The following is a 57155-nucleotide window of genomic DNA, read 5'->3' on the forward strand; positions in this document are numbered from 1 at the left end:
ACACGGTGGTCGGTACTCGTTATGACGAGGTGACCACGCCGTATGATCTGACGTTCCTGACGCCGGGTCCGGGTGCGACGGTTCGTAACATCACGTTGCAGGACGGGTGTGAGCAGGACCTGTCCGACCATCTGACGCTGATGTATTCGCCGCGGGTCCTGTCGATCATCCTCAACACCCTGGATTCCTCGCAGCCGCTGGTCTGCACCTTCAACCCCTGGTTGATCGGCGGGGGCGGCAAGCTCTGAGAACCATCCAGCCGGTGGCCGGCGGAGCGCGAGAGCCCTGATACCCCGACGCGTTCCCCCGGTCACTGCCCGCCGTCACGTCCGCGCGGGTTGGGCTCGCCGGCCCAGCTCCGTTACCCGCGCGCGGCGGTCACGGACGGCGGCAACCGGCCCGTCGGGCGGTGCACCCAACCCACACCGCCCGGCGGGCACCGGCCTGTCCGGCCACAGCATCAGAACAGGAGAAACCCCGATGATCCGGAAACTACTGCGCGGCAGCGTGATTCCCGCTGTTGCCGTCGCGGTCGGCGCCTTGCTGGGGGCGGCGCCGGCCGCGGCGGACGCCCCGGACGGGTCGGCGGTGACCGGCACCTGGCCGGTGGACGGGCGCACCGTGCAGCTGCGCGTGCACTCGGCCGCGATGAACACCGACATCATGGTCAACGTGCAGCGCCCGGCCGACGCCGAGGCGCCCGCCCCGGTCCTCTATCTGCTCAACGGCGGTGGGGGCGGGCAGGATTCGGCGACCTGGCAGCGCAACACCGACGTGCTGAACTTCCTCGCGGACAAGCAGACCTACGTGGTGCAGCCGGTCGGCGGCAAATGGAGCTACTACACCGACTGGCGCGCTCCGGACCCGAAACTCGGTGTGTATAAATGGAAGACGTTCCTCACCGAGGAACTGCCGCCGCTGATCGACGCCGAATTCGCCACCACCGGCGCCAACGCGCTGGCGGGCCTGTCGACCTCGGGCACCTCGGTGCTGCAGCTGCCCATCGCCAAGCCGGGCCTGTACAAGGCGGTGGCCGCCTACAGCGGCTGCGCGCAGATCAGCGACCCGCTCGGCCGGCAGTTCGTGAAACTGTCGGTGGAGACCTGGGGCGGCGGCGACACGGTCAACATGTACGGGCCCGACAACGATCCGATGTGGGCGGACAACGATCCGTACCTGCACGCCGAGGAACTGCGCGGCCTGTCGCTGTTCATCTCCAGCGGCACCGGCGTGCCGGGGCTCTACGACGTCTACAACGGCAGCCACATGCAGCCCGGCCCGCGCGGCTACGTGAACCAGCTGCTCATCGGCGGGGTGATCGAGGCGGCCGTCGACTACTGCACGCACAACCTGCAGAACCGGCTCGGGCAGCTCGCGATCCCGGCGACCTTCGACTTCGAACCCACCGGCACGCACTCGTGGGGGTACTGGCAGGATGCGCTGAAGCGGTCGTGGCCGGTGCTGGCCTCGGGGCTCGGCGTGCCCGCCTGACCCGGCGCCTGCCCGGGACCGCTGCGGAATGGTCGTAGACTTTCCGTCGTACAGCCGAGCCAACGAGAGTGACAAGGCGGTCGAGCGGTGCAGATGATGCGGCTAGCGGGCATCGGAACAACAGTGGACATCGAAGCGCCGCGCGGGAGCGCGCGGTGACGGCCGGCGCGGTCGAGACCGAGACCGCCCCGGCCGCCGACGCCCGGCGCCCGGCGCTGGAGAAGTTCGGCTTCTCCGAATTCCGGCGGACCGCCGTGATCGGCAGCGTGCTGGGCGCGTCGGTGACCCGGCGCGTGGTGCGCGGCGGGCTGCGCCGCCCGAAGCGGCGGCAGGCCATGGCCGACGGCATGGTCGACGGGTTCGAGACGCTGGGCCCGATGTTCGTCAAGCTCGGTCAGTTGATCGCCTCCGCGCCGGCGTCGTTCCCGCGCGAGCTGGCCGACGCCTGCCTGCGCTGCCTCGACGACGTGCCGCCGTTCCCCGCGGTCGACGCGCGCGCCATCGTCGAGGCCGATCTCGGGCGGCCGATCGCCGAGCTGTTCCGCGAGTTCGACGACGAGCCGCTGTCGGCGGCGTCGGTGGCGCAGGTGCACTCCTGCGTGCTCGCCGACGGGCGGCCGGCCGTGGTGAAGGTGCAGCGGCCCGACATCGCGCGCCGCATGATCGTCGACCTGCGCGCGGCCTACCGGCTCGCGGGGCTGCTGCAGAAGCGGTCGGAGAACGCGCGGATCGCCAACGCCGAAGGCGTGGTGCGCGACCTGTACGAGACCACGGTCGCCGAACTGGACTTCCGCAACGAGGCCGACAACCAGACCCGCGCCCGCGCGCATCTGCGGGCCTTCGGCGACAACGCGCATGTCGTTGTGCCGGAAGTGTATTGGGACTACTGCGGCCCGCGCGTGCTGTGCATGGAACGGATGCGCGGGATGCCGCTGGACCGCTTCGACGACATCCGCGCCGTGCACCCGGACCCGGAGCTGCTGATCCGGCGGCTGGTGAAGGCGTGGGTGGAAAGCGTTGTGGTGCACGGGCTCTTCCACGGCGACGTGCACGCCGGCAACCTGTGGCTGCTCGACGACGGCCGCGCGGCCATGCTCGACTTCGGCATCGTCGGGAAGATGACCCCGCAGTGGCGCGCGTTCGTGGGCGCGCTGTTCCACGCCAGCGCGATCGACGGCGACTTCCGGCCGGTCGCGCGGGCGCTGCGGGAGCTGGACCTGGTCGACGGCGAATCCGGCGACGACGCCACCATCGGCCGGCAGCTCGCGACGGCGCTGGCGCCGGTGCTGTCGGGCAAGCTCGCGCAGCTCGACATGGGCAAGGTCGCGGCGCGCCTGGTGGAGTTCGGCAAGCGGCGCGGGGCGTCCGGGCCCGAGCAGCTCATCCTCATGGGCAAGCAGCTCGGCTACTTCGAGCGCTACGCGGTGGCGCTGGCGCCCGGCTGGCGGCTGGGGCAGGACCTCTACCTGTTCCGCAACATCTTCCCCGAGGAGGTGGCCACCAAGGCCGCTCAGCAGGGGATTACGCTGCCGGACTGAAATCGCCGCCGCGAGAAGGTGTTTCGCGGTTTCCGGTGCGGATCGTCAGTCGACGAATTCGCGGTCGCCGTACCGGATCGCGGCCGGGTCCCACGCCGCGCCGAGCGCGGTGACGAACCGCTGGACCAGCGGCAGGTCGGCGAGGTCGGCGATCAGGATCAGGGTGCCGTCCTCGGTGACCGAGCCGCCCACCAGACGGTCGCGTGCCTGCGGGTCGGCGACCAGGGCGTCGTGGAAGCGGGTCACGTCGATGCCCGGGACCTCGACGGTGACGGCGTCGCGCGCGGGGGAGTCGGCGGGCAGCGGCTCGAAGGTCAGCACGGACTCCTGCCGGAACCGCGCGCGCACCTCCTCGGCGACCTGCCGCAGCTCCGGTCCCGCCACACAGGCCAGCCGGAACTCGCGCGACCGTTCGTAGGTGGCGCGCTGCTGCGTCTCCGACCAGAACACGCCGCTGACGAGCGTGGACCCGACCGGCAGCGTGAGATGCCGCAGCGCGATCCCGTCGACCTGGAACTCGAAGGCCTCCAACCGATTTCGCAGCCGCTCGTCCCCCGGATCGGTGATGGTGGCGGTGTTGTCGGTGGCGAACAGCTCCGCCTCCGGCCGCAGCGGATCCCCCGCCGCGCAATCCCCCGGCCCCGCCTGCGCCGGCCCCGCCGCCGTACCCATCCCCACCGAAACAACCAGTGCCGCACCAACTCCAGCAACCCGCACGCCGTTCATACGCCCTCCCTCGCCGCCCTGCCCGGAATACGCTCGCCCGCGGCACGCCACTCCACCACGCATCCCGCAAGCGTGCCCCGATAGTAGAACGCACGCCCTCCCGCCACGCCACACTCCGGATCCCGGCGCACTGAATCGCCATCACCGCACCCCCGTCATCCCGGCACGCTTTTGGCCGGGATCCCCGCACCCACCGAGCCGAACCCTCGCAAACCGGACCACCACACCCGCGGGACGCGCGACCATACGCCGGGAACCACCGTTCCCCGACCGCGCCGGAATATGCTCGCAGCGAGCCGGCGACCACCCGGCGATCACCGAAAGGGCATGCCGCATGACCGAGATCGACCTGACCGAGCTGCGCGCACGGGCGGCCGGCGGGGACAGCGACGCGATCGCCGCACTCATCGAGTCGGCCGCCGAGCGGGAGGACCTGGCGGAACTGCGGGAGTGGGCCGACCGCGGCAATCCCGACGCCGTCGACCACCTGCTCCAGCTGGCGAGCGAGCGCGACGACGTCGAGGAACTGCGCCGCCTGGCCGACCGCGGCAGCCGCGACGCCGTCGACGAGCTGATCGAGCTGGCCGTCGAGCGCGGCGACATGGGCGAGCTGCGGCGCTGGGCCGATCAGGGCAACACCGACGCCGTCGACGAACTCGTCCAGCTGGCCGCCGACCAGGGCGACCTCATCGAGCTGCGCCGCCTGGCCGCCGGCGGCAACCGCGACGCCGCCGACGCCCTGGCCGAACTCACCTCCGACTAGCGCCCGCTCAGAGGCTGCGGCCGATGATCACCTTCATGATCTCGTTGGTGCCGCCGTAGATCTTCTGGATGCGGGCGTCGGTGAACGCGCGCGAGATCGGGTATTCGGCCATGTAGCCGTAGCCGCCGAACAGTTGCAGGCATTCGTCGGCGACGCGGCACTGCTGCTCGGTGAGCCACCACTTCGCCTTGGCGGCGGTCGGGACGTCCAGCTCGCCGCGCAGGTGCTTGGCGATGCAGTCGTCGGTGAACGCCCACGCCACGCTCTTGATGGTGTCGCACTCGGCGAGCACGAACTGGGTGTTCTGGAACTTGAAGATCGGCTTGCCGAACGCCTCGCGCTCCTTGGTGTAGGCGAGCGTCAGCTCCACCGACTTCTCGATGGCCCCGGCCGCGGCGACCGCGAGGATCAGCCGCTCCTGCGGGAGCTGCTGCATCATCTGGATGAAGCCGAGGCCCTCGGCGGTGCCGAGCAGATTCGATTTCGGCACCCGCACGCCGTCGAAGAACAGCTCGCAGGTGTCCTGCCCGTGCTGGCCCACCTTCTCCAGGTTGCGGCCGCGCCGGAAGCCGTCGCGGGTGGTCTCCACCGCGATCAACGAAACGCTGTCCGCCCCTTTGCCTTCGCCGGTCTTGGCCGCCACCAGCACCAGGTCGGCGAGCAGGCCGTTGGAGATGAAGGTCTTGGCGCCGTCGATGACGTAGTCGTCGCCGTCCGCGACCGCCCGGGTGCGGATGTTCTGCAGGTCCGAGCCCGTGCCCGGCTCGGTCATCGCGATCGCCCCGACGATCTCGCCGCTGGCCATCTTCGGCAGCCAGGTCCGCTTCTGCTCCTCGGTCCCGTAGGCGTTGAGGTAGTGCGCGACGATCGTGGAGTGCACCGGATTGCCCAGGCTCGGCGCCAGCGCCCGGGTCTGCTCGATCGCCACCACGGCCTCGTGCGCGAAAGTGCCGCCGCCCCCGCCGTATTCCTCCGGGATGCTCAGGCACAGCAGCCCGACCTCGCCGGCCTTGTTCCAGATCTCGCGGTCCACGTGGTGCTGGCGTCCCCACCGGTCCTCGTTCGGGGCGCACTCCTTCTCGAAGAACCGGCGCGCCAGGTCGGCCAGCGCGTCCAGATCCTCGTCCATCCACGGGGAACGGTGCAAAGACACTACGGAACTCCTCTGTTCGTCGGTGTGTCTTCGATGCTGTACGGGCCGCTCGCGGGTGCCTATGACCGCAGCGCTCGTTTCCTTGACCGGACCGCTCGAGTCACGCCGTTTCGGGCCGGTCGGGGGCGCCGCGCTGGTACGAGCCGGGCGGGCTGCCGGTCCAGCGGCGGAACGCGCGGGAGAACGCGCTCGGTTCGGAGAAGCCCAGGCGCCGGGAGAGCGCGGTCATGGTCTCCTCGCCGCGGACCAGGCTCGCGATCGCCGCGTCGCGCAGGATCTGCTCGCGGATCTCGCGGGCGGAGGTGTGCTCCTCGCGCAGTTTGCGGCGCAGCGTCGACGGGCTCATCGCCAGTTCCGCGGCGATCTCGTCGAGCGTCGGCCACGCGCCGGTGCGGCCGGGCTCGAGCAGGCGGCGCACCTGGGCGCTCAGCGAGACCGAGGAGTGCCGCCGGCCGATCACCGCCGACGGGGCGTCGCGCAGGAAGGCCAGCAGGTCGTCCTCGTCGCGCACCAGCGGGGCAGTCAGTTCCGCGGCGTCGAACACCAGCGCGGGCGCGGGCGCCGAGAACACTACGGGCGCACCGAAAATGAGGTCGTAGTCGTCGAGACCCGAAGGGGGATAGGGTACCTCGACGCGGCGCAGCAGGATCCGCCCGCCGGCCGCCCAGCTCAGGAAGCGGTGGGTCACGGTGAGCATGGTGTCGATGATCAGCCCGACCGGGTTCCGCACGCCGGCGAGATCGTAGGACAGCCGCGCCTCCCCGTCGGCGACGGTGAGCGTCAGCGGCGGGAACCCGGGCAGCGACCGGCGGAAGCCGATGAACCGCCGGATCGCCGCGCCCACGTCGGCGGCACCGATCAGCGCGAAGCACACCAGCCGGAAGGTGCCGCGCGGCATGGGATGCGTTCCCAGCCCGAACAATTCGTCGTCGGTGGCGCGCCAGAGCCGCTGCACCATGCGCACGGTCTGATCCACGGTGACGCGGGAACGGCCCTCCGCGAGCAGTTCCGGGGAGATCCCGGCCGCGCCGAGCATGTCGGCGACGTCCCAGCCGCGGGCCTCGGCGAGTTCGACCATGGTCAGCACCCGCGCGATGGGCAGCGTGTATCCGGCATCGGTCGAGGTCACCCGCAGACGGTAGCAATCCGGGCGGCGCGGGAGACCGGCCGCGGCCGGTCACCGATCCGTGCCGAGGACCTCCTCGACGGAGCCGGCGTCGAGCGCCCGGTCCAGCCAGGTGTCGAGCAGCGCGATGTCCTCGCAGGCGGTGATGCGGTCGCGGGCGTGGTCGGGCACCGGGATGCCGCGCCGGGCGAGGACGCGCAGGATGCTGCCCGCGACCCCTTGCAGACGGCCCTCGGCCCGCAGCAGCCGGGAGGACTCCGAGCGGAAGAACGACAGATCGGTCATCAACTCTCTCCAGATCCGGGCGGCCGGGGCGGCGCCCAGGCCGAGTTCGACGAGTTCGGCGAAGACCGCGCGATCGGTCTCGTCGCCGACCTGCCGCAGCGCGCCGGCCAGCGCCTTCAAGATCTCGCGGACGCGAGGGTGCCGGGCGTGCGCGACCGCAGAGAGCGCGGCCAGCGGAATGTCGGCCGCGGCCACCCGGGCGTCGGTCAGCGCCGGGAGCGTGTGCGGGCCCAGCACCATGGGGCGCACGGTGAGGCTGGGCCACACCGGAAGTCCGAGCGTCGGCGGCCGGGCGGCCCACAGCGCGGTCACCCGGTCGTGGCAGACCACCAGCAGGACTACGGGCATCCGGTGCTTGCGATGCGCGTGGGCGACGAGCTGCGCCCACGCCGCCGGTTTCTCCGGATCGTCGCGGGCCTGCCCCTCCACCAGCAGCAGATACTTTCCCTCGGCCGTGCCGACCCGCAGCAAACTGTCGGAGCGGCGTTCCAGGGGCTCGAAGTCGTTGCGGTCCAACGGCATCAGATCCACCGACACGGGATCGGGGAACGGCAGGCCCAGGGCCCGGAAGGCGCGAGCGAAGGCGCCGGGGTCGTCCCGGAGGATCCGGTGCATCGCCTCGTGGCGGGAGCTGACCATGCGCACGAGGATAGCTCGAGAATCGAAAATATGTTCGAACGAATCGGGTGGTTCAGCCGGGGAGGGTGTCGCCGGGGAAGCCGTGGCACGGATGGACGTCGCAGCGCATCATTCCGGCGCGGACGCACGGGTCGGCGGCCATGATCTCCGCGGCCTGCTCGGCCGGCACGGTCATGATCGCGACGCCCGCCACGGTGTCGGAGGCGACCGGGCAGAGCACGGCGATCACCCCGTCGGCGCGAAGCGACACCATGCGCCGCTGATGTTCGAGTTCGATCGCGTCCGCGCCGTCCATGGTCCGTTCCGGTGTCCACTGGAGCAGTGCCAGGCTGTACGGTTTCGCGGTCGAGGCCAGGGCCTGAATCTGTTCGTCGGTCACGGTGGTGCTCATGATGTCTCCTCGTTCCGGATGCGCCGCTGCGGGCGGAATCGATCTATTTCCCGGTGACCAGTGTGGTCGGCAGGCGGGTGTCCTCGACCGCGGCGGGTCGTTTCAGGTCGTGCGCCAAGGCGGCCAACGCGAGCAGGTCCCAGGCGATGGGACGGCGGCGTGGGGCGTCGTCCAGGGCCGCGGCGAATTCCGGGGTGGGGTCCGCTCCGGCGGCCAGGCGTCGCACGATGCGCACCGCCGGTGTGCGCGGGGTGTCGTCGGGCGCCTGGTCCAGTCGTTCGAGCGCGGGCGGAAGCAGTTCGGCCACAGTGGCTTTCACCTGTTTGTTGCGCGGCCATCGGGCACGTTGCACGAGGGCGGCCAGGACGGTCGCGTACGCGAGCGGCACCCGCGTGGGCTCGGGGTCGTCAGGGGTCCACAGGCGCGGGTGGTACATCAGGTAGAACTGGCTGCGCAGGTAGTGGTCACAGGTGCCGCTGCGGGACACGAGGGTCGCTTCGAAGGCCTCGAGCCAATCGTGGATCGACGGGGTGCCGAGGTCCGGGTCGGGCGGGGCGGCGACCGACATGCGCAGCAGCGGCAGATCGCATTTCGCCTTGTCCGAGGTGTGTCGCAGCCGTGCCCCGAAGTACGAGGACAGCGCGTTCGCGAAGGTCTGGGTCGCCGGGACGGCGTGCGGATGGGTCAGGGCGGGATTCTCTGTGGCCAACCCGTCGATGTAGTCGCGCAGCGCGTCCGCCAGCGGCGGCAGTCCCACCGCGCCCGTCCGGTTCGCCGCGGCCGCCGCCCGCTCCACGGCGGCGAACAGCCCGCCCGTCTCGGGACAATGCGAGTGCGGGCCGCTCGCCGCCGAATTCGATGTTTGCCGACTGGACACGGCCACGAGCCTAGAAGACGTTCGGCGGAGCGCCCGTTCACCAGTGAGAGGCGCGGAAGAAGGCGTGCAGTTGTTCGGCGGTGTCCTCGGGCGCCTCCTCGGGAAGGAAGTGGCCCGCGCCCAGGGCGCGGCCGGTGACGTCGGTGGCCCACTGCCGCCAGCTGGTGAGGGGGTCGTACCAGGTGTCGACCGCGCCGCCGGTGCTCCAGAGGGCGAGTAGCGGGGCGGTCGTGCGGTGCCTGTCGCGGTCGGCTTCGTCGTGTGCCGCGTCGAGTGTCGCGGCGGCGCGGTATTGCTCGCAGATGGCGTGCACGCGGGCCGGGTCGCGGAACTGGTCGTAGTAGGCGGCGCGGATGTCGGGCGGGAACGCGTCGGGGCGCTGCGACCAGGTGTCGAGCATATGGTCCACGAAGGTTTCCGGGGCCGCGCCGATCATGGTCTCGGGCACCGGGGCGGGTGCGGCGAGGAACGACCACACCCAGAAGCCGAGCGCGAACCGGTGGTCGGCGTGTGCGAACGCTTCCCCGGTCGGCACGATGTCCAGCACCGCGAGTGCGGTCACGGTGCCCGGGTGGTCCAGGGCCATCCGATACGCGCAGCGCGCGCCGCGATCGTGACCGGCCACGGCGAACCGCTCGTAACCGAGCGCGGCCATCGCCTCGACTTGATCAATTGCCAAGTCGCGCATGGCGTATGCGGCATTCCCGGAGCCCGTGCCGCTCGCGCCGTAGCCGCGCAGGTCGGTGGCGACGACGGTGAAGTCCCGGGCGAGCCGCGGTGCGACATGCCGCCACATCAGGTGCGTTTCGGGAATGCCGTGCAGCAGCAGCAAGGGCGGCCCGGACCCGCCGCGCCTGCCGTGAATCGTCGTGGCCGTGGTTCGAATGTCGAATTCGTCGAAACGGTCGAACATGCGCGCCTCCTCGCGGTGGACGAGGCCGCCAGGAAGTTCGACGGACGTGGCGCCCGGCACGTCCGATACCGAGCGTACCGGCCGAGTCGGCCGGGTATGGCAGCATCCGGCGTCATCGTCGCCGCCGACGCCCCGGCTCCGAAGATGGTTCGATGGTCGGGTGTCGACGGAGTTCGAGCCCTACCGCAACGAGTTGACGGCCTACTGCTACCGGATGCTCGGTTCTGTGCAGGAGGCCGAGGACGTGGTGCAGGAGACGATGCTGCGCGCCTGGCGGGCCCGCGACCGCTACGACAGCACCCGGGCGTCGGTGCGGACGTGGCTGTACCGGATCGCCACCAACGCCTGTCTCACCGCGCTGGACGGGCGGAAGCGGCGCGCCCTGCCCTCCGGTCTCGGCCTGCCCTCCGACGATACCGAGGCGAAACTCGCTCCGGCGCCGGACATCCCGTGGTTGCAGCCCTACCCGGACGGCCGGTTCGACACCGCGGCGCGCACCGACCTGCGGCTGGCGCTGGTGGCGGCGATGCAGCTGCTGCCGCCCCGCCAGCGCGCCGTGCTCATCCTGCGTGAGGTGCTCGAGTTCAGCGCCGCGGAGGTCGCGCGGCAGCTCGAGACCAGCGTCGCGGGCGTGAACAGCGCGTTGCAGCGCGCCCGGGCCGCGCTGGCCGACGGGCCCGGCGCGGACCACATCACCGAACCGGACGATCCGGAAGCGCGGGCCGTGATCCACCGCTACGCGCGGGCTTTCGAGGCGGCGGACGTGAGTGCGCTGGTGCGCCTCGTGACGGACGACGCGGTCATGGAGATGCCCCCGGTGCCGCTGTGGTACCGCGGCAGCCGCGACTACGGCCTGTTCCTGCACCGGGTGTTCCGGATGCGCGGAACCGACTGGCGGGTGCGCACTCTCACCGCCAACGGCCAGCCCGCGCTGGCCGCCTACGCCGCCGCGCCGGACGGCGGCCATCGGTTCCACACCTTGCAGGTCTTCACCGTCGCGGGCGGCCGCGTCGCCCGCACTGTCGTGTTCGCCGATCCCGTCGTCCCGGACCTGTTCGGGATACCGGAACGAATTCTCTCCGAATAGTTTCGACCACGGCGATGAGTCGGGACGAGTCCGCCGGTAGGTACCGGTGACACATCGAACGACCCGAAGGACATCGTCATGAGCGTTGTAGTCATCGAATTCGTCACCCTCGACGGCCGGGTGAGCGACCCGGACGGCCGGGCGGGCACCCCGTACGGCGGCTGGGCGTTCCGGTACGGCCCCGACGCGGTCGGGGGCGACAAGTTCCGGCTCGGCGGCCTGCTGGACACCGGCGTGCTGCTGCTGGGGCGGCGGACCTGGGAATTGTTCGCCGAGATCTGGCCGGGGCGCGACGATCCGTTCGCCGCGCAGATGAACGCCGCGTCGAAACTTGTCGCGTCCCGGACGCTGAGCGACGTCTCGGCGTGGCAGAACTCGGCCCTCGTGTCCGGCGATCTCGTCGAGGCCGTCCGGAGCGAGCGCCGGGACGTGATCGTCACCGGCAGCCCGAGCGTCGTCCACACCCTGATGGGCGAGGACCTGATCGACGAATACCGCCTGCTGACCCTCCCGACCGCCGTGGGCGAGGGAACGCCGCTGTTCCCGCCCGGCCGCTCCGTGGACCTCGAGTGCCGGACGCTCGACCGGACCGGTGCGGCGGTGTACACGCAATACGCCCGGGCAGGTCGGTAACCGGCCGCATCGAACAGGCCCCGACTGCCCGCGACGTAACGACTTGCGGCCGAGCGGAATTGGGTTCGCGGCGAGTGCGGTGACGCCCGGTGGGTATGCCGGGCGATCGCTCGTCGCGACCTCGCCCGACCTGCGCGAAATCTCCCGCTCGAGCACCCGGCGTGGCCCCGATCCCGGCTCGCCGCGCGGTACTAACCTCGACGGGACGACGTGTAGGAAGGGGTGGGCCGGTGACCGGATCCGACGGTGCCATGACAGCGTGGCGGGTGCTGCGCCCGGGCCCGATCGACGCGCGTCCCCTGGCGCAGGAGCGCGTGCCGGTCGCGGCGCCGGGGGCGGGGGAGCTGCTGGTGCGCGTGCTGGCGTGCGGGGTGTGCCGCACGGATCTGCATGTGGCCGAAGGGGATCTGCCGGTGCACCGGCCCGGCGTGGTGCCCGGCCACGAGGTGGTCGGGGAGGTGGTCGCGCTCGGATCCGGTGTGGGCGAATGGTTCGCGGTCGGCGACCGGGTCGGCATCGCGTGGCTGCGGCACACCTGCGGGCGCTGCAAGTTCTGCCGGCGCGGCGCGGAGAACCTGTGCCCCGAATCCCGCTACACCGGGTGGGACGCCGACGGCGGTTACGCCGAATTCACCACTGTCCCGGCCGATTACGCGCACCCGCTGCCTCCGGGTTACGCCGACGCCGAGCTGGCGCCGCTGCTGTGCGCGGGCATCATCGGCTACCGGGCGCTGCAACGGGCGGCGCTGCCCGCCGGTGGCCGTCTGGGCATCTACGGGTTCGGCGGCAGCGCCCATCTCGCCGCGCAGGTGGCCCTCGCCCGCGGGGCCGAGGTGCATGTGATGACGCGCGACGAGAAGGCCCGCGAACTCGCCCGCGAACTGGGCGCGGCCTCGGCGCAGGGCGCGGCCGATCCACCGCCGGTCCCGCTGGACGCGGCGATCCTGTTCGCGCCGGTCGGCGACCTGGTGCCGCCCGCCCTGTCGGCGCTCGACCGCGGCGGCGTGCTGTCGATCGCCGGCATCCACCTGACCGACGTCCCGGCGCTGAACTACCAGCGACACCTGTTCCAGGAGCGCGAGATTCGCTCCGTCACCGCGAACACGCGGTCGGATGCCCGCGAATTCCTGGCGTTCGCCGCGAAGCACCACCTCGACGTGACCGTGCACCCGTATCCGCTGGCCGGTGCGGAGCGGGCGCTCGCCGATCTGGCACACGGAAAGTTTGCCGGAGCGGCGGTCCTCATTCCCTGACACGCCGCAGACACGCCGAGATTTCCACTCCTAGTTCGCTATTCGTGTGCGTTCTGCCGGGTTCTCCTGCTTTGCTGAAAAGAAAGTGGAGAGGGAAACCGGAGGCTGGGTGGAATGCATCGGGTAACACAGCAGCAACACGGTCGTACCGCGCGGCCCTGGCTGTGGACGGCGCTGGCGGCCGCGGTCGTGGTGGCGGCGACGCTGTGGGTGGCCAGACCCGATCCCGCCGCCTGCCACACCGCCGCACCCGCCGCCGCCCCGGTGCCACCCGCGCCCACCATGACGATCCCGAGCGCCGCCGCGCCCGAGACGATTCCGGCGCTCGAACAGCTCGACCCGCCGCAGCCGGGGGAGGCGCGCTACTACACCTTCGGCCGGAATGTGGCCTGCTCCATCCCGGATCTGCCGCTGGACGGCTTCTATGTCGGGGTGCCGACCGCCGAATACGCGGGCAGCGCGGCCTGCGGCACCTTCGTCCAGATCGACGGCCCGCTCGGCTCGGTGCGCGCCCAGATCGTGGACCGCTGCCCCGGCTGCGCGCCCGGGCACTACGACCTGAGCACGGCGGCCTTCACGCAGATCGCCGACCGGGACGCGGGGGTGGCGCGAGTGCAGTTGCGCCGCATACACAATCCGCTCCCGATTCCGGAGCTGATGTATCGGGTCAAGGACGGCTCCTCCGAGCACTGGTTCGGGGTGCTGTTCGCCAATGCCGGAAATCCGTTGAGCCGCATCGAGATTCGACCCGATGCGGGCGGACCGGGCCACACGCTGACCCGGGGGACGGACAACTACTGGTCGTTCTCGGGCGCGGGTCCCGGTCCGTTCACCGCGCTGGTGACCGATGTCGAGGGGCATCAGGTGCAGATACCGGGCATCCCCGTCGCCTCGGGAGCGATGCGGCGCACCGGAACCGGGCTCTACAGCTTCCCCGCGCTGCCGCCCACTCCGGCCGCCACCACGCCGCCGCCAGCCCCGCCGGCCACGACCGCCGCCGCCACCTGCGCGTGAGCCGGACGCGGTTCCGGTGCCGTCGAATCCGGAAGGCGGTGGCCGCCGGGCCGTAACGGTTCATCGCCCGAGAGTTGCTGGTCAGTAACGAATCTCGTGCCGACGGGCGAGGCGCGCGGCAATTGGGTATCGCTATAACAGTTTTCGTTGCCGCCGATGAATGTGACACCTACCTTGGCTCATACGGCCAATGACTGACAATAGTCTGTGACAACAGTCACGCGGCCGCTCACAACGGCGTGAGTGGGTGATCACGATGGGCGATGCGAAGCGATTGCTCTCCGGAAAATGGCGTCTCGCTTGGGTATTCGGTGCCTTGCTACTGCTGATGGGCATGGCCTACCCGGCTCCACACGCGAATGCGCAATGGTGCGCGGACGTGGATCTGGTGGTGGCCAGGGGAACCGGCGAACCGGGATATCTCGGCACGGGACTGGGCGATCCGCTCTACGGTGCCCTGTCGGACCGGTTACCGGTGAGCGTGAGCGCTTATCCGGTGAACTATCCGGCGGACCTGACCGACATCTTCTCGGTGGGCAAGGGTAGTGCGGATCTCGTCGCGCACCTGGCCTATCAGGCCTCGGTGTGCCCCGATCAGCGGTTCATCCTGGCGGGCTACTCGCAGGGCGCGGTCGTGGTGCACACGGCACTGGGCACCGGCATCACCAACGGCATCCCGGGCGCGGTCCGGATGGACGGTGACCTCGGGGCGCGCGTGAGTTCGGTCCTGCTGTTCGGCGATCCGCTGCGGCTGATCGGCTGGAGCGTGCCGGACCCGTACCTGTGGCGGACCGCCGACTACTGCGCGGCGGGCGACCCGATCTGCGGCGGCGGCCTGGATCCGAACGCGCACACCGTGTACGGCGGATTCGTCGGCGCGGCAGCCGATTTCGCCGACAGCCGCCTGTGACGGCGCGCTCAGCGTCGCTCGATCCGGCCCGGCGGAGGCTCGACGGCCCCGCGAGTCCGCAGATAGGACTCCAAGGCGTCGAGGTCCGTCGGGCCGACCGCTGCCCGGCTGCCCTCGGTGAACACCGTGAAACCGTCGCCGCCCGCGGCGAGGAAATTGTTGGTCGAAACCGGGTAGACGGCCACCGGATTCAGGGGCTGCCCGCCGATCCGGACACTGTCGGCGACCACCTTGCGGCCGGTGGGCGCGGTGTCGGAGTAGGCGTAGCTGATCCCCGCGACCGACAGCACACCGGACTTGCTCGCGCCGTCCCACTGCTGTTCGAGCAGTCGCAGGATCTGCTGGCCGGTCAGCACCACCGTGACGACCTGATTGCCGAACGGCTGCACGGTGTAGGCCTGTTCGTAGGTGATCGCGCCGTCGGGCAGGTCCGCCCGCACGCCCCCGGCGTTCATGAACGCGGCGACGGCCCGGTCGGGGCCCATGGCGGAGAGCATGGCGTCGGCGATGACGTCGCCGAGCGGTGAGTCGCCGCCCGGCGCGGGTTCGCTCGGCAGGGGCGCGGTGGCGGTGCCGATGACGCGCTCGGCGCGCGGTTCCGCTTGTGCCGCATAGAAATCCACGGTCCGGGCGACGTTCGGGTCGGGCGGGACGTCGCGGGTGACGACCCGGTTGACCGCGCGGGCGTCCACCCCGCCGTCGTGGAACCGCAGGGTGATGTCGGTGATCAGGCGGCCGTACGAGGCGGCCTGGGTGACCACCTTCCCGGCGATGGCGCAGTTGTAGGCCTGGTGACTGTGGGCGGTGACGATCACGCTGACCGCCGGGTCGGTGCGCTCGGCCAGCGCGGCCACGTTCGGCGTGATGTCGGCGCAGCCGTTGTAGTCGACCGGTGCGCCGTGGGTCCGCTGGGAGCCGCCGTCGTGCATCAGCGCCACCACGGTCTCGGCGCCGGCGGCCCGCACTTGCGGCACGTACTTGCCGACGGCGGCGACCTCGTCGCCGAAGGTGTAGCCGCGAATGCCCTCGGGCATCACGATATTCACGGTCTCGGGGGTGACGGTCCCGATCACGCCGATCTTGTGGCCGCCGATCTCGAGCATCGTCCAGGGTCGCAGGCCCGGGGGAAGTTGGCCGTTGCCGTCGGTGACATTGGCGGCCAGGTAAGGGAATCGGGCACCGGAGAACGGCTCGCCGGGCACGCAACCGTCCCAGGCGCAGCCGCCCTGCTGCAGGCGCACCAATTCGGGGACGCCGTCGTCGAATTCGTGATTGCCGACCGCGGAGGCGGCGGTGCCGATGGTGTTGAGGAAGCCGATGGTCGGCTCGTCGTGGAACAGGGCGGAGACGAGCGGGCTGGCGCCGACGTTGTCCCCGGCGGCCAGGACGGCGCTGTCGGGGTAGGCCTGCCGCAGCCGGGCCAGGTGTGCCGCGAGGTATGCCGCGCCGCCGGCCGGGCGGTCGGCGATGTGCCCATTGCCGCCCGCCGGTGGTTGCAGGTTGCCGTGCAGATCGTTGAGCGCGAACAGGTGCACCTCGCCGGGCTCGGCCCGCGGCAGGTCGTTCGTCGAGACGAGCGGTACCCCACCGGGTTTCGCCGGGGCGGGCGCCTGCCCGCCGCAGCCCGCGAGGGCGCACAGTACGAGGGCGGTCGCCAGCATCCCACCCCACCGATGACGAGCCTTCATAAGCAACGACTGTCGCAGAACCCGCTGGCGCGCGCACGACGGGCAGGTGAATTCTGGAGTGCGCCCGCCGTTCCGGGCCGTCGGTCACCGTCCGAGCAGTTGCGAGACCGTCACGAAACGGTAGCCGCGCGTTCGCAGGCCGTCGACGATCGGGGCGATGGCGGCGGCCGAGGCGGGCTGGTGCATGGCGTGCAGCAGCACGATCGACCCGGGCCGCACCGCGTCCAGGGTGTCGGCGACGATGCGGTCGGTGCTCGCGCCGCCCCGCGAATCCGGCTCGACGTCCCACATCACCGTCGTGCGGTCGTGCTCGGACAGGTACGCGGGCAAGGCGAACAGCTTCTTGCCGTACGGCGGGCGGAAGGTGATCGGGCCGCCGTAGCCGGTCTCGCGGATCTCGGCGTCGGTGCGCTCGATCTCGTTGCGCACGGTCGCCGGGGTGACGAGGACCATTCGCCGGTGGCTGTAGCTGTGGTTGCCGATCTCGTGTCCCGCCGCCGCGAGCGCGGCCCCGTCCTGCGGACGGGCGGCGAGATCGTGGCCGACCAGGTAGAAGGTCGCGGGGACGGCGGCGGCCGCCAGCGCGGCGATGAGCTGCGGTGTCCGCTCGGTCGGGCCGTCGTCGAAGGTCAGGGCCACGACCTTGTCGGTGGTATCCACGCGATGCACCAGTCGGCCCGCCACCTGGTAGGTCCGGGAGTTCATCAGCACGTACAACCCCGCGCCGACGACCACCGCGAACACGAGCACGAGCGCGCCCGCGAGAAGGATCCTGCGTTTCACTCGGTGCAAACTAGCACCCGCGGCGAAATCACCAGTGCAGGCCGGGGATTCGGTTCGCTACGCGGGCGGCGGGGGCGGGCAGGCTCATCAAGGGCTGGACCACCGGGGCCAGGGCGAGCAGGGGGCTGCGGGTGGGTGCGGCGGCCTCGGTGGTTCGTGTGGAAGCTGTCGCCCGGACCGTCCGTGTCGTGGTGGTGGGCGTTGCCGCCGAAGTGTCGTCGGCGCTTTGCGCGGCGTCGGCATCCGCCGGGGCAGCGTCGGTGTTCCGGGCCGGGGTGGCGTCGGTGGCGCGTGCCGGGGTGGTGTCGCCGAACATACGGAAGCCGCGGTGCAGGATGGCCTTCTTCACCGAGGGCAGCACGGTGTCGACCAGTTGGGCGAAGGTGCCGATCGGGGTGTCGATGCGGGCCGGGCGCTGTTCCAGGGCGCGCACGACCAGATCGGCGGCCTGCTCGGGGCTGTGCACCGGAATCGAGCGGTACAGCTCGGTGGGCGCGATCATCGGCGTGCGCACCAGCGGCATCCGCACCGAGGTGAAAGTGATTCCCGCGTCGGCGTTCTCGACGGCCGCGATCTCGCTGAACGTGTCCAGCGCCGACTTGCTCGCCACGTAGGCGGCGAAGCGCGGCAGCTTGGTCTGCACGGCGATCGAGGAGATGTTCACGAAATGCCCGAACCGGCGTTCCCGCATCGCGGGCAGCAGCGCCAGGATCAACCGCACCGCGCCGAAATAGTTGACCGCCATGGTCCGCTCGAAGTCGTGCATCCGGTCGGTGGAGTCCAGCACCGAGCGGCGGATCGAACGCCCGGCGTTGTTGACCGCGTAGTCGACGTGCCCGTGATCGGCGAGCACCTGCTTGACGAGCAGCTCGACCGCCTTCTCGTCGGTGATGTCGCACGAATACGCTTGTGCCGCACCGCCTTCGGCGCGCACGGCGGCGGCCGCCGCCTCCAGCTCGTCGAGGTTGCGGGCGACCATCAGCACGGTCGCGCCGCGGCGGGCGACCGCGTGCGAGGTGGCCAGGCCGATGCCGGAGGAGGCGCCGGTGATGAGCACGATCCGGCCGCGCAGCGGGTCCCCGGTGTCGACGCGCCGCGCGCGATCGGGGTCGAGGTGCGCGCGCCAGTAGTCCCACAGCTTGTCGGCGTAGGAGTCGAACGCGGGCACCGGCAGGCCGCGCAGCCGCGCGCGGGTGGAGTCGGAGACGAACTCGGACTCGAAGGACACGTGCGGTGCCACCTCGGCGGGAACGCCCAACTGCTGCATCAGCAGATCGCGCACCGCGGTCGCGCCCGGCACCTGCGCGAGCGCCCGCAGCGCGGCGTTGCTGCCGGGCAGCGTGCCCAGGCCGGTGGGCGCCCCGGCGGCCCGCGCCAGCGCGGCGTAGATGTCGCCGAACGGCTGCGGCTCCGGATTCACCAGGTGGAAGGTGCGTTTGTTCGGTCCGGGCCGGGTGATCAGCCGCACCATGGCCGCGGCGACGTAGTCGACCGGAACGATGTTGGTGGCGCCGAGGTCCGGCAGGGGCAGCGGCAGTTCCGCGGGCAGGCCCGCGAGGCGGGCGATGGCCGGGAAGAAGTAGTAGGGGCCGTCGATCTTGTCCATCTCGCCGGTGCGCGAATCGCCGACGATGATCGCGGGCCGATACACCCGCCAGCGCAGGCCCTTCGCCTCGCGGACCAGCTTCTCGGCCGCGAACTTGGTGCGGTGGTAGGGGGAGTGCAGCTGCTGGCCGAGGTCGAAGTCGTCCTCGAAGAACTTGCCGCGGTGGTCGCCCGCGACCGCGACCGACGACACGTGGTGCAGCATCGCCCCCAGCTCGGTGGCCAGCGCGACGACCGACCGGGTGCCGGCGACGTTCGCGGCGTAGGCGGACTCCTCGTCGGCGGTCATGTCGTAGACCGCGCCCGCGTGCACGATGTGCTCGACACGGGGCGGATCGTCTTGCAGCCCAAGGTTTTCGGCGGTCAGGTCGCCGATGAGGGGGAAGACCCGGTGCTCGGCGTCCCAGCCGGCGGCCAGCTCGGTGAGCTTGGCGACCGAGGCCTCCCGCACGAGTACGTGGACCACCGCGTCGCGATCGTGTTCGAGCAGGCCCTGCACCACTCGCCGCCCCAGAAAACCGGTGCCGCCCGTCACGAGATAGGAGACCATCGTCCCTCCTGGCTTGTCGAACCTGTTGCCGCGCAGGGGTTCTCGTCCGATGCGCAACACTGTTCGCCCGACATGCATCGGTGGATGCGGACGTTGCGGGATGTCGGGCTCTCCGGCGGAAGCGGGAGCCCTGGATAGAAACACCTTCGTGTCTAACTGGTGAGTAACTTTAGCGGCGGGCCCATGTTCTCGCAACAGAAGAGCGCCCCGTGTGATGTATGTCCTGTCACCACTGAGGCGCTGTTCGGTATGTGTGTCAATGGGTTTGGTGTAACCGCCCGGAGCAGGTGGCTACTTGTCGGCTAACGCGGAGTGTGGGGGGATCAGCCCTGTCGCCGCACCGGGAACTCCGCCGCGAGTTCGCGGAACAGGGCGGTGTTGAAGTCGAAGGCGCGCTGGCATTCGCCCAGGACGCGCTGCTTCTCGAGATCGTCGACAGCCAGCCGGTCCAGCAGCGTGCGGTACTCCCGCTTGAACGCCGCGGGGTTGGGGATCTGCTCGAAGACGTAGAACCGCACCCCGTCGCCGCGTTTGGGCAACTGCCACAGTTTCTCGGCGGTGCCCCGAATGACCTGTCCGCCCGACAGATCCCCGAGATAGCGGGTGTAGTGGTGGGCGACGTACCCGGCCGGCCAGGTGCGCGCGCACTCCTCGATGCGGGCGGCGTAGTCGGCCGTCGCGGGCAGCGGGTCCAGCTCGTCGCGCCAGCCGTCGCCGCCGAGGTGTGCCAGATCCGCCTCGAGGTGAGCCAGCCGAGCCAGTTCGGGTCGGACGAACGGCCCCGCGACGGGGTCTCCGGCCAGATGATCCCAGTGCGCCTCGAGTGACCGGTACACATGCCACAGCTGCCCGGTGTAGCGATAGAACGCCGCCACCCCGAGGGCCCCGCCGAGCATGTCGCTCATGAACGTCGAGTTCTCCGCATCGGCGTGCTGCCGCGCGGTGGCGCTGCGAATCTGCGCCGAGAAGGGTACGGCCTCCGTCGATGTACTGGTCTCCGGCATCTTCCGCTCCCTGGTCCGCCCCACCCAACAACTATGGCTTACCTAACTTTCCGTCTCACGATACCCGCGCGCCCGTCCTCTCGAATCAAACTTTCGGACGGGGTCGAGTCGCCGCGTCGGCTTTCGGCAGCGCTCGGGCCGCGGTGACGAGGCGCGTGACCGCGGATTTGCTCATGCCGGTGCGTGCGCCGATGGCCGCGTGCGACAGGCCCGCCTCGTGCTTGAGCCGCAGCACTTCGGCGACCTTCACCGGGTCGCGCCGCCCCGCCGGGTCGGCGGCGCACAGTGCCGCCGCGGTCCGCGTCCACCGATCCGGTCCGGGCGGCAGCTGGGGCGCGGGTTCCGGGTCGGGCGTATCGGTACGGACCGCCGTGGCGTGGACCGGTTCGGGATCGGTATGGGCGGGTTCACGGTCGTGGTGCTCGCTGAGGATCATGTGGGCCAGCGCCGCGCCCATCCCGAGGACCGCGACCGGCAGAACGGCCACGAGCACCGTCACGGGCCACGGCGCGGTCGTCATCCCGGCGGCCGTCATCAGGTGATACGCGACCTGCCCGAGTGCTCCGAGAGTCAGCGATCCGAACGCGGAGTACTTCGCATAGGCCCGCGTCCGATCCGCCCGGATCCGCCCGCCCAGCCAGACGTACAGCCCATAGGTCGCGTAGGTCTCCATGCCGATCGGCAGCGTGATCGCGGAGTTGACGGTGAACCCGTCCACAATCCCGGGCAGCGGATGCACCGGCCCGAACCCGGTCAGCTCCCCGAGCCCGACCCACCCGGACCAGATCGCCACGAACGCGGGCAACGCCAACACGGCCAACGGCCACACTCGCGGCCCGGTGCGCACCGACCCCGCATCGATTCTGTCGGTCATCACTACATCTCCAGCTGCTCCGGCGCCCCTGGTTCCCCAGCACCGCCCTGCCCATGTAACGCCACACCCGCCGGAAATCGGCGTGGCGAATTCCCCTGGCGCGCCCCATCGGACCGGTCGGCCGCCATCATCCGAAGACGGCTGTGCTCCATCGCTTGCCGCCGCAATCACTTCCGTTTCGACTGAAGTTGCCATCGCGCGAACGACAGTCGCGGTGTCACCGTCTCCACATCGGCGAGACCCATCACCGAGTGCAGGGTGAGGATGCCGAGATGGTCGGTTGAGGGTGTGATCACGGCCTGAGCGTCGACGGCACGCACTTGATCGACGAGCGGGATACGGCTCGCGATCGGCGGCCACACCAGGCGGTAACCGAGATGCCGCGCAAGTCGCCGGACTTGAGCGGTACCCCAATCGAGCGCCGGCGCTTCCGGGTGGACCCAGCCGAGCGCGATTGGAAGGCGGCCGTCCATCATCGGCGGCTCTTCCTCGAGTCGGTGGGCCGCGGCTGCTCGCCGCGTGCGGGCAACGCGACCATGGCGATCGTGAACACGATCAGCCCCAGAATCAATAGAACAACCAGCCACATCGCACAACCCTCCCGGTTCGATTGGTGAGCGCCTGCCGTAGATCCGCGACGCTCGACGGCGAGCTTCCTCGAAGCTACGAACGATGACCGTCCGGACGGAAGGAAGTTGCGATATGTTGCGACAAGTAGTCAAAAACGCCGAAAAACGCAGCCGCGCAAGTACAAAGGCTTGACCTACGGTGCCCAGCCAGTGACCATGGGAGTGTTGCAAGTCCGCAACTAGTCGCAACATCGTAGGCAGGGGGCCAACCATGCGCCTAACGTTCGTCGCCAAGGATCCGGGATCGAACCCCACCGGCTCACCGACGCTCTACCGCACCGATCGTGGTTCGTGGGTAGTGCAGGGCTGGGTAATAGACGATCCTGAAACGCTGGCACAGATGAACATTCCCGAAGGCGAATCGTGCGTCGAGATTCCCGACCGCCTCGTGCCGTTCTTCGAATAGCAAGGGAGGGCAGTGGACGAAATCAGCGACGACGAATTCGAGCGCCTACTAGTCGAATTCGAGCGTAGCTCGGACCATCTCGAAACCCGCGACGCCTACGGTACTACGGTTGAGCTTCCGCACATGGCACAGTGGGCGGCCGGTGAGCCGGACGACCTCGGATGGCTGCAAGGGTGGTGCTCGACGCTGCGTGAGCACACCGCGGCCGGTCGCAGGGTTCGCCGGGCTCGCATCGTCTCGGAACCGTTGAGTGACTATCAACTTTGGTCGCACAGCATCGCCGGTCCGATGGTCGACGCGGGCGAGGACATTCGGTGGACGCCGCGCCGGTTGGTGTCCTCGATAGGCATTCCGGGCAACGATTTCTATCTGTTCGACGAACGCGCCGTCGTTTTCCTGCACTACGCAGGAAACGGACGCGGCATCGCAAAAACCATATCGAGCGACCAGCACGATATTGCGTTGTGCCACAATGCGTTCGAGTCGGTTTGGGCTCTGGCGATTCCGCATCGTGAGTATCAGCCCGTCTAGTTCGGCGCACGAAGCTCGGCGCGCGCTCGGAGGTCGGCTCCGCGACATCCGCAAGGAAGCGGGACTGACCATCCGGGCGCTCGGCGAGCTTACGGGCCAGCACTACACCCGCGTATCGAAGATCGAAAACGGCGTTCAGTTGCCGACCGACGCCGATATTCAGGCTTGGTGCCGCGCCTGCGACGCCGACGACCAGGCGCTCGACCTCGTCGCGACGATGCGCGCGGTCGATTCCGCGTACGTCGAGTTTCGGCGGCAATCGCGCGCGGGCATGAAACGCGTACTCGGTGCGCACACCCAGAAGCGCTACGAGCAGACCCACGTGTTTCGTATCTACGAGCACAACGTGATTCCAGGCCTGTTCCAGACGGCGGAATACTCCGCGGCCATGCTGCGGTTCTGGATTCGGTTTCTCGGCACCCCGAACGATGTCGACGACGCGGTCGCCGTCCGGCTGCAGCGGCAACGGATCCTGCAGCGCGGCGGCAAACGGTTCGTTGTCGTTCTCGAGGAACAAGCTCTGCGAACATGGTTCGGCACCGCCGAGACACAGGCCGGCCAACTCGGCCGCCTCCTCGAACTGATGGCGCTACCCAACATCTCGGTCGGAATCGTGCCGCTCATGACCGAACGCGACGCGGTCGCCTCGGCCGGGTTCTGGATCTTCGACAACGAACTCGTCGCGCTCGAAACACCAACCGCGAGTATCCAAGTCACCCAGCCAGCCGAGATCGACATGTACGCACGGATGTTCGAGGTACTCAAGGGTGCCGCCGTCTATGGCCGCGACGCACGCGCGCTCATCATCGACGTCCTCAGGGAACTCGGCTGAACGACTGCAACGCGCAGGAATATGAGCTCCGAACTTGCCGAATCGGCTGTCCGTCGGCATCGGCTCGAACAGCGGGAAGCGGTCGTGGTCGTCACCTCCTGTCGGCATAAACGAACCAGGGGCGGCGAGGGCGCCTGTCGCGCTAGACTTGTTCTACGCGAAGTCGTTGGGCTATCGAGCACGGTCACGGGGCCGGGGCTCACGAATCAAATCAGGTGGCCCGCAAAGCGGAAGGTCAGGGGTTCGATCCCCCTACGCTCCATCACATGGGGCGTTAGCTCAGCGGTAGAGCAGCCGCCTCCCTTGAGCGTTGGGGGCAACCACAGTGGTTGCCCCCAACGTGTTCATCAGCTAGGCCACGAACAGCGGTAGTTGTCCCGTTGTCAAGCGGCTCACCATGGCAGGGCATCGCGCTGTCGCCCACGATTTGCACGCCATGCTGGAGCAGCAGTGGCGCCTGCGTGACGAGTATTGCGGAGGCGCATGATGCGATGCAGCGGCATCGCGCCTGTACTGCGCGTAAGGGGCGGCTTGGTCGGTGCTTGCCGAGGTGAAAAGAGTTAAGCCGGACCAGGCTCGAAATTGTTGAGGGACAGAATGTTTCGTTCCTAGGAACGGGCCATGTCGCGAATGGTCGACCACCGGTCCGGAGTGTCTACAGTGAACGGGGCACGACTTGTAGGTCGTGCCCCGTTGTGGGTGTGGTTGCGCGTGCCGTTCGGTCAGCGGGGCACCGAGCCCGTGAGCTTCGCTCCCGTGGACTCGAAGACGAGGCAGGTTACGCCGCGGTCGCGGTCCCAGTCCTTCTTGTTGTCGGGGTAGAGGTAGGAGACCTGGAGTTGGTCGAGCAGGGGGCTGTTGGCCAGGGCCTGTTCGATTTGGGTGGTGCAGCGGTCCTCGGCTTGCTGAGAGACGGCGGGTTCGCCGGGGAAGGTGCCCTTGGGGAGGTCGAATTGGGCGATGACCTCGCCGTCGTGGGGCTGGGCGCACGGGGTGACGGTTACCGAGGTCATGCGTTTGCCGTCTTCGATGCCGCCGATGCAGTCGCCCTCGCGCAGCCGGGTGACCGACTCCGAGCCGCCGCTGGTGACCTCGCCCGAGGAGTCGCGGTGGCTGGAGCTGGTGACGCCGGCGACGGCGCCGATCACGCCGACGGCGATCCACACTGTGGTGAGCGCCAGGCCGGCGATCGCCAGGCCGCGGCCGCGCTGACCGGTCTTCTTGATCTGGACCAGCGCGATGACGCCGAAGACGATCGCGAGCCCGCACACCCCGCCGAGGATGCCGAGGATCAGCGCGGCGATCGCGAAACCGTTCGTGCCCTGCTGCTGGGGCGGGGGCGCGAACTGGTTGCCGCCCGGCATCGGCGCGGGACCGCCCGGCGGCGGACCCTGCGGCGGAAAGCCTTGCGGCGGTTGTTGATTCATGTCCAAGACGATTCCCCTCCCAGGAATCCGTGCCCGCCACGGCGGCAGGTCGACCGCTCACCGTACCGTCCCGGATGTCCGATTGTCGCATCGGTTCCCACGGTTGGTTACCGGTCGCGCGGCGGTCCGGCGCTCAGGTCAGCGTGCGCGCCACCACACCGGCGATCCGGGTGCGGAAGGCGGCGGGCGAGAAGGAGAGGGCACGGGCCCGGATGGTGTCGGGATCGTAAGTGGCGGAGTCGAATTCACGCATGGCGTCGGCGAATCGGGTCACCACGGCGGTGTCCTCGCCGGGGGCGAGGTGGGCGCCGCTGACGCCGGGGATCACGGTGTCCAGGGCCCCGCCCGCGCCGACGGCCAGCACCGGCGTGCCGCACGCCATGGCCTCCACCGGCACGATGCCGAAGTCCTCGATGCCCGGCATGAGCAGGGCGCGGCAGCGGCGGTACATGTCGATCAGGACGTCGTCGGGGGCCGCGCCGAGGAAGGTGGTCTCCGGACCGGCGAGGGCTTCCAGCTGGGCGCGGTAGCGGCCGCCGCCCAGGACGACCAGGCGCACCCCGGCCCGCTGGGCGGCGCGGATCGCGAGATCGGGACGCTTGTAGGGCACCAGCCGCCCGGCGAAGAGGAAGAAGTCCTCGCGGGCGACGGTCGGATCCGGCGCGAACCGGTCCACCCGAACCGGCGGATACACCACCGTCGAATCCAGGCCCCACCACTCCTGGACGCGCTCGGCGACCGCCCGCGAATTGGCGATGACGTGACTCAGTCGCGGCGCGGCCCGCAGCTCACCGCGCCGCGCCAGCAGCCCGAGCGCGCCGAGCGCGAATCGGCCTGCGCCGCCGCCGGTTTCGCGCGCCCGGAAGGCCGGGTCCCACGCCCAGCGCGCCGGGCTGTGCACATAGGCGATGACGGGCGCGTCGGTCGCCAGCGCCGCCTGCGTGGCGAACGCGTGATGACTGACGAGCACGGCGTCGTACCGCCCGCGCAAGGGCAGCCGCCGCAAGGCCCGCGGCACCAGCGGCAGCAGCGGCGCGTGCGACCGCTCGCCTGTCAACGCGTGCGCACGGGACAACCAGGTGCCATGAAACCTGTTGTGCTGCATCGCATCGACGCTATCGGCGAGGTGGGCCGCCGCGACCCGGTGCGGAGCGGTGACGCTCGGGCCTTGCCTGCCGTCCGGCGAGCCCGCGGAGCGCGAGCCGCGATCTCCGGGGGAGTGGGCCGCGGCCCGCACCTCCGCGGCGCACGACGGCGTGACGATGGGAGCGAAAACGTCTGCGGTGGGCCAGATTCGAAGCAGTTCGGCGACCACCGCCTCCGAGCCGCCGTACTCGGTGAAGCGTTCGTGCACGATCGCGAGGCGGGTGGTCTGCGGCGGATCGGTGAGTGCGGGGCCCGGGACCATGGGGGCGCCTACCCGCAGGCCCGCTCGGCGGGATCGATGTATCGCGGTGCGGCCGTGCGCCGTAGCGCGGGGGCGACGGGTCGGCCGCGCAGCAGTCCCTCGACAGTTCCGCGGTCGAGGGCGTGCCGGTAGATCTCGGCGGCCTCGGCGCAGGCGTCCACGGTGACGTCGACATCGGTGTCGGTGTGCGCGGCGGAGGTGACGAACGACTGCCCCAGCACACCACGATCGAGCAGCTCCTGCAGGAACAGCGTGCGGAACGGCTGGGAGGGTTGCCCGTCCGGACCGCGCGTGCTGAAGATGAGGCACGACGGCCGCCCGATGACCTGAAGATGCTCTGCCACACCGAGTTCGGCGGCGATCTTGTTCACCCCGTCGGCGAGCCGCCGCCCGGCGTGCTCCATGTGCGCGACGGGATCGGTGTCGGCGTAGGCCCGCACCACCGCGCGGAAGGCGGCCAGCGACCCGGTCTCCGGCCCGTGCGTGGTCGACAGCAGGAACACCCGGTCGCGTTCGGTGCGCAGCCCGCCCAGCTCCATGAACTCCCGCTTGCCCGCCAGCGCCGAGATCGGGAAGCCGTTGCCCATCGCCTTACCCCAGCACGACAGGTCCGGCGTCACGCCGTAAACCCGTTGCGCCCCACCGGAAGACCACCGGAACCCGGTGATCATCTCGTCGAACACCAGCAGCGTCCCGTGCCGGTCGCACAGCGCCCGCACACCCTCCAGATAGCCGGGTTCGGGCTCGCTCAGCGCCGTGGCGGCCTCCATGACGACGGCGGCGACCTCGGCCGTCGCCAGCACGCCCGCCAGGGAGTCGAGATCGTTGTAGCGGAAGCGCACCGTCGAGGTCGTCGCGGGGATCCCGGCGTTCATCGCGGTGGTGCCGATGAACCAGTCGTCGACGGAGAAGAACGGCTGCTCGCAGATCGCTACCACCTCGCGCCCGGTCACCGCGCGAGCCAGGCGCACCGCGGCGGTGGTGGCGTCGGACCCGTTCTTGGCGAACTTCACCATGTCCGCGCCCGGCACCAGGGACAGGAAGTCCTCGGCCGCAAGCAGTTCCAGCTTCGTGGGCCGCGAGAAGCTCAGGCCGTCGGCGACCGCCCGCGCCGCCGCCTCCGCCACCGGCCGGTAGCCGTGGCCCAGGGTGACCGCGCGCAGGCCCATGCCGTACTCGACGTACTCGTTGCCGTCGCAGTCCCACACCCGGCATCCGCTGCCGCGCATCAGGATCGGCGCCATGCCCTCGGGGTACTGGTCCGCGCCGCGGGCGTAGGTGTGCGCGCCGCCGGGCACCACCTCGTGCAGCCGTCGTTGAATGTCGTTGCTGCGAGCGAAGTTCCGCATCATGTTCGCTCCTCGTTCGAGGGTCCGACGGTCAGGGCCCACAGCGCGTGGTCGGCGCGCCGACCGGTGGGACCGGGGCAGTTGCGCATGATTCCCTCCTTCACCAGGCCCGCCCGCGCGGCGACGGCCGCGGATTCGGAGTCGGTGGAGTCGATCTCGGTGGCCACCCGGAACAGTCCGAGCGTGCCGAAGGCGTAGTCGAGCAGCGCCCGGGTAGCAGTCGCCCGCACGCCGTCGTCGGCGTACGCGGGATCCGCCCACACCGACATCCGGGCGTTGCGGTCGAACATGTCGAGGTCGCACAGCCGGGCCTCGCCGGCGTAGATACCGTCGACATCGAGCACCAGCACCAGGCCCGCGGGGGAGCGGAGCCCGCCGTGGCCGCGGGCGAGCTCGCGCCACCAGGCCTGTCGCGACCCGTCGAGCCCGGCGAAGTACTGCGGATTGCGTCGTCGCGCCGCCAGCCAGGCCGGTCGGTCGGACACCCGGCGGCTGCGCAGCACGGCCCGGGGATACCCGGGTATTTCCAGGCATACCGGACATCCGCCCCGGAGTGCCTCCGTGCGCCGCCACAACCGCCCGGCCGCGAGGCGGCACGCGACCGCGAAAATCGTTGCGGCACTGGATGCACGACCATGGCGAGCCCCCTGCTGTTCGGCCGAGTCGACGCCGGCCGACTCGGCCGAACCCGGTACCATGGTCGTGCGCCCGGCATTAGCGGGTATAGAGGCGGAAGTCCCTTCCGGCTGTTTGGCGCACACCCGCCGAATCCACCACTGGGCGAAGCCTTCCGGCGGGATCTCCGCCGTGGTGAGCGCCCAGAGTTCGTGGTCGCGGCGCGCGCCACCGGCGTCGAAGTACCGCGCCATCAACGCTTCCCGGACGAACCCGATCTCGGCGGCGCCGTGCGCGGCCGCGACGTTGCCGGGCGAGATCGGGGCGATGACGCGTTGCAGCCCGAGCGCCCCGAAACCGTGGTCGAGCACCAATCCCGCTGCGACACCGGCGAATCCGTGGCGCGCGATGCGGGAGTCGATCCAGATGCTCATCTCCGCGGTGCCGCGCCGGAGATCGATCGAGCATAGCTCGCACTGCCCGGCGAAGCGCCCGTCGACCTCGATGACACCGGGCACCCGGCGGCCCGCGCGGGCCTCGGCGCGGCTGACGAGATACTCACGGATCCACTGCTTTTCGGTGTGCCGGGCCGCCCAGTCCAGGCGCGAGCTGTACCAGAACGGCTCGATCAGGGCGCGGTCGCGCAGCCGGATCCGCCGCCAGTGCGGATGGTCGTCCGGGCGCGGCGGGCGGACGATCACCGTGCTGCCGTGCAGGTACGCCGGTCCCAACGGCGCGGCCCCGCGGGTCATGACCGTGGCCGCTGGGCGCCCAGCGACGAGGTTCGCACGGCACCGTCGGTGCCGACCGTGAGCCGCCAGTACCCGCCCGCGGAGTCACGCAGCACGACACCGCCGCCGGCCCGCTCGGACAGCCACGCGCCGCCGGGCAGTACCGCGGCCGCCACGGTGCCGTCCTGATCCTGCACCTGCAGGACGTCGGCGTCCGGCCGCGCGGCCTGGGCCACCACCGTTCCGGCGAAGCGCGCCCCGTGCACGCGGCCGCGGCCGACGACGTGCCAGCCCTCGGGGAACGCGCGGGGATCGATGTCGTCGTGCGAACCGGAGATCAGATTGATCGCCGTCCCCTCCGGGCACCCCGCAGGATCGATGCGCACCTCGGTCGGCGGGGTGTCGGAATCCGGATCGAACTGCACGTTGGCCAGATACGGCTGGCGGCAGCGGGTGAGTTCCAAGCAGGTGCGCCGGGCGGCGACCTTGCAGTTCACCATGCCGAACTGGGCCGGTCCGCCGCGCTCGCCACCGATGGCCAGCGCGGTGTCGGCGCCTTCGAACCAGACGTTGGTGAACCACCAGTCGTTGGCGGCGCCGTCGACGACGACGTGCCGGTCGGTGGTGCGCGGATCCTCGTCGGAGACGAATTCGACGTTGGTCAAGGCCAATCCGGCGTTGTGGTCGCTCCCGGTGCCCAGCACGGAGATCCGGTTGCTGGTGAACTTCGACGAGGTGACGTAGTTCTGGATGCACGAGGTCACCAGGCCGTACCCGAAATTGTTGACGTCGCAGTCGATGAACGCGGTGCCGCCGGTGTTGCCCTCCAGCACCACCCCGCGCTGACGGGTGTAGCGCGGGAAATTCTCCGCGAGATGGTTGCCGCGCAGCACCACCGAGTCGAACGAGCACCGGAAGCACTCGGTGAGCCGCACCGCCGTGCCCGCCTCCCCGGAGAGGAAGAAACCCAGCCGCGCGAAGCGCACGCGCTGCCGTCGCCGCAGCGTGACCAGCGTGTCGTCGCCCTCGTACAGGATCGTGGTGACATCCGCGCCGTCGCCCAGCACGGTCGCGTAGTCCGCTAGGTCGGGCCAGCGCGAGACCCGGTACTGCCCGGCGGGCAGGTACATCACCAGCGGCCGGTCGCCGACCGCGGCGGCCGCGGCGACGGCGGCCGTATCGTCGGCGCGGCCGTCGCCGACCGCGCCGAAATCGCGGACGTTGCGGGCCGAGGGGGCGTCGGTGACGTACGGCGAGCGGAAGGCCGCGGAGTCGTCGGAGGAACACGCGGCGAGCGATCCGGCGGTCGCCACGCCCAGCGTGACCGCAAGCAGGCGCCGCCGCCGGACGGCCTCGCCGCCCGCCTCGCCGGCGCCGGTCATCCGCGTCTCCCCAAGCGCGCCAGCACATCTCGCATCGTGCCGCCGGCCGGGGTGAAGGCGACCGCGCCGGTCAGCTTCGCCTCGGTGCCCAGGGTGGCCAGCGCGCCGCGCACCTGCGGCACGGTCGCCGTGCCGAGTTCCACCACGCCCAGCACGGCGTCGCAGTGGCGGGCCAGCACGATGGCGTCGGCCGCCGCGCTGATCGGCGCCCCCTCGACCACGATGCGATCGAACTCGCTGTGCAGCTTGGACATGATCTCCGCGAACCGTTCCGAGGCCAGCAGATCCGGTGTGCGGGAATCGATCACGCCGATCGGCAGCACGCTGACGCCGGCCTCGGCCCACGGTGTGATCGCGTCGTCGAGCGGGGTGGAGTGGCGCAGCAGTTCGGCCAGGCCCGCCGTGGCCTGGACCGGTATCCGGCCCGAGCTGCCCTGCCCGGTGGTGTCGGCGTCGACGAGCACCACCCGGTCGCCGCAGTCGGCGAGGGTGCGCGCCAGGTCCGCCGCGACGGCGGGCTGCGAGCGCTGCGACAGCGAGGTCAGCAGCACGCCCGCGGTATCGGGCCCGAGCCGGGTGCGCAGCCGGCGCAGTTCCCCGGGCGCGCCCGGCCGGCCGTCGTCGATGATGCCCAGGATCGGCACCGGCAGGATCGCCTCGAGATCGGCGGATCCGCGCAGCCGCCGGTCCAGCCGGTCGCGCGCGAACGCCGCCGCGAATCCGACGACGAGCCCGGCGAACACGCCCAGCAGCAGGGTGCGGCTGCTCTGCGGCGAACTCGGCGCGGTCGGCAGCTGCGCCTTGTCCACCACGGCGACGCGGGCGGCGGGCGCGGCGTCGACCTGGATGGTCTCCAGCTGGGCGATCATGTACCGGAACTGCGAGACCACCTCGTCGGCCAGCACCCGGGCCCCGTCGGCGGTGCTGTCGCGCGCGCTCACCACGATGACCGTGGTCGCGGGCGGCGAGGCGGCGGTGATCCGGCCGCGCAGCGACGCCGTCGACTCCTTCAGGCCGAGTTGGTCCTTCACGCGCTGGGCCACCGTCTCGCTGCCGGCCAGCTCGAGGTAGGACCGCACGCGCTGCTGGGCGGCGAGCCCGCCCTGGTAGGAGTCGTTGACCGAGGTTCCGGTCGCCATCGAGACGTAGCAGCTGCTGGAGGCGGTGTAGGTGACGGGCTGGGACTTCGAGTAACCGTAGGCCGCGGCCGTGCACAGTAGCAGCGCGGTCAGGACAATCGGCCAGCGTCGCCGCGCGATGCGCCAGATGTCGATCAAACCCATTGCCCTGCCCTCGTTTTCCCGGCGACAGGCAGCGCGGCGGGCCTCGTGCGGGCCGTGCTCTGCCGCCGAATTTCGGCGATCAGTAGATAGGCGAACCAGACCAGCACCATGGCCTGCAGATATTTGCCGAGCGTCTCGGCGGTGCCGAGCATGCCGCGCTCGAACAGCACGGGGACCTCGATCAGCGCGAGGCCGAACACCGGTAGCGGCACCTGCCGGCTGTAGAGCGAGCGCGACCAGATCAGCAGCAGCACGAAGGTGATCGAAACGCCCAGTGCGACACCGAGATACCCGCCCAGCACGTAGCCCTCGTTGATATTTCCCTCGGCGAGCGAGACCGAGACCTTGCTCATGTCCACCGAGCCGCCCCGCACCTGGTCGGCCCACGCCGCCCCGGACCGGAACTTCTCGGCGCCGAGCAGCTGCGAGGGCACCAGGCTCTGCGCCGCGTGCTGGAGCACCTCCGACGGCGTCAGCCACGAGTGCGGTCCGGCGTAGTAGGCGTCGGTGGCCGCCTCCAGCCCGTCGAACCGGCGCAGCAGGCTCAGGAACGGCCGGACCGGTGCCGGGTAACCGGAATCAGCCACGGCCGCTTCGGCTTTGGTCGCCTCGGTGGCCTTCAATCCCTGCAGCCAGCCGAACGCGCCGATGCCGAGCACCGTGATCACCAGCACCGCCGCCAGTTTCAGCCGGGTCCAGCCGGTCATGGCGCAGCGCACCGCGATCGCCAGCGCCGCGCCCATGATCGGGGTCTTGGACTGCACGGCGGCCGTCCACAGCAGCTCGCCGCAGGTCAGTGCCCCGACGAGCAGGACGGTGGTGCGCGCGGTGGCGGGCCGGGCGTACACGATCAGGCCCACCGCGCCGAGCGTGGCGAGGATGGTGACCAGGTTGATGATCGGGTTCGGGCTCTCCAATTCGCCTGCGCGGCCGTTGTTCCCGGTCGCCACGGCGGCGAACCGGCCCAGCGTGCCGAGCGCGTAGAGCACCCACATGGTCTGGGTGAACACCGGGTCGCGGGCGAAGAACGCGGTGTCGCCGCCGGACCGGTCGGCGGCCTCGTGCGGCGCGCGCCGCCGCGTCCAGATCGCGTACGCCACAATGAGTCCCGCGTACAGCCACAGTCCGAAGACCACCGGTTGCAGGACCACCGCGATGCCGGTGTCGTAGCCCAGCTGCGCCAGGCGCGGGTCGGGGACGTTGTCGCCGTAGTGCGGTTCCGGTTGCACCCACAGCAGCACCGCGGGCCGCGCGACATACGATAGCGACCAGTGCGCGGCCTGTGCGACGAGGAAGACCCTGATCGGCCCGGGCAGCCACATCCCGGCGACCACGATGCTCGCCAAAGCCCCTGCGACGAGGAATACTTCGGGCGGCGCGGCGCCCATCACCCCATGTCCTTCATCACCCGTATGTCGCGTGGGCGGCCCGGCCGTTACCCGATCGCCGCGATGATCTCGCGGGCGCGGTCGACATACCGGTTACGCCCCGCGGTGATGCGCCGGAATCCGGCCTCGGCGACCTTCGCGGCCTGGTCCGGGTGCCGCGCACAGCGATCCAGGATCGCGCGCAGTTCCGCGGGGGAGGAGAACAGGAAACATTCCGACTCCTCGGTCAGCAACCGGGCGTGCTCGTCGGTGCGCTCACCGACGAAAAGCCCACCGGCGGCGGGTATCTCGAAGCTGCGACAGGTGTGGGTGTCGCGGTTGGCGGAGTTGAGCAGGACCAGGTTGGCCGTCATCGCGGCGACGGCCGTGGAGAAGTGCTCCCCGTACACCGGGCCGCGCACGGCCGCCCCGGTGCGCCACAGCGGGCGGACCCGCCGCCAGCCGGGTCCGTAGATCGCCAGTGCGTCACCGTATTCGCGGGCCAGCTCGGTCAGCAGCGCGGTGCGGTCGGGACGCCGGGCCCCGATGAAACCGGCCAGGTAGTGCTCGGGGCCGCGCCGTGCGCAGGGCCGATGCCAAGCCGGGTCGTAGGCGCTGGCGACGAAGGTGACCGCCCGCGCGCCGCGCTCCCGCAGTTCGGCCACATTGTGGCGCTTGGTGGTGACGACAAGATCCCAAAGCTGTTCGTGGGCAAGGTATTCGGCGGTGATGTTCTCGGGATTGGCGACGTCGTCGGGACTGTAGTGGATCCGCAGCGCGGCGGGGACCGACAGCAGCCGGGCCTGGTCGAGGTGCACCGCCTTGAAGGCGAACAACAGATCGGGCGCGAAATCCGCGGCGAGCGCGTCGATCTCGTCGTGCACCGCGTCGACCGACCACGGCGCGCGGCGGCGGGCCAGCTTGGCGTACACCCACGGCGGGGAGAGCCTGCTCGGCAGGGTGACCGCGGTGGTGTCCACGACCACCACCTCGTGCCCGGCCTCGCGGAACCCGTCGGCCAGGGAGCGAGCGTTGCTGCCCACCCAATCGTCGCCCACGTACAGGATTCTCATGCGCGGTCCCCCTCGCCGGGTTCGTAAGCGGGCACCGTGACCGGAGTCTGCTCGGTGCGGGTGCGGCGTTCGCGCACGATGAGCCAGCGCATCCGCACGACGTACCACGTCGCGACCGAGATCTCCGCGCACACGGTGCCGTACACCAGCGTCCACACCGATTCGGTGTGCACGGCCACGAACAGCGCGCCCGCGGCGACGCAGGTGCCGACGACCGCGCCGATCAGTACCCCGACGGTGTCCTGCCGCACCGGCAGCACCGCCGTGGTGACCAGCGAGGTGATCGTGGTGGCGGGCAGGATCAGCACCTCGACCCGCAGCAGCGGCACCGCGTCGGTGAAGGCGCTGCCGAACATGACGTGGATCAGCACCGGCGCGAGCGCCCAGACCGCCAGCACCGCCACCACGGCCGCGCCCAGGCAGGCGACCAGCGAGCGAACGGCGTTGTGCCAGAAGACTTTCTCCCCGCTGCGCCGGGCCATTCGCGGGAGCAGCGCGAAGCCGATCGGGTCGAGCATCGATTGGATGGCCCGCACCAGCCGGTCCCCGGCGGAGTACAGGCCCAGCGAGGCGGCGTCGAGCACCGCCGAGTACACCGCCGCCGAGCCCTGGCCGTAGCTGGTGACCAGCGCCCGGGAGGTCAGGACCGGCGCGCCCATCCGGACGATCTGCCGCACGTGGGCGGGCCGGGCCGGAAGACCATAGGTGCGCAGGGAATCCCACCACGTCAGTGCGACCGTCAGCACGGACGAGACCAGCAGGCACAGTATCGCCACGGACGCGTTGGGGAAATGCGGGAGCAGCGCGATCAACAGCACCAGGTAGCCGATGCGGCCCACGCCCTGATACAGCGTGGAGGCGCCGAACCGGCCCTGGCCGATCAGCAGCCAGTCCTCGGAGATCGACCAGAACCCGCCGGTGAACAGGCCGAGCAGGATCATGTGCAACGGCGGCGGCACGCCGATCGCCAGACCCGCGAGCAGGGCCAGCCCCAGCGAGCCCAGCGTGACGAGGCGGATGGCGAGATAGGTGCCGCGCAGGCGGTCGACGTAGGCCGCCTCGCCGGGGGTGTCGTGCACCTTGGCGGCGAGGAACGACGTGATGCCGAGGTCGACGGCCAGCGAGCCGATGAAGTACGCCGACATGCCGATCGCGAGCAGGCCGACGCCGTGCGGGCCGAGCAGGCGGGAGATGAGCGGCAGCGTCACCACTGTGATCACGTACTGGCCGTACTTGCCGAAGCTGACGTAGCCGATGTCGCGCAGCACCGCGCCGAGGCCGTGTTTGACCGGTTTGTGCGCCGGGCCGCGCGGTGTCGCGGAGTCGGGGTGTCCGGTGTCGGAGTCAGTCACGTCGCCCTCCGGGTGGTCGTACCGAGGCGAGCAGCGCCGCGACGACGCGGGCGGTCTCGGTGATGTCGAAGTGCCGCGCGCGAATCCGGGCGGCGTCGGCGAGTTTCGCGCGCAGGTCGGGGTTTTCGATCAGGCGGTCCAGGGCCGCGGTGAGTTCCGTTGCGTCGCGGGCGGTTACGAGCAGTCCGTTCGTCTCCGGCTCGACGATCTCGGCGGGCCCGCCGGGCCGGGTGGCGATCACGGCGCAGCCGGACCGCATGCCCTCGACGACGACCTGGCCGAAGGGCTCGGGCAGCACCGAGCAGTGCACCAGGATATCCACCTGTGCGAGCAGGCTTTCCGGATCCTCGACGTGCCCGGCGAAGGTGACCGGCAGGCCCGATGTCGCGGCCAGCCGCTCGAGCTCGGCCCGGTAGGGCTCCTCGCCGAAGAACGCGCCGCCGATCAGCAGTATCCGCGCGGGACGCACCCGGGTCGCCGCCACGGCACGCAGGAACAGGTCCTGCCCCTTCCACGGCGCCAGCCGCCCGACGACCGCGACGACGGTCTCCTCCGGTGGACGCGGCCGAATGCCGTTGGCGGGCAACAGTTCCTCTCCGGCACGCTCCGGCGGCGAGGTTGCGGAGGAGGATGTGCCCGCCGGTGCCACGCGGGCGGGCGGCGGGCCGCCGTCCGGGCGCGGTTCGAGGCCGGGGTAGGCGACGGCGGCGGGTTTGCGGCCGGTGCGCAGGGAGGCGAGGGTGGTGCGGCTGTTGGCGAGGTAGGCGTCGGCGACGAGCAGGCCCAGCAGGCGCAGCAGCGGGGCGAGACGGCGGCCGAAGTAGTCCGGCGCGATCCGGTCGTGGACCTGCCAGACAAGGGGGATGCGGGCGCGGCGCGCCGCTACCGCGCCCATCAGCAGCGCCTTCGTGCTCTCCGCGACGAGCACCGACGCCTCCAACTCGCGCGCGGTCGCGCCCAGCGCCCAGCCGACCCGCAGCAGCGCGGTCGCGCCGGTGAGCAGGCGGCGGGCGCTCGCGGTCCGGATGGTCATCGCGCGGCTGTCGAAATCGTTGCGCAGCACGCGGGTTTCGATGCCGCGGGCGTGGGTGCGCTCGACCATCGGACCGTCCGCGGTGTAGACGACGGCGGTGTCGAGGTGCGCGCGCAGCGCCGCCGCCAGCCGCAGTGTGGCCAGTTCGGCCCCGGACGGCGTCGCGGTGTGCGCGACGAAGACGGCCTTCACGACGCGGCCAGTTCGCGGTAGAGCTGGACGTGCCGCCGGGCCGCGGCGTCCCAGGAGAACGACTCCGCGTGGACGCGGCACTGTTTCGCGCTCGGCACCGCACCGTCGAGCGCGGCGGCGAGGCGAGCGGCGAGGGCCGCAGGATCGCCGGGCGCGACGACGAGCGAGGGATCGAGACCGCGCACCGAGTCGGGCAGCCCGCCGCAGTCGGACACCACGGGTGCCCGCCCGGCGGCGAGCGATTCGAGGGCGATCAGCCCGAAGCCCTCGAGTGTGTGCGACGGCACCACCGTGCACCGGGCGCGCGCGTAGAGTTCGGCCAACCGGCCGTCGGAGACCCGGCCGGTGAACTCGATGCCGGGCCGCCCGGCCGCCGCGGCCCGCAGATCCGCTGCGGCGCTGCCGGTTCCGACGATGGTCAGGCGGGCGCCGGGACGCCGGTCCAGTACCGCGGGCCAGCAGGCGATCAGCGTGTCGATGCCCATGCGGCGTTCCAGCCGCCGCACACACAGCACCCGCGGCTCCTCCGGCAGCGGCTCGGTGGCGGCGAACCGGTCCAGGTCCACCCCCGGCGCGATGACGGCGACCCGGTCGGCGGGGACCCGGTAGTCGGCGGTCAGCAGGTCGCGAAAGTGGTTCGACAGCACCACGAATCGGTCGGCACGCGCGTAGCGGAGGCGTTCGAGCAGGTATTTGGCGCGCACCGCGCGCTCGCTCGCGCCCGTCGCGCGGCTCTCCGCGGCCCACGGCCCGTGGAAGTGCACGACCAGCGGACCCGTCGTGACGGGACCGTAGAGGCAGAAGTGCCGGTCCAGGATCGCGCCGCGCGCCGGGCGGTCCCGCGCGGCCCGTGCGGCGCGGCGCGCGGTGCCGCCGCCGGTCGGCCCCCAGGAGCGCGCGCCCGCCGGGGGTTCGCCGAAAGCGCTTGCGGTGACCTCGATCTCGGGTCGGCGCGCGCAGGACAGGTAGAGATCGGTGAAGTACCGGTTCAGCCCGCCCGGGGCCGCGGCGAACCACTCCGAACCCGTCATGTGCACACGTACCGGACCCACCGCGTACCCCCGCGATCGTCTCGTCGGCGGTCGCGGTCGCGAACGCCTCATCCCCTTGCAGGAGAGTCTAAGCGCATTCGGCCGTTCCGCGCGGCCCGCGCGCAGTGCAATCAACACCGGTGAGTTCGGGGCCGCCCGCGCGGGCGTTACAGGTCACTCCCGGCGGCCCGGTTTGTCGAGATCGTCGAGAACCTTGCCGTGCCAGTCGATCTCGGCCTGGATGCGCATCCGGGCATGGTCGACCACGAGATCGTCGACCGGGCCCTGGTCCGGCCAGCGGCGCTCGAGCTGGTGTTCGAGCCGGGCCAGGTGCGCGCGCAGGGCGGTGACGCGGTCGGCCAGGTAGCCGCGCAGCAGTTCCGGATCGAGATCGGTGCTGACGGCGAGGGCGAGGTCGACCGGGTCGGGCCGGATGGCGACGTCGGTGAGCGCCTCGTCGCGCAGGGCGCGCAGTTCGCGCCGGCCCTCGTCGGTGATCTCGTAGACCGTGCGGGCGGGCAGCGCGCCCGGCTGTTCGGTGCGCAGCGGGCGGATCAGTCCCTCGTCGCTCATCCGGTGCAGGGCGCCGTAGAGCGAGCCCGGCTTCACCCGCGACCACAGGTCGGCCCGGTCGAGCCGGGCGTCGCGCCGCAGCTGATGGCCGTGCATGGGCCCGCGCTTGGCCAGGGCCGCGAGGACGAACAACCGGGTCTCGTTCACCTGCCCAGTCTGACACGACTACTCACATTTGAGTACCCTCGGCGGCATGGCTGTCCGACCGATCCTCATCGCCGGCGATCCCCGGCTCACCACCCCGGCCGTCCCCGTCACCGTGTTCGACGCCGAACTGGCCGCCTTCGTCGAGACCCTGTTCGAGACCAACACCGCGGCCAACGGCGCGGGCCTGGCCGCCAATCAGATCGGCGATCCCCGGTCGGTCTTCGTCTACGACCTCGTCGATCGCGGGGTGCGGCAGCGCGGCTACGTCGTCAATCCGGTACTGGAGACCTCGGGGGTCCCGGAGACGATGCCCGATCCCGACGAGGACGGCGAGGGCTGCCTGTCGGTGCCCGGCGAGTGGTACCCGACGGGCCGCGCGCAGTGGGCGAAGGTCACCGGCGTCGACGTCGAGGGCGAGCCGGTGACCGTGGCGGGAACCGGCTACCTGGCCCGCTGCCTGCAACACGAGACCGACCACCTCGCCGGAAAGCTCTACCTGTCCCGGCTGATCGGCCGCCACCAGCGCGCGGCCCGCAAGATGATCAAGCAGCGCGACTGGACCCGGCCGGGCCACTCGTGGCTCCCGGGCTCCGACACCGACCCGTTCCACGGCTGATAGGTAGGGTTGCCTTCGTAGCTGATGGATAGCTACGCCGGATGCCGTCGACGAGCTGAGGAACGGTATGGGAACTGCTCTCGAGACCGCGCGCGTGACCCGGCGCGGGCTGTTCGCGGCCGCCGGGGCGGCGGGCCTGGCCGCCCTCGCGGGCTGCGGCCGCGCGCCGGACGACGAGGTCGCCGGGCCGGGCGCCTGGTCGTTCACCGACGACCGCGGGAAAACCGTGCGCGCCAACGGGATTCCGTCCCGCGTGGTCGCTTTCACCGGGGCCGCGGCCACGCTGGCCGACTACGGTCTCCAGGACCGGCTGGCGGGCGTCTTCGGTGACGTGACGGCGGGCAACGGCGCGAAATCCGAGCTGGCCGGGGACCTCGACACGGCCCGGCTCACTGTGCTCGGCAACGCCTGGGGCGAATTCGACGTCGAGAAGTACGCCTCCCTCGAATCCGACCTGCTGATCACCGACATGTACGTGCCCGACGCCCTGTGGTACGTGCCCGACGAGAGCCGGTCGCGGATCGAGTCGATCAATCCGAACGTCGCCGCGATCAGCGTGGCGAAGCGGTCCCTCGCGGTCACCCTCGAGCGCTACGAGCAACTCGCCGCGGCGCTCGGGGCCGACCCGGCCGCACCACCGGTCGTGCGGGCGCGGGAGCGGTTCGCCGCCGCCGCGCAGGCCGTGCGGGACGCGGCGGCGGCGAAACCCGGCCTGCGGGTGCTGGCGGCGTCCGCGTCCCCCGACACCTTCTACGTGTCCGATCCGCGCGCCTCGGCCGACCTGAGCTACTTCGGCGAACTGGGCGTGCGGCTGGTCGTCCCCGACGCGGTGGACAGCCAAGGCTTCTACGAGAGCCTCAGCTGGGAGAACGCCGACCGGTACGCGGCCGACCTCATCCTGCTCGACAACCGTTCCAGCGCCCTGCAACCCGACGCCCTGGCCGGAAAACCGTTGTGGCGCACGCTGCCCGCGGTGCGCGCCGGCGCGCTGTCGCCGTGGAGCCCGGTGTACCGGTTCTCCTACGCCGGTGTGGCGCCGTTGCTGGAGCGGTTGGCCGCCGCGCTGCGCGCCGCCGGGCCGAACGGCTGACGCGTAGCGAAATCCCTACGCCGTGCGATACATTCGCGAGCGGCAGTGCTGCTTCTCCGAACCCATGATCCGGGCGCGCGTCCCGGCTGCGGAAGGACGACGAGAGTGGGGAAGTTCGGCGCGGGGGCGGGTGCCGCCGACATCCGGGTACTGGTCGAGAACGGTGAATACTGGCTGCGCAATCGCGGCGATCTCGCCATGATGACCGTCACCGTGCAGCGGCTACGCGAACACTGGCCCGCGGCCCGGATCGGCATGCTCACCGAACAGCCCCGGGTGCTGCGCGCGCTGGTGCCCGGCGCGGACCCGATCCGAGCCGGCGAGGGCGGCGGGTGGGAGCGCTCGCACCCCACCGACCGCCTCGGCGCGGTCGCCGCGCTGCGCTGGCGCGCCGCCACCGACGGCCCGAAGTCCCGCGTGCGCGCCGTGCGGAAGTCGTTGCGCGGCAACACCGAACACGCCGAGCCGCCCGAGCCGCCGCTGCCCGCCGCCGCGACGCAGGCCGGTCTGGTGCTGGCCCAGGGCGGCGGCTACATGACCGATGTGGACCGCTATCAGGCCAACCGCACGCTCAATCTGCTCGAACACGCGCAGTCCCTGGGCATTCCGACCGCCATGATCGGGCAGGGCTTCGGCCCCATCGACGATCCGCGACTGCTCGAGCGCGCCGCGCGCGTGCTGCCCGGCGTCGGATTCATCGCGCTGCGCGAGGGCCGGCGAGGCCCGAAGCTGCTGGCCGAACTCGGCGTCGCGCCCGAGCGGGTGATGGTGACCGGCGACGACGCCGTCGAACTCGCCTACCGGTTGCGCCGCGCCGAGATCGGCGGCGATCTCGGCGTCTGCCTGCGGATCACCTACTACGCCCGGGTGGGCGCGGTGGCCCGGGAGGTGCTCGGCGAGGTGATCCGTGCTCGCGCAACAGAATTCGACGCCGCCCTGCGCCCGCTGATCATCTCCGAGTACGACGCCGAGGACCGGGAGTGCACGCGGCACCTGCTGGCCGGTGCCGCGCACACCCGCCGTCCGGTGGGCCGGGGCGGCACCGCCGAGGACGTGGCGCGGCAGGTGTCGCGCTGCCGCGTGGTCGTCACCAGCGCCTACCACCTGGCGGTCTTTGCACTGTCGCAAGGCATTCCGGCCGTCGGCATCACCGCGTCGCGCTACTACGACGACAAGTTCCACGGCCTGGCCGAGATGTTCGGCACCGGCCTGCGGGTGGTGCACGCGGACGACGACAACCTGCGCGGCACCCTCACCACCGCGGTGCGGGAACTGTGGGACGCCGCCCCGGAACTGCGAGATCCGCTGCAGCACAGCGCCGTCGCCCAGATCGACGCCGCCCGCGCCGGGCTGGACCGGGTGTTCCGGCTGGTCGAGGGCGATCACACCACCGTCCCGGTGCAGGGGGAGCAATGAGCACACTGTCGGTCTGCGTTCCCGCCTACAACGCCGCGCGCACCCTCGAGACCACGCTGCGCTCGATCCTCGACCAGGACGTCGAGTTCGAACTGGACGTGCTCGACAACGCCAGTGCCGACGACACCGCCGCGATCGCCCGGTCCTTCGAGGATCCGCGAGTGCGCCTGCACCGCAACGACACCGTGCTGCCGATCGGCGACAACTGGAACAAGGCCGTGTCGGTGACTAGCGGCGATCTGGTGAAAGTGGTGTGCGCCGACGACATCCTGCTGCCCGGCGCGCTGAAGTCCCAGCTCGACCTCATGCACGACGCGTCGATCGCGATCTGCTCGGCGAAATTCCAGGTGATCGACGAGGCCGGCGTGGTCGAGGAGACCGACCTCGGCCTGCCCGGACTGCTCGGCGCTCAGCCGGCCCGGACCCTGATGCGCACCATCGTGCGCCGGGGCCCCGCCGATTTCGGCCCCACCGCGGCGGCGATCTTCCGGCGCGCCGACTTCGAACGCGTCGGCGGCTTCCGCGGGGACCTGGTCTTCCCGATGGACGTCGACCTGTTCGCCCGGGTCTGCGAGTACGGGGTCTTCTACGGCATGCCGGAAATCCTTGCCGCGTGGCGCAATTCGTCGTTCAACCTGTGCAGCAGCAGCTCGACGGTGTCCAAGCTGACCGAACTGGCACGCTTCCACCACCGGCTCGGACGGGAGTACCCCGACCTGGTCTCGCGCGCCGACGTGCTCGCCGGTGACCTGCGGCTGGTGGGGCAGGCGTGGGAGCGGGTGCGGGTCCGGGCGGTGGCGACGGTGCGCCGGCGCCCGGATCTGCTGCGCTGAGGTCAGATCTTCCAGACCGGGCCGTAGGTGAAGACGGTGTCGCCGTCGGCGCTGACCACCTTCACGTACGGCCGGATGGTGGTCTGCCCGATCACGCCCGTGACGGTGCCGTGGAACCCCGACATCTGGATGAACCCGTCGCTGCCGGAGATGTCGCCGCCGGCGCATTCGATGGTCTGGATACCGGGACCGGTGCCCACCTCGACCTCCACGCCGACCTGCGGAATCAGGTCGAACACCTGGAGTTTCGGGTCGGTGCCGAGTTCGGCGCCGAGACCGGGCGTGTAGTACTGGAACTTGATCTTGCCGTTGAGCGTGGCGGGATATCCCACCATGTAGCCGATGGTGATGTGCCCGTGCCAGTCCGCGGCGTCCGGGCCGGAGACCCGATAGCCGGCGCGGCCCTGGTGGAACCACTCGCGGGTGAGCGGATTCCCGTCCAGCGGCTCGACGAAATCGATTCTGGTGTCGGCCTGGATGGCCTCCACGGTGCGCGCGCCGTGGTCGACGATGCTGCTGGCGCTGTCGATTCCGGCGCCGGCGGTGCCGCCCGCGAGCGCCACCCCGATGGCGATCGCGGTGGCCGCGGCGAGGCTGCGCACCACGCCGCGTGACAAACTTTCCCTCATGACTGTTCCCTTGCTCCCTCATCAGGTGAGCGCCGTAATCGCTACGGGCGCAATGGTTTTCCCCCTGTGATTCGAAGCCCGCCCGGCTTCGGATCGCTGTGGCGGCCGATTACGGCGGCGGCGGAATGTCGGTGACCCAGGCGCGGTCGAGGGCGGGCAGCCGCTCCCGGACCTCGGGTAGGAGATCGGGCAGGGTGAGCAGCACCCGGTCGGGACGGGCGCCGGACAGTTCCTCCGGGGTGATGATCGGAATGTCCGTGCCGGGCATCCGGCGGCCGTGCTTGGCGGGCGAGGCGTCGGCCACGCCGGCGAGGTGGCCCCGGTGCAGCCCGGCGCGGGCGAACAGCGCCACCGCGCGCGAGGCGGCACCGTAGGCGTACACCCGATTGCCCTGTGCCGCTTCACGTTCCAGCCACTCGCGCAAGTCGCGCACCTGCTCGTCGGCCGCGTGCTGCAACGGGCTCAGCGCCGCCGCGTCGGTGAGGTGCGCCGCGGCCTCGGCGGCCAGGATGCGCCGCACGGACTCGTCGGGTTCGACCGGCCGCGGCACCGCGGCGCAGAGCACCGTGCCGCCGTAGAGGTCGAACTGCCACGCTGTCGCCGGATACAACCCGGCGGTGTGCAGCAGCGCCCGCAGCGCGGTGAGCGAGTAGTACGCGAAGTGCCCGTGCCGCAGCGCGTTCCACTGCCGCTGGCGCACGATGGTGTGCAGCGAGTGGAACTGCACCAGCAGTACGCCGGTGCGGCGGGTGGCGGCGGCCCGGTCGGCGATCGCGGCGCGCTGGTCGGGCTCGTGCATGAGGCCGAAGCTGTCGAGCACGACATCGGCGGGCCGCGAATAGGTCTGGGTGAAACCGCGCACGGCCAGCAGCGGCAGCCAGGTCCCGCCGTGCGGGCTGCCGAACTCGCGCACGCTGTCCCCGGGCAGCCACCCGTCGTTCGCCACGGCGGCGACGGCGGCGGCGGCCTGGTCGCGCAGGGCCTGCGGCTCCAGCCCGCGGGGCTCGGCGGCCGGGGTGTCGTCGTCGGCGAGCTGGGCCAGCCCGCACGCGCCGCACAGCCGCATCGCCAGGGCATGGGTGCGGTCGGCCGCGACCGGATCGTCCACTGCCGGAAAGTGGTTCGCCGCGGGCATCTTGCCCAGATCCAGCACCGTCGCCGGATCCGGGGCACCGCAGGCGCGGCAGCCGGGCGCGGTCATGACACCGGGTCCGCGAGCGTGGTCCGCAGGGCCGCCCAGCTTCCCGCCGCGCGGTCGCGGGCCGACACCACCGTCACCCGGTCCGGCCATTCGATACCCAGCTCCGGGTCGTCGTAGGCGACCGCGAGATCCTCGGCGGGATCGTGTGCCCGGTCGATGCGATAACACACGTCGGCGGTCTCGGTGAGCGCCTGGAACCCGTGCAGGAATCCGGGCGGCACATACAGGTGCCGGAAGGTGTTGTCGTCCAACCGGAACGACCGGGAGCGGCCGAAGGTCGGTGACCCCGGCCGGATGTCGACGAGCACGTCGTGCACCGCGCCGTGCGCGCACCGCACCAGTTTCGCCTCGCCGCGGCCGGACCGCCCGTGCAGCCCGCGCACCACGCCGCGCCGCGACCGCGACTGCGAGTCCTGTACGAAAGTTGCTGCCGCGCCGGGTATTCCGAGGTGGTCGTCGAATTCGGCGGCGTCGAAGGTGCGGGTGAACAACCCGCGGTCGTCCCGGGCCGGTTCGGGCACCAGGACCAGGACGTCGGCCAGCTCGGTGCGCTCGATGCGCATGGCTCACGCCCCGATCCGGACGCGGCGCAGGCTCTCGTCCAGCGTCCCGGCGTCCCGCAGCGCCCGCAGCCGGGCCAGCCGGGTGAAGCGATCCGCGAAATCCTCGGCGGTGAGCCCGCGCGCGACGTACTCCCGGGCCAGCTCGGCCGCGCCCGCGGCCACACTCCAGCGCGCCGCGAAGCCCAATTCCTCCCGCGCCCTGGTGAAGTCGACCCGGTAGGAGCGGGGATCGGACCCCGTCTCGCCGGTGATCACCAGCTGCGACCCGGGCACCGCGTCGACCACGGCCGCCGCGATGTCGGCGACGGTGAGATTGTTCGCCTCGTCGCCGATGTTGTAGGCGCGGCCGCTGATCACCTCCGCGGGCGCGGCGAGGCAGGCCGCGAACGCCTGCGCGATGTCGGCGGCGTGCACCAGCGGCCGCCACGGCGTGCCGTCGGAGAGCACCCGCACCTCGCCGGTGAGCACCGCGTAGCCGGCGAGGTTGTTCAGCACGATGTCGGCGCGCAGTCGCGGCGAGAAGCCGAAAGCCGTGGCGTTGCGCAGGAATACGGGACAGAACTGCGCGTCGGCGAGCGCGGCGACGGCGCCTTCCACCCGCACCTTGCTCTCGGCGTAGGGCGTCAGCGGCCGCAGCGGCGCGTTCTCCGTGACCAGCCCGTCCCCGGCCGCGCCGTAGACCGAACACGTGGACGCGTACAGGAACCGCCGGACCCCGGCCGCCTTGGCCAGGCCCGCCAGGCGCACCGAGGCGTGCAGGTTGATGTCGTAGGTGATCCGGGGCGCCAGCGCGCCCAGCGGGTCGTTGGACAGCGCCGCCAGGTGGACGACCGCGTCGAAGCCGACCAGTTGATCGGCCGTCACCTCCCGCAGATCGGCGACGATGCCCGGCGGGTCGGCGGGCGCGGGGCCGAGCAGGCAGTCGGCGTAGTAGCCGATGTCCAGCCCGACCACGTCGTGGCCCGCCGCCCGCAGCAGCGGCACCATGACCGTGCCGAGATAGCCCTGGTGTCCGGTGACGAGCACACGCATGTCAGATCCCTCCGAAGACGACGGTGGCCTTGTCGACGACGAATCCCTCGGCGTGCGCGGCGCGGCACTGCACCCCGCGCAGCCGGGACAGCCCGAGGAACGCGTGTTCGTCGAACCAGTCCCGATCCCGTTGCGAGGGATAGTGTTTGACGAGCAGCTCGGCCTTGCGCCGGGCCAGCTCGGGCGACAGCGGCACGTACATCGTCGGGCGCGGCGTGTCGGTCTCCCATTTGAGAATCTCGTAGCCCAGCACCAGGTGGTCGCGGAACTCGGTGGGCGCCAGCTCGGCGAGCAGCCGGTGGTCCTGGTGGGCGTCACCGCGCTGCGGCGCGAACACCAGATCGGGCTCGCCGCCGCGGCGCAGCCGCGCGACCGCGGACTTCACCGACTCCCAGTGCGCCGGGATGTGCCCGTCGGGCAGATCCAGGACGGTCACGTCGAGGTCGGCGCCGGGGCAGAAGGAGGCCAGCGCGGCCCGCTCCTCGTCCGCGCGCCCGCCACCGCCGCCGCACAGCACCAGCGCCCGAACCCGCAGTCCCGCAATGGATTCCGAGAGCGTGAGCAGCGTGCCGCCGGCGCCGAGGGCCAGGTCGTCGCAGTGTGCGGCCAGCAGCGCGATCTCCCGCACCCGCGCGGTCAGCCTCAGCACGGCACGCTCCGCTCCCAGACCATCCAGGGCCGGTTGCCGTCGTGGTAGGCGGCGTCGAGTTCGGCCCGCTCCTTGAACGTGTCGGCCGGTTTCCAGAAGCCGTGGTGCTGGTAGCCCAGCAGCCGGCCCTGACCGGCGAGCGTGCCGCAGGCGTGCTCGACCAGGTCGCCGCCGGGTGGCAGCAGGTCCAGCACCTCCTGACTCAGCACGAAGTAGCCGCCGTTCTCCCAGATCGGCAGCCGCGACACCGGGGTGATCCGCTCGACCGCGCCCGCGGCGTCGACGTCGACGCAGTGGAACGACGACTGCGGCGGCACGATCATCATCGACGCGGCGGCGCCCGCGGCCACGCATTTGTCGATCATCTCGTCCAGCGGGGCATCGGTCAGCACGTCGGCGTAGTTGGCCAGGAAGTACCGCTCCCCGGCGAGGTACGGGCGGACCCGCCGCAGCCGTTCGCCGATCGCCGAGTCCACGCCGGTGTCCACGAAGGTGATGGTCCAGTCGCTGATGTCGGAGGCCAGCAACTCCACCTGCCCCGAGCGGATGACGAAGTCGTTGGAGGCCGACTCCTCGTAGGTGAGGAAATAGTTCTTGATGTGGGTGGCGCCGTACCCCAGGCACAGGATGAAGTCCGTGTGCCCGAAGTGCGCGTAGTAGCGCATGACGTGCCAGATGAGCGGACGCGGGCCGACCATCTGCATGGGCTTGGGCACCGGATCACCGGTGCCGCCGCGCATACGCATGCCGTAACCGCCACAGAACAGGACAACTTTCATTTCCGGCCCCCGGAAAAATCGGCGTGATGCAGGACGGGCAGCGGATACACCAGATCCGCGCCCCAGTCGCCGATGTGCCGCAGCTGTGCGGTGATCTCGGCTTCCAGATTCCACGGCAGCGCCAGCACCACATCGGGCCGGTCGGCGTCGATACGCTCGGGCGGGTGGATCGGGATCCGGGTGCCCGGGGTGTAGCGGCCGTGTTTGTACGGATTGCGATCGACGGTGTAGGACAACAGGTCCGGGCGGATGCCGCAGTAGTTCAGCAGCGTGTTGCCCTTGCCCGGCGCCCCGTACCCGACCACGCTGCGGCCCGACCGGCGACAGTCCAGCAGGAATCGCAGCAGTTCGTGGCGCACCTGTTCGGCGCGCGTGCGCAGCGCGGAATAGCCTGCCGCGCAATGGAGATCGGCCTCGCGCTCGACGGCCAGCACCTCGTCGACCCGCCGCGTCGGCGTGGCGACCGGCGTGGGCCGCGCCCAGATCCGCAGTGAACCGCCGTGGGTCGGCAGCAGTTCCACGTCGACCACGGTCAGCCCGGCGGTGGCCAGCGCGTGCTGCGCCGAGAGCACCGTGTAGTACTGGAAATGCTCGTGGTAGATGGTGTCGAACTGGCCGAGCCGCACCAGGTTCAGGGCGTGGTGCACCTCGATCGACAGCCAGCCGTCGTCGGCGAGCAGCTCGCGCAGCGACCGGGTGAAGCCGAGCAGATCCGGCACGTGCGCGTAGACGTTGTTGGCCACCACCAGATCCGCGGGGCCGTACTCCGAGCGCACCTTCGCCGCGAGTTCCTCGTCGAGGAAGGCCGTCACCGTGGGCACGCCCCGCTCGCGGGCCGCCGCCCCGACGTTGACCGAGGGCTCGATGCCCACGCAGCCCACTCCCGCGGCGACCGCGTGCCGCAGCAGGTAGCCGTCGTTGCTCGCGACCTCGACGATCAGCGACCGCGGGCCCAGCTCCAGATCGCGAATCGCTTGCGTCACAAAGGTTTCGGCGTGCCGTACCCAGCTGTCGGAGTAGGAGGAGAAGTACGCGTACTCGGTGAAGGTCTCCGCCGGGGTGATCAACGCCGGGATCTGCAGCAGCAGGCACGCCTCGCACAGGCGTAGATGCAGCGGGTAGGTCGGTTCGGGGAGATCCAGCTCCGCGGCGGTCAGAAACTTCTCGCAGGGTGGTGTCGCGCCCAGATCGAGCACGCTGACCAACCGGCTGGATTCACACAGGCGGCAACGCACGAAGAATTCCCCACCTCTCGCCGGGACCGGGAACCCGGCGAGTGTGCCGGGACAACCAACAGGTCGGCGTCGACGATCCTTACGTTACAACAGGATTCCCGACCGTCACGGGGGTCGCGAGGGACCTCTGGAAGTGATTTTCGGTCGGTTTTACACCCCCATGCCGTGGAGTATTCCCGGAGCTACCGCACGAACCTTGCAAATCAAGGGCTCTGCGGTATTGGCTTGTCCGCCATGGCATTTCTATCAGGCTGTTCGAGATCGCCGGGGCGGCAGGGGAATTGTAAAAAGTACCAGTCGTTATGTTCGTAGCTATTGCCCAGAAACCTTGTGGCGCAAGAAATCGGTGTGCGCGTGTCGAAGATCGTGCCGGTAACATTCCCGGACAGGTCGGCGACACACCGTCGAACCCCTCGGTGGCCACGGTGTGGAATCGCTGGGGGTCGGTCAGTGGGGATCGAAGCCGAGTTCTCCCGTGGGGGAGGTGTATTCATTCATGAGTTTCGAACTGCGTTCCGGTGCGCTCACGCGCGCTCCGGGAACCGCACGCTCCGAACGCGAGCGCTGGCAGGCGGAATACGCACGCCGGCTGTGGGCCGGGGACGTGCTCGTGGTGTGCCTGGCGGTCGCGGCCGCGCAGGTGGTCCGCTTCGGCGGGCCCGTCGATCCGCCGCTGGCCAGCACGCTGCCGCTGGAAGTGCGCTACACGGCGGTCTCACTGCTGCTGGTGCTGGTGTGGTCGGCCTTCCTGGCCGCCGCCGGCACCCGCTCGCCGCGCGTAATCGGCAGCGGCACAGAGGAATACCGCCGACTCGTGGCCGCGACGCTGCGACTGTTCGGAGTGATCGCCATCCTGTCGCTGATCTTCCGATTCGACATCGCGCGCGGCTACCTCGCGATCGCGCTGCCGCTCGGGCTCGCGGGCCTGATGGTGCAGCGGCGGCTGTGGCGGCGCTGGGTCGCCGAGCACCGCATGGCCGGCCGCTGCGGCATCCGGGTGCTGGTGGTCGGCAGCCGCGGCGCGGCGGCGGCGATGGTCGCGGCGTTCTGGCGCGACCCGCAGTCCGGCCACAGCGTGGTCGGCGTCTGCACCCCGGACGGGGACGTGCCCGATCTCGAGGTCGCCGGACGCACGGTTCCCGTTGTGGGAGACGACCGTTCGGTGCTCGAGGCGGTGCGGGCCACGGGCGCGGACACCGTCGCGGTGACCGCGACCGACAACCTCGGCCCCGCCGACTTCCGGCACCTGGCCTGGGAGCTGGACGCGCCGGGCGTGGAGCTGATCGTGGCGCCGGGCCTGGTCGACATCGCCGGCACCCGGCTCACCCACCGGCTGGTCGCGGACATGCCGATGCTGCACGTGGAGAAGCCGCAGTACGACCGCGCCAAATCGGTCGGCAAGGCGGTGTTCGACTTCTGCTTCGCCGCGGGCGCGCTGCTGGCCATCGCGCCGGTGCTGGTGGCGATCGCCTGCGCGGTGAAGTTCACCAGCCCCGGGCCGGTGTTCTATCGCTCCGAGCGCATCGGCCGCGACGGAAAACCCTTCCGGATGACCAAGTTCCGCAGCATGTACGTCGACGCCGACGCGCACGTCGCCGAGCTGATCGCGGCCGCCGGGGGCAACCCGCTGTTCTTCAAGATGCGCGACGACCCCCGGGTCACCCCGGTGGGCCGGCTGATCCGCCGCTACTCGCTCGACGAGCTGCCGCAGTTCTTCAACGTGCTGCACGGCGATATGAGCGTGGTGGGCCCGCGCCCGCAGGTGCGCCGCGAGGTCGACAGCTACGACGGCATGATGCGGCGGCGGTTGCTGGTGAAACCCGGGGTGACAGGGCTGTGGCAGGTCAGCGGCCGCTCGGACCTGTCGGTCGAGGACGCCATGCGGATGGATCTGTCGTACGTGGAGAACTGGTCGATGGTGCTCGACCTGCTGCTGATCGCCCGGACCATCGGCGCGGTGACCCGCGGTGACGGCGCCTACTGAGGCGTGGCCGCGGCCTCCGCGCCGGGGCGGCCGGAACGGTCAGTGAACATCATTTAGTAAAGGATGTTCACAAAACGAGTGTGGTGTGGTTCACTCCTGTGGAACGTGTTCCAAAGGAGGTACCGTGTCAGCCCCGTCCATCTCGCACGACTTCGACTTCACCGATCCCGACCTGCTGTCCACGCGCCTGCCCGTGGCGGAGTGGGCGGAGCTGCGTCGCGCCGCCCCGGTCTGGTGGGTGGACCAGCCCGCCGGCGTCAGCGGGTTCGACGACGGCGGCTACTGGGTCGTCAGCAAGCTCGACCACATCAAGGAGATCTCCAAGAACTCCGAGGTGTACTCCACCCACGAGAACACCGCGGTGATCCGCTTCAACGGCGACATCACCCGCGAGGAGATCGAGATCCAGCGCGCCATGCTGGTCAACACCGACCCGCCCGCGCACGACAAGCTGCGCCGCATCATCTCCCGCGGCTTCACCCCGCGCGCGGTGCAGACCCTGCGCGAGGCGCTGGTCGAGCGCGCCGAGCGAATCGTCCACGAGGCCAAGAAGACCGGCGGCGGCGACTTCGTGCAGCAGGTGGCGGCCGAGCTGCCGCTGCAGGCCATCGCGGAACTGCTCGGCGTGCCGCAGGAGGACCGCGGCAAGCTGTTCGACTGGTCCAACCAGATGATGGGCTACGACGACCCGCAGTACCAGGACACCTACCGGATGGCCAACGCCGAGGTGATGGGGTACGCCTGGAACCTGTCCGAACAGCGGCGCAAGTGCCCGGCCGACGACATCGTCAGCCAGCTCGTCACCGCGGACGTCGACGGCGAGGCGCTGGGTTCCGAGGAATTCGCGTGGTTCGTCATCCTGCTGGCGGTGGCCGGCAACGAGACCACCCGCAACGCCACCACGCACGGCATGAAGGCGTTCATCGACTTCCCCGAGCAGTGGGAGCTGTACAAGGCCGAGCGGCCGCGCACCGCGCCGGACGAGATCGTGCGGTGGGCCACCCCGGTGATCGCGTTCCAGCGAACCACCCTGCAGGACACCGAGATCGGTGGCCAGCCCATCAAGAAGGGCCAGCGGGTCGGCCTGTTCTACGCCTCGGCCAACTTCGACGAGGAGCACTTCCACAAGCCGTTCGAGTTCGACGTGCTGCGAAACCCCAACCCGCACGTGGGATTCGGCGGCACCGGCACGCACTACTGCGTCGGCGCCAACCTGGCGCGACTGCAGCTGGACCTGATCTTCAACGCGATCGCCGACGCGATGCCGAACCTGCGCGAGATCTCCGAGCCGGTGCGGCTACGCTCGGGCTGGTTGAACGGAATCAAGAGCTGGCAGGTCGCATACGAATGAGCGGCCGGGCCCGGTGAGCGCGCGCCGGGCCCGCTCGTTCGTCGAGGGGTAGCAGATGAATCAACCCGCACGTCGGGGCCGGATGCCCGCGGTGAGCGACGCCGACATCCGGCGGGTGGCCAGAACGCTTCTGGTGGAACAGGGTCCGGAGGCGGTGACCCTGCGCGCCATCGCCCGCGAGCTGGGGATCACCGCGCCGGCGCTGTACCGGTACTACTCCTCGCGCGACGATCTGGTCGCGGCGCTGCGCAGCGACATCTGCGCGGACCTCGCCGCCGAACTCGCCACCCAGGTGGCGGCGCTGCCCGACGACGGCGTGGTGCAATTGTTCGCCATCTGCAAGGGATTCCGGCACTGGGCGCTGGCGCACGCCCGGGAGTTCACCCTGGTGTTCGCCTCGCCCACCGGCGACGTGCCCAGTGCCATGCGGCAATTCGACGAGCCGTTCGGCCGCATCTTCCTGCAGGCGGCCGGGCGGCTGCTCACCACCTACGACATCGTCACGCCCGCAACCGATGTCATCCCCGACGCGCTGCGCGAGGACCTGATCGGCTTCCAGACCGAACTGCTCGCGGTGCTCGCCGAATCCGGTCAGAAGTTCCCCGCCGAGAAACTCGACCTCGGCGTCACCTACCTCATGATCACGTTCTGGGCCCGGCTCTACGGCCACGTGACCCTCGAGGTCTTCGGCAACTATCCGATCCCGGTGCGCGACTCCGACGCGCTCTTCGACGCCACCCTGGCCGACCTCGCCCGCACCATCGGCCTCGCCGCCTGAGCGCGCACCCCGGCGCGGGCTCAGTTCACCGTGTCGAGGACCGGCCGCCGAATGCCCTGGAACCGCCGCAGGATTCGGGGCTGGCGCAGGAAGCGGGCCATCCATTCGCCGAGGGTGACACCGGCGGCGAGCGCGCAGGCGACACCGAACGCGGCGAGCATCTGGTTCAGGCCCAGCAGCTGCTGGTCGTTGAGCAGGGCCGCGAGGCCGCGATAGACCTTGAGACCCGGTAGCAGCGGCGTGATGCCGGCGACCGCGACGACCAGCGGCGGGGTGAGGGCGCGGCGGGCCATCAGACCACCGGCCAGGCCGACGACCGTCGCGGCCACGCCGGAGGACACCACCGGGCCGAAGTCGGCGTACTGCACGAACAGGTAGCAGACCGTGGCCGCCATACCGCTGATCGCCGCGGCGGCGAGCGCCCGCCGCTCCGCGTAGCAGGCCAGCGCGAACGCCAGCGAGGCCACGGCGCCCGCGATCAGCTTCACCGGCAGATTGGTGATGTCGTAGGACGACGACGACATATCTATATGGGGCGAGGACGCGTTCAGCAGCTCCGCCGCCCGCAGCGCGAGCGCCACCCCGGCGATGATGCCGCCCGTCATGACGAGCAGTTCCAGCAGGCGGGCCGCGGCGGTGATGGGCGCGCCGGTGATGGCGTCCTCAACCGAGCCGACCAGACTCAACCCACTGAGCAGCACGGTGATCCCGGCCGCCACGATCAGCGACGAATTCGCCTCGATCCGGCCGCCGAAGGTGTTCAGCAGGATCGCCGGGACCGTGGCGATCGCGCCGCCCATCATGTGCTGGAAGAAGAACGGCAGCCCGTGCCGGTTCAGGTAGCGGTTGGTGCGGTCGATGGCCGCGGTGGCGAGGAAGCTGATCGAGGCCAGCAGCACGCCGCCGCCGAGCAGCATCGCGATCGCGGCCGCCATGAGCGACCACCCGAACGTCGCGACCCAGCGGTTGTACGGGTGCGGCGCGGTGGTGATCTCCTCGAGCGCGGCCAGCGCCTCCTCCGGCGGCACCAGCTCGCGGCGGATGCGGCGGGTGAGCCGGTCGACGGCGGCCAGCCGGGTGAAGTCCAGCGAGCGGTAGTTCACGATGCGCATGGTGCTGGCCGGCGGCAGGGTGGGGCCGCGGTCGGCCGAGATGCGGATCGAGTTGTAGGTGACGTCGATGTCGCACTGGGACAGGCCGTACGTGGCGGCGATGAACTCGACCTGGGTCATGGTGTCGGTCACGCCGGTGCCCGACGCCAGCACCACCTCGCCCACGCGCTCGGCCAGATCGAGCACCTGGGTGACGCGGGCGTCGTCGGTGAGGTCGATCGGCTGCAGCGGCGCGGGCGCCTGCACCACCGCGTCGACGGTGGCGCGGCGCTCGGCCACCAGCCGGTCCACGGCCTTGGTGAGGATGCGCCGCAGCCCCGCCGACCGCGGGTGCGGCGGCGCGTCACGGATCACTTCCGTATCGACCTCTTCACTCACACCCTGCAAGGTAGATGCTGGTCCGCGATCCGTCAGCTTCCGCCGAGGGCACCGGGATCACGGTCCGGACACGGTCCGATCGGTCTGTTCGCGGAATTCGCAGGTCGAACGTGGTATAGGGGGCAACGGCCCGATGCCGGGGCGGTTACGAGTGTGGCGAATTCGGCATTACATCGATGTTGCGCGGCGGGTGTCCGCGGCCGAAACCGACCGGTTGCCGTGCTCGCGCGGTGGCGCGGATCGGGGCGGCCCGGTGCGGTGCCGCCCGGTCCCGGTGTGGCGGAAGGCGAAGGCCGACAACGTCTTCGGCGCGGGCACGCACGGGCGGCCCGCGGGGCGGTGGCGGATAGCGGTCCGGCCGCCGGGCCGGTGCGGCCGCAGTCTTAGGCTGCGGGCCGATCCCGTCGCCGGGCACGGTCGGGAGCCTGAGCGAACACTCGGCATCCCGCACGCGGCGGCGGCTCGCGGGACCGCGAACCGCGCGATGCGGTGGTGCGTCGGGTGACGCCGGGGTGTCGTAGGTTACGGAACGGATTAAGCCGTCGCGGGGCGGCTATCGTCGGGTCATGGGCACTGAGAACTCGACCGCGGACCTGCTACGGGCGGCCTTGGACGGCCCCTGGCGAGACATTCGCGAGCAGGCGCGCGAGCAGCTGGCCGACGACCGCCTGTTCGGCGACCCGTACCTCGACCACCACGCGGCACGGGCGCGGGTGCTCGAGCAGATGCGGCTGATCGCCCAATACGGTTATGCCGAAAAGGGTTTCCGGCTCGAGAACGGCGGCTCCGGCGACCCGGGCGGCGCGGTGACGGGTCTGGAGATGCTCGCCTACACCGACCTGTCGCTGTGGGTGAAGGCCGGCGTGCAGTGGGGCCTGTTCGGCGGCGCGGTGGAGAACCTCGGCACCGAACGCCACCGCGACATCGTGAAGCGGCTGCTGTCGCTGGACCTGCTGGGCTGCTTCGCGATGACCGAGTCCGGGCACGGCAGCGACGTGGCCAGCCTCGAGACCACCGCCACCTACGACCCGGCGACGCAGGAATTCGTGGTGCACAGTCCCACCGAGTCCGCGCGCAAGGACTACATCGGCGGCGCGGCCGAGCACGCCCGGATGGCCGCGGTGTTCGCCCAGCTGATCACCGGCGGCGAGAGCAAGGGCGTGCACTGCTTCCTGGTGCCCATCCGCGACGAGCAGGGTGCGGACCTGCCCGGCGTCACCACCTCCGACTGCGGCCTCAAGGGCGGGCTGCCCGGCGTCGACAACGGCCGGATCGTGTTCGACCACGTGCGGATCCCGCGCGAGAACCTGCTGAACCGCTACGCCGACGTCGCGCCGGACGGCACCTACGAGTCCGAGATCGAGAACCCGAGCCGCCGCTTCTTCACCACGCTCGGCACGCTCGTGCGCGGCCGGATCAGCGTCGGCGGCGCGGCCGCGGCGGGCGCGCGGGTGGCCCTGAGCATCGCGCTGCGCTACGCCGACCGCCGCCGCCAGTTCGACGACCCCGACAGCGGCGAAGAGGTCTTGCTGCTGGACTACCGTAGCCACCAGCGCCGGCTGCTGCCGCACGTGGCGCGGGCGTTCGCGCTGTCGTTCGCGCAGAACGACCTGGTGCGGCGCATGCACGCGATCCAGACCGGCCAGGACCTGAACCCGAGCGCGCAGCGGGCGCTGGAGAAGCGCGCGGCCGGGCTGAAGGTGGCGCAGACCCGCCACGCCACCCGCGCCATCCAGGAGTGCCGCGAATGTTGCGGCGGCGCAGGCTATCTCACCGAGAACCGGCTGGTCACCCTGAAGGCCGACACCGACGTGTTCACCACCTTCGAGGGCGACAACGTGGTGCTCACCCAGCTGGTGGCCAAGGAACTGCTCACCGCCTACGCCGACGAGGTGCGCGACCTCGACGCGCTCGGCTGGGTGCGCTTCGCCGCCACCATGGGCCGCGACGTGGTGCGGCAGGGCACCGGCGTGCGCCAGCTCATCCAGCGCCTGCGCGACCGCTCCGACAACGGCGTGGACGACGGCGACCTGGCCCGCCGCTCGGTGCAGTTGCAACTGTTCGCCGACCGCGAGGACTACCTGGTGCGCACGGCCGCGCACCGGTTGCAGGCGCGTGCCAAGGAGACCGGGCCGTTCGAGGCGTTCAACAACGCGCAGGACCACATCCTGGCCGCGGGCGAGGCGCACATCGACCGCCTGGTGCTGGAGGCGTTCATCGAGGGCATCGCCGGCATCGACGACCCGGACGCCCGCGACCTCGCCGAGACGGTCTGCGACCTGTTCGTCTACTCCTCCCTCGAGCAGAACCAGGCGTGGTACATCATGCACCGGTTCATGTCGGTGGAACGCGCCAAGGCGGTCCGCCGCGGCGTCAACGAACTCGTCGACCGCCTCCGCCCCCACGCCGCCACCCTCGTCGAGGCCCTCGGCGTCCCGGAGTCCATGCTGCACGCCACCATGCTCGACGACGCCAGCAGCCACCAGGGAGTCTGAGCCGGGATCGTCTCGCTATCGTCTAGCGGTGAATCGACTGCTCGTTGGTGACCCGCGGCGGGTCGCGCTGCCCGCGACCGTCGCGCTCGGTGCGCTCGTCACCGTGCTGCTACCCCTGACCTTCCCCGCCGGCGGCGGGCCGACGGCGGCGGATCGGGGCGTGGGGGAGTGGATAAGCGCGGTGCTCGGTGCGCATCCCGGGGTCTTCGATGCGCTGGTGATTCCGAGCAATGCCTATATTCTGCTGCCGTTGCTGGTGGTCGGCGTGGTGCTGTACGCGGGGCGCGGGGACTGGTGGAGCGCCGGGTTTCTGCTTCTCGCACCCGAACTCGCGGTGGCGGTCAACACCT

At 70.8% G+C, this 57155-nt stretch carries 53 protein-coding genes and 1 pseudogene (1 of these 54 running past the window's edge); 21 read left to right on the top strand and 33 right to left on the bottom strand.

Annotated features, from left to right (window positions below):
- The 3 genes and pseudogenes from IU476_RS32740 to IU476_RS32750 all read left to right on the top strand — a co-directional run.
- Positions 1-248, top strand: a pseudogene (locus IU476_RS32740) (lipase); the annotation flags it as partial.
- 232 nt (positions 249-480) lie between these two features.
- Positions 481-1491, top strand: a complete 1011-nt coding sequence (locus IU476_RS32745; RefSeq protein WP_195106201.1) for an alpha/beta hydrolase — start codon at positions 481-483, stop codon at positions 1489-1491.
- A gap of 155 nt (positions 1492-1646) precedes the next feature.
- Complete coding sequence (locus IU476_RS32750) at positions 1647-3029, top strand: ABC1 kinase family protein (protein ID WP_195106202.1); 1383 nt, start codon at positions 1647-1649, stop codon at positions 3027-3029.
- 45 nt (positions 3030-3074) lie between these two features.
- On the opposite strand, the gene IU476_RS32755 is transcribed toward IU476_RS32750, so the two are convergent.
- A complete protein-coding gene (locus tag IU476_RS32755; protein WP_195106203.1) occupies positions 3075-3755 on the bottom strand; it encodes a hypothetical protein in 681 nt (226 codons plus the stop codon).
- A 334-nt stretch (positions 3756-4089) separates the two neighbouring features.
- Here IU476_RS32755 and IU476_RS36505 point away from each other — a divergent pair, with 334 nt between their 5' ends.
- On the top strand, positions 4090-4518 hold the full coding sequence (locus IU476_RS36505) for a hypothetical protein (protein ID WP_228824698.1): 429 nt from the start codon (positions 4090-4092) through the stop codon (positions 4516-4518).
- Between the two features lie 7 nt (positions 4519-4525).
- On the opposite strand, the gene IU476_RS32765 is transcribed toward IU476_RS36505, so the two are convergent.
- The 6 genes from IU476_RS32765 to IU476_RS32790 form a co-directional block, all read right to left on the bottom strand.
- Positions 4526-5647 carry an acyl-CoA dehydrogenase family protein gene (locus tag IU476_RS32765; protein WP_195106304.1) on the bottom strand — a complete coding sequence of 374 codons (1122 nt, stop codon included), beginning with the start codon at positions 5645-5647 and terminating at the stop codon, positions 4526-4528.
- 124 nt (positions 5648-5771) lie between these two features.
- Positions 5772-6800, bottom strand: coding sequence for an AraC family transcriptional regulator (locus IU476_RS36920; RefSeq protein WP_195106204.1), 1029 nt, complete (start codon positions 6798-6800; stop codon positions 5772-5774).
- 48 nt (positions 6801-6848) lie between these two features.
- Positions 6849-7721, bottom strand: coding sequence for a hypothetical protein (locus tag IU476_RS32775; protein WP_195106205.1), 873 nt, complete (start codon positions 7719-7721; stop codon positions 6849-6851).
- A 52-nt stretch (positions 7722-7773) separates the two neighbouring features.
- Entirely contained in the window at positions 7774-8112 is a 339-nt protein-coding gene (locus IU476_RS32780; protein ID WP_195106206.1) for a YciI family protein, read from the bottom strand.
- Positions 8113-8155: 43 nt separating this feature from the next.
- On the bottom strand, positions 8156-8989 hold the full coding sequence (locus IU476_RS32785; protein ID WP_195106207.1) for a hypothetical protein: 834 nt from the start codon (positions 8987-8989) through the stop codon (positions 8156-8158).
- A 37-nt stretch (positions 8990-9026) separates the two neighbouring features.
- The gene (locus IU476_RS32790; protein ID WP_195106208.1) at positions 9027-9902 is read right to left on the bottom strand and encodes an alpha/beta fold hydrolase; all 876 of its coding nucleotides are present in this window, start codon (positions 9900-9902) and stop codon (positions 9027-9029) included.
- A gap of 160 nt (positions 9903-10062) precedes the next feature.
- Here IU476_RS32790 and IU476_RS32795 point away from each other — a divergent pair, with 160 nt between their 5' ends.
- The 5 genes from IU476_RS32795 to IU476_RS32815 all read left to right on the top strand — a co-directional run bounded on the left by IU476_RS32795 (position 10063) and on the right by IU476_RS32815 (position 14799).
- The gene (locus tag IU476_RS32795) at positions 10063-10989 is read left to right on the top strand and encodes an RNA polymerase subunit sigma-70 (protein ID WP_324194514.1); all 927 of its coding nucleotides are present in this window, start codon (positions 10063-10065) and stop codon (positions 10987-10989) included.
- 78 nt (positions 10990-11067) lie between these two features.
- Positions 11068-11622, top strand: a complete 555-nt coding sequence (locus IU476_RS32800) for a dihydrofolate reductase family protein (RefSeq protein ID WP_195106210.1) — start codon at positions 11068-11070, stop codon at positions 11620-11622.
- 251 nt (positions 11623-11873) lie between these two features.
- Positions 11874-12875, top strand: coding sequence for a zinc-binding alcohol dehydrogenase family protein (locus tag IU476_RS32805; RefSeq protein ID WP_195106305.1), 1002 nt, complete (start codon positions 11874-11876; stop codon positions 12873-12875).
- A 114-nt stretch (positions 12876-12989) separates the two neighbouring features.
- Positions 12990-13889 (top strand): expansin EXLX1 family cellulose-binding protein, encoded by a 900-nt coding sequence (locus IU476_RS32810; protein ID WP_195106211.1) that lies wholly within the window; start codon positions 12990-12992, stop codon positions 13887-13889.
- Positions 13890-14145: 256 nt separating this feature from the next.
- A complete protein-coding gene (locus IU476_RS32815; protein ID WP_195106212.1) occupies positions 14146-14799 on the top strand; it encodes a cutinase family protein in 654 nt (217 codons plus the stop codon).
- 8 nt (positions 14800-14807) lie between these two features.
- On the opposite strand, the gene IU476_RS32820 is transcribed toward IU476_RS32815, so the two are convergent.
- The 6 genes from IU476_RS32820 to IU476_RS32845 all read right to left on the bottom strand — a co-directional run bounded on the left by IU476_RS32820 (position 14808) and on the right by IU476_RS32845 (position 21779).
- Entirely contained in the window at positions 14808-16460 is a 1653-nt protein-coding gene (locus tag IU476_RS32820) for a bifunctional metallophosphatase/5'-nucleotidase (RefSeq protein WP_195106213.1), read from the bottom strand.
- Positions 16461-16571: 111 nt separating this feature from the next.
- Positions 16572-17270: a polysaccharide deacetylase family protein gene (locus IU476_RS32825; RefSeq protein ID WP_195106214.1), complete on the bottom strand. Its 699-nt coding sequence runs from the start codon at positions 17268-17270 to the stop codon at positions 16572-16574.
- A 28-nt stretch (positions 17271-17298) separates the two neighbouring features.
- Positions 17299-19425 (bottom strand): SDR family oxidoreductase, encoded by a 2127-nt coding sequence (locus tag IU476_RS32830; protein ID WP_195106215.1) that lies wholly within the window; start codon positions 19423-19425, stop codon positions 17299-17301.
- Between the two features lie 323 nt (positions 19426-19748).
- A complete protein-coding gene (locus IU476_RS32835; protein ID WP_195106216.1) occupies positions 19749-20429 on the bottom strand; it encodes a biliverdin-producing heme oxygenase in 681 nt (226 codons plus the stop codon).
- A gap of 85 nt (positions 20430-20514) precedes the next feature.
- A complete protein-coding gene (locus IU476_RS36525) occupies positions 20515-21303 on the bottom strand; it encodes a helix-turn-helix domain-containing protein (RefSeq protein ID WP_228824699.1) in 789 nt (262 codons plus the stop codon).
- Between the two features lie 167 nt (positions 21304-21470).
- Entirely contained in the window at positions 21471-21779 is a 309-nt protein-coding gene (locus IU476_RS32845) for a hypothetical protein (protein ID WP_228824700.1), read from the bottom strand.
- A 364-nt stretch (positions 21780-22143) separates the two neighbouring features.
- Between IU476_RS32845 and IU476_RS32850 the strand changes: the two genes are divergently transcribed.
- Genes IU476_RS32850 through IU476_RS32860 form a run of 3 tightly spaced genes read left to right on the top strand, consistent with a single transcriptional unit; the run spans position 22144 to position 23701 of the window.
- A complete protein-coding gene (locus tag IU476_RS32850; RefSeq protein WP_195106217.1) occupies positions 22144-22338 on the top strand; it encodes a hypothetical protein in 195 nt (64 codons plus the stop codon).
- A 12-nt stretch (positions 22339-22350) separates the two neighbouring features.
- Positions 22351-22869, top strand: coding sequence for a DUF6879 family protein (locus IU476_RS32855; protein ID WP_195106218.1), 519 nt, complete (start codon positions 22351-22353; stop codon positions 22867-22869).
- Positions 22850-23701 carry a helix-turn-helix domain-containing protein gene (locus IU476_RS32860; protein WP_195106219.1) on the top strand — a complete coding sequence of 284 codons (852 nt, stop codon included), beginning with the start codon at positions 22850-22852 and terminating at the stop codon, positions 23699-23701. Before IU476_RS32855 ends, IU476_RS32860 begins: the two co-directional genes overlap by 20 nt.
- A 722-nt stretch (positions 23702-24423) precedes the next feature.
- On the opposite strand, the gene IU476_RS32865 is transcribed toward IU476_RS32860, so the two are convergent.
- The 12 genes from IU476_RS32865 to IU476_RS32920 form a co-directional block, all read right to left on the bottom strand.
- Entirely contained in the window at positions 24424-25128 is a 705-nt protein-coding gene (locus IU476_RS32865) for a DUF4190 domain-containing protein (RefSeq protein WP_195106220.1), read from the bottom strand.
- A gap of 133 nt (positions 25129-25261) precedes the next feature.
- Positions 25262-26536 carry a glycosyltransferase gene (locus tag IU476_RS32870; protein WP_195106221.1) on the bottom strand — a complete coding sequence of 425 codons (1275 nt, stop codon included), beginning with the start codon at positions 26534-26536 and terminating at the stop codon, positions 25262-25264.
- An 8-nt stretch (positions 26537-26544) separates the two neighbouring features.
- The gene (locus tag IU476_RS32875; protein ID WP_195106307.1) at positions 26545-27885 is read right to left on the bottom strand and encodes a glutamate-1-semialdehyde 2,1-aminomutase; all 1341 of its coding nucleotides are present in this window, start codon (positions 27883-27885) and stop codon (positions 26545-26547) included.
- Positions 27885-29252 carry a GNAT family N-acetyltransferase gene (locus tag IU476_RS32880; RefSeq protein WP_195106222.1) on the bottom strand — a complete coding sequence of 456 codons (1368 nt, stop codon included), beginning with the start codon at positions 29250-29252 and terminating at the stop codon, positions 27885-27887. The genes IU476_RS32875 and IU476_RS32880 overlap by 1 nt, the downstream gene beginning before the upstream one ends.
- On the bottom strand, positions 29249-30613 hold the full coding sequence (locus IU476_RS32885; protein WP_195106223.1) for a glycosyl hydrolase family 28-related protein: 1365 nt from the start codon (positions 30611-30613) through the stop codon (positions 29249-29251). Before IU476_RS32885 ends, IU476_RS32880 begins: the two co-directional genes overlap by 4 nt.
- Positions 30610-31896 carry a tyrosine-protein kinase domain-containing protein gene (locus IU476_RS32890; protein ID WP_195106224.1) on the bottom strand — a complete coding sequence of 429 codons (1287 nt, stop codon included), beginning with the start codon at positions 31894-31896 and terminating at the stop codon, positions 30610-30612. Before IU476_RS32890 ends, IU476_RS32885 begins: the two co-directional genes overlap by 4 nt.
- Positions 31887-33284, bottom strand: coding sequence for a hypothetical protein (locus tag IU476_RS32895; protein WP_195106225.1), 1398 nt, complete (start codon positions 33282-33284; stop codon positions 31887-31889). Before IU476_RS32895 ends, IU476_RS32890 begins: the two co-directional genes overlap by 10 nt.
- A gap of 47 nt (positions 33285-33331) precedes the next feature.
- A complete protein-coding gene (locus IU476_RS32900) occupies positions 33332-34336 on the bottom strand; it encodes a CgeB family protein (protein WP_195106226.1) in 1005 nt (334 codons plus the stop codon).
- Positions 34333-35604: a lipopolysaccharide biosynthesis protein gene (locus IU476_RS32905; protein ID WP_195106308.1), complete on the bottom strand. Its 1272-nt coding sequence runs from the start codon at positions 35602-35604 to the stop codon at positions 34333-34335. Before IU476_RS32905 ends, IU476_RS32900 begins: the two co-directional genes overlap by 4 nt.
- A gap of 76 nt (positions 35605-35680) precedes the next feature.
- Complete coding sequence (locus IU476_RS32910; RefSeq protein ID WP_195106227.1) at positions 35681-36913, bottom strand: glycosyltransferase family 4 protein; 1233 nt, start codon at positions 36911-36913, stop codon at positions 35681-35683.
- Positions 36910-37944, bottom strand: coding sequence for a glycosyltransferase family 4 protein (locus IU476_RS32915; protein ID WP_195106228.1), 1035 nt, complete (start codon positions 37942-37944; stop codon positions 36910-36912). The genes IU476_RS32910 and IU476_RS32915 overlap by 4 nt, the downstream gene beginning before the upstream one ends.
- A gap of 174 nt (positions 37945-38118) precedes the next feature.
- Positions 38119-38664, bottom strand: a complete 546-nt coding sequence (locus IU476_RS32920; RefSeq protein ID WP_195106229.1) for a PadR family transcriptional regulator — start codon at positions 38662-38664, stop codon at positions 38119-38121.
- Positions 38665-38710: 46 nt separating this feature from the next.
- On the opposite strand from IU476_RS32920, the gene IU476_RS32925 reads away from it, so the two are divergent.
- The 4 genes from IU476_RS32925 to IU476_RS32940 all read left to right on the top strand — a co-directional run bounded on the left by IU476_RS32925 (position 38711) and on the right by IU476_RS32940 (position 42619).
- The gene (locus IU476_RS32925; protein WP_195106230.1) at positions 38711-39280 is read left to right on the top strand and encodes a peptide deformylase; all 570 of its coding nucleotides are present in this window, start codon (positions 38711-38713) and stop codon (positions 39278-39280) included.
- Between the two features lie 67 nt (positions 39281-39347).
- Positions 39348-40370 (top strand): ABC transporter substrate-binding protein, encoded by a 1023-nt coding sequence (locus IU476_RS32930; RefSeq protein WP_195106231.1) that lies wholly within the window; start codon positions 39348-39350, stop codon positions 40368-40370.
- A 105-nt stretch (positions 40371-40475) separates the two neighbouring features.
- The gene (locus IU476_RS32935) at positions 40476-41786 is read left to right on the top strand and encodes a polysaccharide pyruvyl transferase family protein (RefSeq protein ID WP_324194517.1); all 1311 of its coding nucleotides are present in this window, start codon (positions 40476-40478) and stop codon (positions 41784-41786) included.
- Positions 41783-42619 carry a glycosyltransferase family 2 protein gene (locus IU476_RS32940; RefSeq protein ID WP_195106232.1) on the top strand — a complete coding sequence of 279 codons (837 nt, stop codon included), beginning with the start codon at positions 41783-41785 and terminating at the stop codon, positions 42617-42619. Before IU476_RS32935 ends, IU476_RS32940 begins: the two co-directional genes overlap by 4 nt.
- A gap of 2 nt (positions 42620-42621) precedes the next feature.
- Here the strand turns inward: IU476_RS32940 and IU476_RS32945 are convergent, their stop codons facing one another.
- From IU476_RS32945 to IU476_RS32970, 7 genes are all read right to left on the bottom strand, one after another.
- Positions 42622-43248 (bottom strand): MspA family porin, encoded by a 627-nt coding sequence (locus IU476_RS32945; protein WP_195106233.1) that lies wholly within the window; start codon positions 43246-43248, stop codon positions 42622-42624.
- Positions 43249-43357: 109 nt separating this feature from the next.
- Positions 43358-44449 carry a class I SAM-dependent methyltransferase gene (locus IU476_RS32950; protein ID WP_195106234.1) on the bottom strand — a complete coding sequence of 364 codons (1092 nt, stop codon included), beginning with the start codon at positions 44447-44449 and terminating at the stop codon, positions 43358-43360.
- Positions 44446-45012 carry a dTDP-4-dehydrorhamnose 3,5-epimerase gene (gene rfbC, locus IU476_RS32955; protein ID WP_195106235.1) on the bottom strand — a complete coding sequence of 189 codons (567 nt, stop codon included), beginning with the start codon at positions 45010-45012 and terminating at the stop codon, positions 44446-44448. Before rfbC ends, IU476_RS32950 begins: the two co-directional genes overlap by 4 nt.
- A 3-nt stretch (positions 45013-45015) precedes the next feature.
- The gene (locus tag IU476_RS32960) at positions 45016-46044 is read right to left on the bottom strand and encodes an NAD-dependent epimerase/dehydratase family protein (RefSeq protein WP_195106236.1); all 1029 of its coding nucleotides are present in this window, start codon (positions 46042-46044) and stop codon (positions 45016-45018) included.
- 1 nt (position 46045) lies between these two features.
- Positions 46046-46693: a PIG-L deacetylase family protein gene (locus IU476_RS36530; protein WP_324194518.1), complete on the bottom strand. Its 648-nt coding sequence runs from the start codon at positions 46691-46693 to the stop codon at positions 46046-46048.
- On the bottom strand, positions 46687-47472 hold the full coding sequence (locus IU476_RS36535; RefSeq protein ID WP_228824702.1) for a glycosyltransferase family protein: 786 nt from the start codon (positions 47470-47472) through the stop codon (positions 46687-46689). Before IU476_RS36535 ends, IU476_RS36530 begins: the two co-directional genes overlap by 7 nt.
- Complete coding sequence (locus IU476_RS32970; RefSeq protein WP_195106238.1) at positions 47469-48707, bottom strand: methyltransferase domain-containing protein; 1239 nt, start codon at positions 48705-48707, stop codon at positions 47469-47471. The genes IU476_RS36535 and IU476_RS32970 overlap by 4 nt, the downstream gene beginning before the upstream one ends.
- A gap of 496 nt (positions 48708-49203) precedes the next feature.
- Here IU476_RS32970 and IU476_RS32975 point away from each other — a divergent pair, with 496 nt between their 5' ends.
- The 3 genes from IU476_RS32975 (at position 49204) to IU476_RS32985 (ending at position 52820) form a co-directional block, all read left to right on the top strand.
- Positions 49204-50691, top strand: a complete 1488-nt coding sequence (locus IU476_RS32975; protein WP_195106239.1) for a sugar transferase — start codon at positions 49204-49206, stop codon at positions 50689-50691.
- Positions 50692-50815: 124 nt separating this feature from the next.
- A complete protein-coding gene (locus tag IU476_RS32980; RefSeq protein ID WP_195106240.1) occupies positions 50816-52042 on the top strand; it encodes a cytochrome P450 in 1227 nt (408 codons plus the stop codon).
- A 55-nt stretch (positions 52043-52097) separates the two neighbouring features.
- Positions 52098-52820 carry a TetR/AcrR family transcriptional regulator gene (locus tag IU476_RS32985; protein WP_195106241.1) on the top strand — a complete coding sequence of 241 codons (723 nt, stop codon included), beginning with the start codon at positions 52098-52100 and terminating at the stop codon, positions 52818-52820.
- Between the two features lie 20 nt (positions 52821-52840).
- Here the strand turns inward: IU476_RS32985 and IU476_RS32990 are convergent, their stop codons facing one another.
- Complete coding sequence (locus tag IU476_RS32990) at positions 52841-54286, bottom strand: threonine/serine exporter family protein (protein WP_438944099.1); 1446 nt, start codon at positions 54284-54286, stop codon at positions 52841-52843.
- Between the two features lie 590 nt (positions 54287-54876).
- Between IU476_RS32990 and IU476_RS32995 the strand changes: the two genes are divergently transcribed.
- Together IU476_RS32995 and IU476_RS33000 are read left to right on the top strand one after the other, a co-directional pair.
- Positions 54877-56805 carry an acyl-CoA dehydrogenase family protein gene (locus tag IU476_RS32995; RefSeq protein WP_195106242.1) on the top strand — a complete coding sequence of 643 codons (1929 nt, stop codon included), beginning with the start codon at positions 54877-54879 and terminating at the stop codon, positions 56803-56805.
- A 28-nt stretch (positions 56806-56833) separates the two neighbouring features.
- Positions 56834-57155, top strand: partial view of a phosphatase PAP2 family protein gene (locus IU476_RS33000; protein ID WP_195106243.1) — the 5' portion only. Its footprint extends 293 nt past the window's final position; the window shows 322 of its 615 coding nt (coding positions 1-322); it begins with the start codon at positions 56834-56836; its stop codon lies off the right edge, out of view.

This window comes from Nocardia blacklockiae, assembly GCF_015477355.1.
Taxonomy (GTDB): Bacteria; Actinomycetota; Actinomycetes; order Mycobacteriales; family Mycobacteriaceae; genus Nocardia; species Nocardia blacklockiae.

Coding starts and splice junctions, on each gene's coding strand:
- IU476_RS32745 (WP_195106201.1), top strand. CDS start 481: ATGATCCGGAAACTACTGCGCGGCAGCGTGATTCCCGCTGTTGCCGTC.
- IU476_RS32755 (WP_195106203.1), bottom strand. CDS start 3,755: ATGAACGGCGTGCGGGTTGCTGGAGTTGGTGCGGCACTGGTTGTTTCG.
- IU476_RS36505 (WP_228824698.1), top strand. CDS start 4,090: ATGACCGAGATCGACCTGACCGAGCTGCGCGCACGGGCGGCCGGCGGG.
- IU476_RS32765 (WP_195106304.1), bottom strand. CDS start 5,647: ATGGACGAGGATCTGGACGCGCTGGCCGACCTGGCGCGCCGGTTCTTC.
- IU476_RS32775 (WP_195106205.1), bottom strand. CDS start 7,721: ATGGTCAGCTCCCGCCACGAGGCGATGCACCGGATCCTCCGGGACGAC.
- IU476_RS32780 (WP_195106206.1), bottom strand. CDS start 8,112: ATGAGCACCACCGTGACCGACGAACAGATTCAGGCCCTGGCCTCGACC.
- IU476_RS32790 (WP_195106208.1), bottom strand. CDS start 9,902: ATGTTCGACCGTTTCGACGAATTCGACATTCGAACCACGGCCACGACG.
- IU476_RS32800 (WP_195106210.1), top strand. CDS start 11,068: ATGAGCGTTGTAGTCATCGAATTCGTCACCCTCGACGGCCGGGTGAGC.
- IU476_RS32805 (WP_195106305.1), top strand. CDS start 11,874: ATGACAGCGTGGCGGGTGCTGCGCCCGGGCCCGATCGACGCGCGTCCC.
- IU476_RS32810 (WP_195106211.1), top strand. CDS start 12,990: ATGCATCGGGTAACACAGCAGCAACACGGTCGTACCGCGCGGCCCTGG.
- IU476_RS32815 (WP_195106212.1), top strand. CDS start 14,146: ATGGGCGATGCGAAGCGATTGCTCTCCGGAAAATGGCGTCTCGCTTGG.
- IU476_RS32820 (WP_195106213.1), bottom strand. CDS start 16,460: ATGCTGGCGACCGCCCTCGTACTGTGCGCCCTCGCGGGCTGCGGCGGG.
- IU476_RS32830 (WP_195106215.1), bottom strand. CDS start 19,425: ATGGTCTCCTATCTCGTGACGGGCGGCACCGGTTTTCTGGGGCGGCGA.
- IU476_RS32835 (WP_195106216.1), bottom strand. CDS start 20,429: ATGCCGGAGACCAGTACATCGACGGAGGCCGTACCCTTCTCGGCGCAG.
- IU476_RS36525 (WP_228824699.1), bottom strand. CDS start 21,303: ATGACCGACAGAATCGATGCGGGGTCGGTGCGCACCGGGCCGCGAGTG.
- IU476_RS32845 (WP_228824700.1), bottom strand. CDS start 21,779: ATGATGGACGGCCGCCTTCCAATCGCGCTCGGCTGGGTCCACCCGGAA.
- IU476_RS32850 (WP_195106217.1), top strand. CDS start 22,144: ATGCGCCTAACGTTCGTCGCCAAGGATCCGGGATCGAACCCCACCGGC.
- IU476_RS32865 (WP_195106220.1), bottom strand. CDS start 25,128: ATGAATCAACAACCGCCGCAAGGCTTTCCGCCGCAGGGTCCGCCGCCG.
- IU476_RS32870 (WP_195106221.1), bottom strand. CDS start 26,536: ATGGTCCCGGGCCCCGCACTCACCGATCCGCCGCAGACCACCCGCCTC.
- IU476_RS32875 (WP_195106307.1), bottom strand. CDS start 27,885: ATGCGGAACTTCGCTCGCAGCAACGACATTCAACGACGGCTGCACGAG.
- IU476_RS32880 (WP_195106222.1), bottom strand. CDS start 29,252: ATGACCCGCGGGGCCGCGCCGTTGGGACCGGCGTACCTGCACGGCAGC.
- IU476_RS32885 (WP_195106223.1), bottom strand. CDS start 30,613: ATGACCGGCGCCGGCGAGGCGGGCGGCGAGGCCGTCCGGCGGCGGCGC.
- IU476_RS32890 (WP_195106224.1), bottom strand. CDS start 31,896: ATGGGTTTGATCGACATCTGGCGCATCGCGCGGCGACGCTGGCCGATT.
- IU476_RS32895 (WP_195106225.1), bottom strand. CDS start 33,284: ATGGGCGCCGCGCCGCCCGAAGTATTCCTCGTCGCAGGGGCTTTGGCG.
- IU476_RS32900 (WP_195106226.1), bottom strand. CDS start 34,336: ATGAGAATCCTGTACGTGGGCGACGATTGGGTGGGCAGCAACGCTCGC.
- IU476_RS32915 (WP_195106228.1), bottom strand. CDS start 37,944: ATGACGGGTTCGGAGTGGTTCGCCGCGGCCCCGGGCGGGCTGAACCGG.
- IU476_RS32925 (WP_195106230.1), top strand. CDS start 38,711: ATGGCTGTCCGACCGATCCTCATCGCCGGCGATCCCCGGCTCACCACC.
- IU476_RS32930 (WP_195106231.1), top strand. CDS start 39,348: ATGGGAACTGCTCTCGAGACCGCGCGCGTGACCCGGCGCGGGCTGTTC.
- IU476_RS32940 (WP_195106232.1), top strand. CDS start 41,783: ATGAGCACACTGTCGGTCTGCGTTCCCGCCTACAACGCCGCGCGCACC.
- IU476_RS32945 (WP_195106233.1), bottom strand. CDS start 43,248: ATGAGGGAAAGTTTGTCACGCGGCGTGGTGCGCAGCCTCGCCGCGGCC.
- IU476_RS32950 (WP_195106234.1), bottom strand. CDS start 44,449: ATGACCGCGCCCGGCTGCCGCGCCTGCGGTGCCCCGGATCCGGCGACG.
- rfbC (WP_195106235.1), bottom strand. CDS start 45,012: ATGCGCATCGAGCGCACCGAGCTGGCCGACGTCCTGGTCCTGGTGCCC.
- IU476_RS32960 (WP_195106236.1), bottom strand. CDS start 46,044: ATGCGTGTGCTCGTCACCGGACACCAGGGCTATCTCGGCACGGTCATG.
- IU476_RS36535 (WP_228824702.1), bottom strand. CDS start 47,472: ATGAAAGTTGTCCTGTTCTGTGGCGGTTACGGCATGCGTATGCGCGGC.
- IU476_RS32975 (WP_195106239.1), top strand. CDS start 49,204: ATGAGTTTCGAACTGCGTTCCGGTGCGCTCACGCGCGCTCCGGGAACC.
- IU476_RS32985 (WP_195106241.1), top strand. CDS start 52,098: ATGAATCAACCCGCACGTCGGGGCCGGATGCCCGCGGTGAGCGACGCC.
- IU476_RS32995 (WP_195106242.1), top strand. CDS start 54,877: ATGGGCACTGAGAACTCGACCGCGGACCTGCTACGGGCGGCCTTGGAC.